We start from the raw sequence: 54711 nt of genomic DNA, 5'->3' as shown, positions 1-54711 counted from the left end.
ACACAGTGTCCCTTTCTTCAATTCATATCCAGCGGGATAAGGTGACTTGTTTCCAGCCGGTAGGATATTACGACTAAATCCCATTACCAGCCACCTCTTTTCAGAGCGCAGAGGTGCAAAAAAGCCTTTAAATAAAGGGGATTTCTTACCCCCCCCCCAACTCTTCTGAGTCCTTCTGCAGAAAAAGAATTGAAGTGCGGATCACGACTGTTCGGCGAGAAATAAAGGCTAAAAGAAGTTTTATTTTTCAGCGCTTCTGGTGTTTCAAACAGAGAGATATCCAAAATCAAATTCATTACTGTATATCCTGGACTCTGCTCATACCTCCCAGCATACATCGCGCCAATCTGATGTCCTTTACCAGTCGAATCTCGATAATATATGCCTTCATTGGAATTATCAAACTGCTGGTAGGAATAAGATATTTTAAACTGATAGTATCCTTTTGGAAAAGTTACTACAACACCACTATTTCTGTTATTCTGAACGGTGCAAGCTGCTTCTTCAATTTTTAAAGGATTTTTCCCTGTTGGTAATAAATTTCTGCAAAAGTTCATTTTCCTCATCCTTTCTTGCACTTAAATGCGGTAAGTGCAGTCCCGTTTTTGTTGCTGTCGGCATAGATCCGCAGCTTGTTGGCTGTGACTTTGATGTATGGTCCGATGCCCTCGATATTTGCCGGCCACATCGGCTCAATGATGTCATCTGCACCACAGGTATACGCCACATCGGTATACCATGGATAGCTGAGCGCCGGATCCACTGCTTGGTAATCTGGATCCAGACTAGCCACGTTATCTGCTGTCAGCTGCGTCCAGGTCGCTGTTGAGGGGATGGTAAAGCCATCAACGAGTTTGGCGCCAGCATTATCCACAAGCCGCTTAAGCTCCTTGCCCTGTGCTGCAGATAACGAATCTGTGGTGCTGTCGCTGGTCAAGTTATTAACGATACCACGCCAAGTGTTGGTGTCTGGAGGCACTGCCCATGCCCCATCACCTCTCAAGTAACTCGCTTGTTTACCAGCAGCCGGAGCTGGCACCAGCCCAGCACTTCCAGCGGCCGAAGCTGTGGCAGCCTTAAATGCAGCATATGTCGTGTTAGTGTCCAGATCCCCGACCAACTGATAGGCAGAGCCATCATAAACAAATTCCAACGTCCGATTTGCTGCCAGGTAACCAGCACTGATCGCGGATCCACGGTACTGGATTGCCTTTGCACCGCTGCCATTGACATTAAGCGTTGGATTGGCTACGGTATTGGTTATCGTAAACTTGACGATGATCCGCGCACCAGTGACCAGCTTAAAGCCTGTGCAAGCCACCACTTTGGCTGCTGTTGCTGCTGCAGTGCTGCAGGTCCCAAAATGCGCAATCGCTGATGTGCCGTTAAAATCAACGCCATCAATTGTGCGAGCTGTCTGCAGCTTAGTCGCTGAGTTTGCTGCGCCACCTGCAGAACTGCTGCCGGCATAGTCGTGCGTATGATCTGTATTGGACTTCCCCGCTAGAGCAGCCTTGATTTTTCCCCACAGATAAATTAAGCTATTTTTATCTAAATAGTTATTTGCCACTTAAAATCACCGCCTTACTAAGCGGTGATTGTGTCAATTTCGGCATTGGTGATCGCAACCATATCTGTCTTTTTAAGATATCCGGACAAGTCAATGTCTGTGTTGCCGATTTTTTCAAATTTGCTGGATGTTGGCAGCCAGATATACTCATCATAGCTGTCCCCTGTTCCGTGACTGTGTGCCATCAAATAGATCGTGCCCTTGACGCCTGTCGCCGGCAGCGCAGAAACGATCTGAAAGTCAATCCCCGTGATCCCGCTGAGGGCTTCATTGATCGCTGCTTGTACCTCAGCAGCCTTTTGATACCCAGCGCCATTGGCCAGACTTGCATTATCCGTCGGTACGGTGATATCGACCTCTTTGGTTTTAATGTCCTGCACAACGCCGTTGACTTTGATCGTCTCAATCTTATTGACCTGAGCTCCTGCTGCAACATTTCCAAGCTTCGACTTCTCATCATCTGTGTAATCATTTGAGGATAAAACTTTGCCAGATTCTTTATCCACTTTTGTGGCTGCAGCATTGGACACCTGAGCCTTAATTAACCCCCAAAGGTAAAGCAAACCATCATTATCAAGATATTTAATAGCCATTTGAATTTTGTCCTCCTATCAGATTAAAAATATCTGTATTTGTCATTCGTTCCATTCCTAGCTCGTCGAAGTCTTTATCCCCTGCCAGCTCCACACCAGAGATGCGTGGTTTGTTGTAAAGCGTTTCGTAATCTTTACTCCCCATTCCAGCACCACTGTAAGGATCCATTTTCATAACGATCACTTTCTCTTGTTTTCTGAATTCCATCTTAGCGGCCATCACAGTACCTCCTTTGAAATTGATTCATAGACAGCTTCCCGGATAATTCCCGTTCCCACTACTGTACCATCTTTAAACTTGATCCTGGCCTGGCACGCAACTACATGATCCAGCTTAAAGGTATCCAGCTGCGTCAGGCCAACGATGAACTGCCCAAGTTCGCGATCAAATTTCGCGTCTTCGGGGTATGTTTTTCTTACCGGCCCGAAAACAAATTCAACTCTGTCCACCAGATCAATATCTATTACGGATCCTGTGTCATCCTGCAGCTCAATGGCCAGGGAGTAAGTATTCCCCTGCCTCATACTGCGTTCCTCTTGCGTTTCGTGTACTGGTAAGCCCGCAGCTGGGTGCCGGTCATATCTGCATTGCAGTAAATCCGCAGCTTGTTGGTGGTTACCTTGATGCAGGGACCAAGGCAGCCGAGTTCCGCGGTGTCCGCGTCCCACTCCGGATAGATTTCATCATCCTCACTGCAGCTGAAGGATATATCAGTAAACCATGGATATTTTAGGTTAGGATCAGGGCCTGCCTTGTACTGTGGATCCAGAGTGGCTGCATTGTCCGCTGTCAGCTGCGTCCAGGTGGCCGTTGTGGGGACGATGATCACAGTGTTATGATCTGTGATCATCCTTGATTCAAGATCATTGATCAGGTTTAACAGATTGCCTGCCTCATCCTGCCCTAAAATCCCCTTGATCGTATAGAACCAAGTTTTAAAAATAACCTCGTTACGATTCAACGCAGCCTGAAACTGCGTGTAGTAGTTGCTGGCATCGATTACCGTATTTGGCGTACCAATAATACCGCACAGTGATGCGTTAAGCCTTGTATCTGTGATACGGTCTTGAGCGATCGTTGTTGTATTTTTGGAGATGAACACGTCGGCAATGCCCAGCTCATAAATATCCCCTGACTCGCCGCTGACCGGCCGGGTCAGCGCAGGAGCTGCGGGTACACTTGCAGGCGTGCCTTTGAGCACATAAAGATCAATCTTGCGTTCTGCGTCATCCAACCGGATGACAACTCGGTCAATCCGATCCATACTGTCAGCCGCTTGGATCGCCAGAGTACGCCGCTCATCCTCGATGCCGTAAGCACCCTCAATACAGCAGGATCCCGGATCTACGACGACCGTCATGCCGGTGCCAGCGTTAACTTTAAAGTTGCTCTGACCATTGTTATCTGCATGGACTCCATTGGTATAAAACAGTTTGGTGAGCTGCCGTTGAGTTAAGGCGTCTATCGCGCGATCAAAGATCGGCATCCCGTCACTGTCGTAACCGGTGATATTGGCATTGTAAGGAAAGCTGATCATACGTTTCCTCCTTTCTCATCAAAAAGGCTGCGGAGAAACACACTCCACAGACCTTCTTTTAACATTCGTTTAGGGCAATTCGCCCCTGTCCAGTCGTAATGCCTCACGACATGATCTGGAGCGATCTGCAGCTGATCCATGAGCTGCTTGACAAGCACTATTGTGTTGGCCATAGCCTGATAATACAGATTCCCCGGCGCCTCAGAGCGGCATATCTCAATCGAGATAGACTCTCTGTTGCCTGAACCATCACGATCGCCACATGCCTGGGCACAACGATCCAAGGGGATGATCTGGATAGCCTGGCATTCATCAACGTAAATGTGAGCCGCGCTGGGATCCAATGATCGTGCCGCATACTTCGCGCAAGCTTCCGCGTCTTGCCAGGTATTCATTTCATGGATGGTGATGTACCGCGGAATGATCGATACCGGACACTTTCGAGGCCAATGCTCTTGTTTGATTAAGCGCTGCTCTATTTCAATCATAAACCAGCCCTCCGGATCAGTGACGTAATCGTTACCGTGTCCTCACCGAACTTCGGCAGAATCTCTACATTTCCGTCTTCGAAAACTTCCTTTACTTCTACAATTCGTTTATCGGTCAGTTTTCCAATTTGCTGATTAATACAGGTACAGAGGTCGCCCAGGTTGTAATCAACGCGATACTGCAGATTCTTGCTGTTTGCAGTGCCGTTCAGCACCTCGGCCACCTGTTTATCCTTAAGCTTCTCTAGTCCTTCCTGGCGCAGCTTCTCCCGATATTGTACATCGGTCATTGCGCTGCCATCATCATTTTTACGTGACGTGGATCCATGGACATACAGCTCCCGGCGGCGAGCACCGTGGGTTTGATCAATCTCAACGGTAATCTCATCGCCTACGACATAGGCAAAATTACAGTGATCCGTGATATCCCGTTCGTATCCAAAATCCGTGATCGTTTCCATATTATCTGAAAAGATCGCCCACTCGTTTGCGATCTGGTTCTGCGTCCTGTCAAGTCCCTGCCACACCTCATAAATCAATGTGTTGTTGAGGTAATCGAACCGGATCCGCTGCGACAGCTCTGCCTCTCTAAGCAGCTCATAACAAGCCTCGCCAACCTTGTCACCCTTGTACTGCCTGGATATGCTCTCCGTCAGCGAAGGAATCGTACCGATCTGAAGACTTGCGAATTGCCGGCCTGCCGTATCCACAAAATACTTTTTGACGATCTGACGAGCGATCTCAGCCACCGTGCCCGTATAATTGGACTCCGTATCGATTACCCGATCATCCAGCAGCGACTCAATCAATCGCCCGGTGATCTGCAGTTGTTGCTTACCACTATCACTGACTTTATACAAGACATCCTCAACCCAGGCCAACTGACCGGAATCCGGCCGATAAAGATAAACCGCAGACATAAACAGATCAAAAGCGGAGACGTCTAAAATCAGTTTGTAGCTGCCGACGTCATAGTACCTGGAAATCCATTGCAAACTCTCAAAATCATCTACCCGGCCAAGCTCATCGAAAGCACTGTCAAGTAATAATAACTCCATGATCACACCCCCAGATACTTAGATTGATAATACAGATAAACGTCCAGATTGGTATAGTTCTCATCGGCATCATACTGAATGATATTGTCAGGGCCATCAATGGAGAAATAAGTACTTAGCTTATCCAGTCTGCGGGAAATCATCTCACCATTAAGTTTGACGCCTTTACGTCCCTTGTTGGTATCAATGATGAGGATGTCTCCTTTTTGCATATCAACGATAACCCGTAAGTATTCACCTGTGGACAACTTGGTAATTTTCGGATTTTTAACAGCTCCACGGGCGGCCGTAAACTGGATCACAATCCCAGTTGGCACATCCCCTTTATTCGGCAGATTGACCTCATTTTTGAAAGTTTTAAATCCATAGATCTTCCCCGCCTCATGATGGGTACTTTTTAGGGCTGCGAAGCTGACCGGCCAAGCCCATTGAGCGGTGATCGCTGCGATGTTTTTTCCGAAGTTGTCAAGATCTGACCAGTAAGGATAAGGGCAAAGCAGATCCAGCTTTCCCTCCAAGATTCCCCACATGCTTTCAATCTCGGAGAATTTGAAGCCTTGCAGCTCACAGCCGATCTGCACCTGCTTATAGCACCAGTTTAACCGCAGCGTGTAGGACTTTGTCGGATTAAAAAAGCTGACGATCTGAGCCCGGTACAATTCCCGGTTTTGCCAGTCATCCACACCAAAGGTAACGCTGATCTCGCGCTCCTCAACTTTTTTGCCGGTAACATAGCTGCCAGGCTCCACAGCGCTGGAGGCAGTATGGACGGAGTAAGCCGGGCTCTCTATCCCACTTACCTTTACAACTTTAAGCGGACAGCCGCAGCCCATCTGCAGCTGACGGCCGTCATTACGGACAAAGGTCAGCAGTAAATATGTCGTGTCCATCCTTACCCTCCTTTCAAGATCTTCCCTAATTCTCGATTGACCTCAGCGATCTTATCTGCAGTCTTGCTTGGCCGCTCAACTGGCAAATTAAAATGATTGACTTGATTCACCTCTACCTTTTGATCAATACCTGCAGCTGCAGGATATTTGACCTGATCCAGTTTAACGGCCCGCGACTGCACCGCGTTGGATAATCCGGCCATTGCCGATCGTGCCCGATCAGACATGCTGATCAAACCTCCGCTAAAGGCAGATAAGACACTCTGCCCCGTTTGCGTGTCATCATACGACGCCCCTCCGCCGCCGGTCACGCCAGCAATGCTGTTCATCAGCTGATAGTACACCGGGATAATGACCGCTGGCGGGCGTGTACCAGCAGCGATAGCCACAATCTCATTGGATGCCTGTGTTGCGTCTGCCCGAGCTTGATCAATCTGTTGTGATCCGGCAGTTTCAAATCCTGGTATTATACCTGCCAGCCAATTCTCGCCTGATATCGTGCCATATTCGGAATAATCAACGGCTGTCTGTTCCATATACGTCTGCTTGGCTTCATCCAATTCTTCTTGTGCGGTTTGAATTTGCTCCGCCAAAGATTCAAGAAAGCTCTCATCGATTGGCTCGCCTTTATCTTTCATTTCCTGGATTGTATCCCGCATTTTTTCAAGATTGGTCACTTGATTTTCCAAATTCGTAACTTGTTCTTTTCCCTTATCAGGATCGAAAGTTTCGATAGAGCCGAGACCACTCATGATTTCTTTTGCTTTGTCCCAATCCGAATTGCTGATTGCTTCCTGCATTGATTCAAAGTTACTTGTTAAATCAGTATAGCCTTTCAGCGTTTCAGCTCCTGTTTCATAGCTTTTGGTCAGTTCATCCAACTCTTGCTTAAATTCAAGCATACTGTTGATGCCGTTATCATCCAAGAATTTATTCAGTAAATTGTTATACTCTTCACTCCCGTAATCATATTCAGTCAGAGCATCATGAGCGAGTTTTGAGTATTCGTTGTAAATCGCCTGTTTCTCATTGATTTCTTGATACAGCTCGGCTTGCTTCTTCATCAATTCGTTTTTATTTTGAATCGCTTCAGCATAATCATCCTGATACGCATCAAGATAGGCTTGAGATCGCTGCGCTTCGATCAGGTTGTTGATTGAATCAGTAAACGTGATTACCTCATTATTAGCGTCCAACACCTTCTCACCCATTTCGTCAAAATGGATTCCGGCATTAGGCAGTAATTGATTAAGCTGATCGATCAAGAAGTTCACACGCTCCTGACTTCCTGTCACTTTCCCATTGGCGTCTACCTGAGAGAGCAGCTCCTTGTTATACCGTTCCGCCAGTTCAACCTGCGCGGACGATTCAGCAAAAGCCTCTCTTGACGCCTTCGCCATATCGTCAAAGGCTGTTTGCTGCTCATATATTGCTTTAGTATAGGCCTTCGCTGCTTCCAGGGATTCATTTTGTTTTTTATTAAGCAGGACATATCCCGCAGTTAAAGCAGCAATACCTCCGACTATCAATCCGATGCCTGCCGGTGTCATTACTGCTTTCCATGCAGCCGAAGCGATAGTTGCCAGTTTTACTTTTCCTGTAAGCACACCTACAATCATCTCATTCTTTTTTAACCCGCCATAAGTTGCCAACAAAGATAATCTGTTCGCCTTTTCATGAGCGGTAATGGAGTTTGATGCCAGCTTCCAGGCTTGTCGCAGCTTCTGGATATTGGTAATTGCAGCAGGGATTAGATTCTTCCCTGCCAAAGCTCCAGCGATTGTACCTCCGGCAACAGCGATCTTTCCAGCGTTGTTGATGATCCACGCCAAGGAGTCAACCGCAACCGGCAGCGCTTGGGTACCGAGTTTAATAACGGTGGATGTCATATCCGCAAAGCCCGTAGCTAAGGTATCGACACTCTGTCCCAACTTCCCGCTGCCCAGCTCCTCATTGAGCTGTGACACAGAATCAATGCCTGTGTCCAAAGCATCCTTGAATGGCGTTTTAAATTTTTCAAATGCTGTGATGCCGGTTTCCGTCAGTGTATTCTTTAACAGCTGCATTTTGGATTCCGTTGTTTCATATCGCTGAGCAGCTTCTTTTGTCAAGGCTGTATTTTCTTCCCACGCAGCATTGGCGATATCCATCGATTTATTAAAAACGTCCGATGCCCCTGAAGCTCTTAGCAGTGCGTCACGCATTCTGATCTCAGTGATATCCATATCTGTTAGCACCTTGATCGCAGAATCGCCAGTTTCGCTTACTTTGCCTAATCCAGTAATAAACGCGGTAATTGCTCCTGCTGCATCATCTTTAAATGCTTTTTTAAAGTCTGCAGTAGTCATACCTGCAACATTAGCAAAAGATTCTAGCTGACCTGTACCAGTCTCAACTGCCAGCTGCATCTTGGCCATCAAGGTCGAAAACGCTGTACCGCCAGCCTCTGCCTCAATGCCTACAGAAGATAAAGCTCCCGCCATGCCCATGATCTGAGATTCAGACAGGCCGATCTGCGCACCAGCGCCAGCCAATCGCAGCGACATTGCCACAATCTCAGATTCAGTCGTTGCTAAATTGTTACCCAGATCAACGATCGTACTGCCTAACCGGTCAAAATTGTCCTGGCTCATCCCTACGATGTTGGCAAAACGCGCAAGGGATGTTGCCGCCTCATCACTGGTCATATTCGTGGCCACACCGAGGTCTGCCATTGTACGTGTAAAGGCAAGCAGATTCTCGCTTTGGATCCCTAGCTGACCTGCTGCCTCAGCGATACCTGCAATCTCAGTCACCGCCAACGGAATTGTTTTGGACATCTCCAAGATGCCCTGTCTAAATTGCTCCAGTTCCTGATCTGTAGCGTTAACCGTCTTCCTCACGCCGGCAAAAGCAGATTCAAAATCTACTCCAACCGCCAGCACAGCCGCCCCCATCCCGGCAACCGTAGCGCCGACCGCCGCAAGAGCTGCTGTGGCAGTCTTGGCCAAATTCTTAACCTTATTATCAAAGTCAGTCTGATTGGCTCGTATATCAATAACAACTGCGCCATCACTGTACATCCAATCAGCCTCCTCTCATCATCTGATCCGCAAGTCCAGCATTATAGCTGAGCGGATCCTCGTCTTTCTTAATCCGATATTTTTTCTGTAACGCTAGTAAACGTAACTTCTGATCATTACTCATGTCGTTAGTTAGTTCCGCAGTCCGGATCTGCATTAGATTAACCAGCGCCGGCATCCCATCGTTCAGATCCGCAAACAGCGCCATAAACTTAAACCAATGCAGCTCGACCTCTGTAAGATCAATACCATAAACTTGAAAAAAAGCGGAAAAGATTGGGTCTGAATCAATCTCGAAATCAAACGCTATCTTCCCAGCCTCCTTTACCTTTTCCTCTTTTTTGTAACACCGAATAAACTCCATCATGGCCTCAAAAGCTGCGGCTTCATCCTCGGGCATTGCCTTATAAAACAAAAAAAGCGCCATTTGTCTGCGCTCCTCATCATAAAAGGTTGTGTCCTCCAGGATAAGCAGGATCCGGATGATGGTTCTATGATCTGGATTGATCGGATAATCAATACCTTTGATCTCCACGCTGTCCGGCAGCGGGTCTATCAAAAGATTGAAGCTCATGATCTCCCCATCATTCGGTTAATCCGCGCGGTCTTGGCTGCTGTGATCTCCTGCAGGATATACTGGCAGACATCCGACAAATAGGCAACGTCATCCACACGATCCGACATCAGCTCCTCATACCCGACAAGACCAAGGATCGAGATTAAAAAGTCTTTACAGATGGCTGCCATATCATCCACTTGCTCAAGCAGTTGTACGCTGTTGTTTGCATCTATTTTACGATCAACGAGCTCAGCAGACCGTTTGGTAATAACTTGAACAGCAGTCATGACCGTTTTACTGATGCCATCGATCACAAATTGATGCCCATCGATATCCAATGGAATCTGCGTGTTTGATTTAAACGATGCCATATTACGCCCTCCTCTTAAGCCGCTGATTTCTCAGTAAACGTTTTTGTACTTGGATTAAACTCGCCCTGAACCGGATCGCCGTCGTAAGTAAACGTGCCGGTTAACGCCAGAGCACTGCCTGCCTCGCCAGATCCAGGGTTGTCGATGGAAATAACGACATCCTGCTTCCGAGCCGCTTTGGTCCCAGACGTAGTGCCATTTTTCCAGGTATCCACGATGACAATATCAGTATGCGCTTTAACACCGATATCGAAAGTATCGGCGATTTCCTGTAGATAAAGAGATACAGGATCCGTGTCATCCATCTCTGACACAAATGCCATTGCCGGCGCATACCCAGACAAGCCGCCGGTTGCATTCTGTTCATGTACCCAGTGTTTTTCTTCGGTCTTCGCATTTCCGGAGACGTTTAATGCGGTAAATCCTTCGCCAATCAGTTCATAGCCTTCGGCGCATTTTAAATAAACGAGCCGCTGATGTCTTTGTAAACCTGCCATAATTCATTCCTCCTATTCATAGTCACTTTTGTGTTTGTAAACCAGCACGCATTGCGCCTGGTAGTGCGCTTTCCCGCCAGATTCCTCAGTGTCAAAAAGGTAAGGGTTGGTTTCCATCCGGATATCCAGACAGACGTCCCGATCACCTAAATCCGGCAGCGCGTTTTGTTGTTTCCGCTGTTCAAAAAAAGCGCCGAGTTTTCCCAGCACTGCAACAGCATTGATTCTTTTCAAGGTAAACCGTTCTGCAATCTTCAGATTGATCGTAAACGGTAACTCTGCAGTGTATCCGCCAACGACATTGAAGGCTTTGGAGCCGCCGGTCATTGTCCCCAGGCACATTGCCGGAGCTTTTTCCGACAGCGTATCCAGGTAGACCTCACACGGCAGCCCTGGACACTGATTGGCCAGCTGCACAAGAGCGGTGAGAATCTGCGCCTGCTCTTTACCGGTAAACACTGGTTTCTCCGTCATCGTTTACGCACCTCTGTTTCTAAGATTTTAAGCCACTTTTGGATTCGCCCTGGCTTGCGCCGCTCAAACCAATAAGGGCCGGCCTGCGGACGCAGCTTGCGATATTTTAAATCTGTATTCGTCGCCACTTTGCGCTCGTACTTTTTAGCCCAGGCGCTGTGTGAGGAGACCCCCAGCATCAACTTGCCGTAATATAAAAAACGAGCGTAAATGATATCCCAGACCAGGTAAGGATCGTCCTTGCCAATACTGCGATTGACGCTCTTTTCAAGATAGCCATTTTCGAATGGCAAATAAGAACTACAGTCCCGGGCAATCTCACTTTTAAGCATCATTCTGCCTTTCCGGACGCGCTGATCCATCTGAGCGCTGATCCGCTTGCTGTCAATCTCTGTCTTGATTACCTTTGACATAAGATCTCCACCAGCTGCGCATCGTTGCCAAACGGACGGATGATACGGTAACCCTTGATCGTGTATGTTTCTCCGGCATGGATCAAAAAATCGCCATCAGCATGCGCCGTCCAGCCAACCGGGTTCTTGTCCCAGGCTTCTGGTTCCTTAAATGATTGATCACAATCCGTACAGTCCACAACACAGACAAACTCATCGCTGTTACGAGTGTCCATCTGTGTGTGCCGGCTCTTTGCGGTTCCCGCAAAACTAACACGATTTAAAGGTGTGATGATGACCTCTGGGCTTTCCATTGGTATCTCTGGCAAAGCGTTGTGGATTTCCACGCTGTGGGGCCTTAGCATTCGCGGCGTAAGCATTGATTCACCTTCAAGGATAAATACCCTTGCTTTCTTAATTCACTTAGTGTGAGGCTGCGCGCTATCGGTGACAGCGGCATTCCATTAAAGTCCGATTCATTCTGCTTCCGATCGGAGTAACTAAACTCAAAGTTCTCCGTTTTTAAGGTTTTCAGATCCGTTTGGTTCTGACCTCCGAAAGCAGCATCAACACCACCGATAGTATGCAAAAAATCAATCTCAGCGCATAACGCTTTACGATAGTCACCCTGCAGCTCAGATAATGGCACTAAATCAACATCAGATAAATATGCCTGCGCAAAAGACTCTACAATCATTTCAGCCAGAGAAGCGAGCTGCGGATATTCTTCATATGTCACGGTTCCCATCCAGATTTCTCTATAGTATTTTAGATCAAGCTGCATGTTATCACTCCTTAGATGAAGAAAGGCAGGACTGAGCCTGCCTTATGCCTCCGATAAAACAATTGTTTTGGACACATCTGCTTCAGCCACCATGACAATGTCGTTGATGGTTTTGTGACCTGCTTTCTTGATCTTGATTGGGTAATCCCCTTTGCGCAAGTTAAATACAGCTACGCCTGAATCGTTGGTTTTCAGGATCGAACCGTTAACATCCACCGATGCGCCTTTGACCGCCTTTGCGGATTCATTAGAGCCGTCTTTCACGGTAATTGTAACAGTCTGAGTTGTTACAGGGGTCGCTGGTTCCAGATAAGCGAATGCGCAGCCTGTGCGGTCTTCATTCAGTCTTGTTGCCGGATTCGGTAATGCCCAGCCAGCGCGGAAGACAACACGGATCGCGATCATGTCCTGCTGCGCCAAGTTGTACTGAATTGCTTTTGTCACTGGGTCCTGGATCACACCCTGATCCAAAATCTTTACCGTGATATCCTGACGAATTGCCCAAACCAACTGACGGAAGTCGCCCACGATCATCTGTGCAATGGTTTTGTCAAAGGAGCCGTTTTCCGGGAAGTACATCGGCGCGCCATCCAGCGCATACGGTGTTGTTCCTTGCATATCTGACTTGAAGATAGGCAGACCATCATTTGTCCGTAAGCCTCTCAGCTTAGCCCGCATCCCTAACGCCGCAATCGCTCCGTTAACTGCGTAGCCGTCTTCTTCCACCTTGTTCAGCAGACCGCCTTCTGACATGATTTTGTCATACAGATCCTTTTCTGCCGTATCCGCGACATTGTTACCGGCTTGTCTTGCTACGGTGATGATGTCGTTCTGCCAGGCGGCAGGACGATTTTCACCGAACAGGATTGCCGCGTCAAACCGCTTACCGATAGATTCGTTAATTCGCGGCGTAATTTCGCCGATCAGATCTGTGTCGGCATCGGCGACAACTGCTTCTGGAATTGGCACGATGACCGCCAACTCGCCGGCGTTGATGTAAACATTATCCCACGCCTGCATGGAAGTCTGTTTAAACCCAGTATCGCCGTCCACCCAGTAAGCGGTTGGTAAGGTATCCAATACACGCATACGGGTCTGATTGCTGGTCATGTTTGGCAGCCGACGGCCGAGCTGCATGACGATGGAACTTTTTGGAGCGTCCTGGACGATGGAGTCAATAATCTGCTGCCGGATTAGTGCCTCAGCAGCTTCTCTGTTTGTAATATTAGGCATTCTTTATGCCTCCTTTCCTGTGATAAGCATTCTCAGAGCCTCGTTAGCCTGAGCTTTTTTGTCATCCGGATTCGGCTTCCCTGCTCCGGAAGTGGATGCTACTACATAAGGCGGCTTAGCGGATTCAAACAGATAATCATTATCTTTTTTCACTGCTTCCAGCGCTGCCTTAATGTCAGCCTCCTGATTTTTGCTTGCTTTCAGTGTCTTCGTGTCGCCGATCAGCGCGGTGATCGCTTTTGCATTGCGACCGCCCGCAGCTTTGATGGCACTTTCGAGGGCAGAATTAAATTCGATGTCTGATAGCTTTTCTGCGATCTCATTTTCCTTCGCTGATAAATCTGTCTGTAACTTCGTGATCTGTCCGCGCAGATCTTCCACATTGACGCCATCGAACTTTTTAAGTTCAGCTTTGGTTGTATCCAGCTGGGTCTTATAGGTATCTCGCTGTGCCTTGATGGTGTTGATATCTTTGCCATGCTCGTTGATGATCTTGTCGACCAGATCGGATGCAATACCTAAATCCTCTAAAAATTTTCTTTCCATAATTTCCTCCTACTACGCTTTTTTAACACGGGTTGCCTCCGCTTGCTCGCCTGCCTTTTTACGCCTTGCGCCAGGGCATAATTGATAATTATTAAGATCTTAACAATTTGCTTTTTATTGAAATTCGTGGTATATAATAGTTGTGAGTACCATTCGTTTGCCCGTTATTGGCGAGCGGAGCTGGGCTCACTTTTTTATATACTGAATTACTTCTAAAAGCACATCATCTTTTTTGACCAGTACGTGCAGAGTGCCTTTAGCACTTCTTTTTATTCGGTCATTGACACGATGAAGTAGATCCGGTAATTCTATGTCTTCTGATTTTAAATCAAGTATGATACCACCAGGATTAGAGCTTATTTGCTTTAATCCTTTTCTAATTGCTGAATCAGCCGCGGCGTTTGTGCTGATTTCTTTCAAATCCCAAAACTTACCATCCCAATCATAATCTGGAGTTTTCACACCCTGCTTCTTAGATTCTGAAAGCAAACGTATATCGCCGCCAAAATTTTCTAAAAGCCATTCAGCTACCTTAATTTCACTTTTGTGTATGCTGCGGTTATAGTCATCTGGAAAAAATATATTTCCTTTTTTAGGCGTTGCTGCCTCTAAGAATTCTTCAAGTACGGTCTTACCCCTTTTTGCAAAAGCAACTTTACTGTTTGCATAATTCTTCTTCAGCACGTCCGGATTAGCCTTGATCAGACTATCATTTCGCTTCTTCCATTCTTTGACTTTCTCACGTTCTTTGTTCGCATCATAACATCCGGCTTCCAGCGTTTTCTGCCGGCGTGTCCATTCCCGGATCATCCGCTCATTGTAGCGCTGCTCCTGCTCCAACTCGTAGACCCGATCAGTTTCTTGCGTGTTTAGGGGTTCGTAGGCCCGTTCAGACAATCCTTCAAAAAATGGATAAAAGCTATGCCGACAATTCCATCCACCAAGTCCGGCTCCAGTGCCATACCCTGTAGAGCTGATAAAATCAGGATAAGAAGTCTTCTTTTGTTGCCCAGGCTTCGTCCATTCATAAACCTTGCCTTGCCACTCCGCATGGCTTGGCCGGGCACCATAATGGTCCGTAACCTCGACCAATTGGGCTTCCATCGCAAAAAAGTTTGCCTCTTGAGCTTTAAGCGCTGACTGATTAGTGCCGGTCCTTACGGCTCGTCTTACGATCACATCGGCGTGTTCGCGGCGTCCGCTTGGCGTTATCGCTGAGGTGATCCCCTGCCGTGCTAGCTGCTCGATCGCTGTCTGTGAGGCTTGCTGAGCTGTGTAAAAGCCATTGGTCACCTGCAGATAGGCTTGATCAATAGCGTGCTCGTAAGCCCTGCTGGCATCTGCTGCATACGTCCTGGCAAAATTACGCAGCTCACCGTTGGTTGATTTAACGCCATCGGCGATAAACTTTGATATCAACTCTGATGTATCTGCCACCGATTCAAGCAAGCCCGCCTCTGCCGCAGCTTTAAAGATCAGATTATCCGTATCAACCGCGGTATGCACCGACTCACCGATGATACGCTTAACTTGATTTTCTGATAACTTCAATGTGCGGCTAAGCTGCCTAACAATGTAATCGTATTGCACACCGATTTCTTCCAGCTTTCGCTTATTCCAGGCTGCAGTGGAGGGGAAAGCGTAATCGTTTTTAACGATCCGCTGCGCCATGTCAGCCAGCAGCTCATCTTCAAGCTCCTGCCAGATTTTTTCGATGTCGTCAGTCAGATGGCCGAGTTCCTGCGGACTAAGCATTAAAATTCAATCCTTCATCCTCGGATTCCTTCGCTGCTGCAATCGCAGCTTTCGCCTGCTCCTCAGTTTCACCGTACCATTTAGCGCGGAACTCCCATTTCTGCATGATGCCGTCGCGAACCTCCTGCAGATCCTGTTGGCGCTCTTTTTCAGCGTCCATTACAATGCTGTCATCCCACTTGTATGACACTTGATAACTGCCTGCTGGCGCTAATTTGTACAACGTAGCATAAAAGTCCATCGCGTCGATTAAATCATCCAGCGCAGTCTGCAGCGCCATCTGAGCGTCGCTGACGAAGGCGTAGGATCGCTGCTTACTGGCTTTGATCTCCTCGGCAGTTTTATCCACACTTTGTGGATCCGACAACGTACCATAGGCCAGATTACAGCTGAACTCGATGGATCGTAGCTGGCTGTTCAGACCGTTAAGATAGGACTGCTCGCGAATATCCGGGCTGTAAGTATCCAGCAGTGGCTTGTCCCGGGCTCCTGTCTCGTATTTCAGTTTCCGGTACAGACGCTCCTTGCCTTTCGGCATAGCGCTGGTCCCGTCAGGATTGTCCTGCAGCATAGCTTCCGACACATGCACTGCTGTTTCTTTTGCTTCGTACTCCCAGTTTAATTGGCTATAACGCCGATCTGCTTCGCGAATCTTAGAGATCGCCCTGGAGTACACCGAGGCGCCGATCGGACTGTTGCTGTCAATGTTGTTGGCCAGCGGTACTCGGAAATAGCCGATCGGCAGCTTGTTGACATCACCAAACACGACGGATTCTGCGAGTCCTGCCCACTGGTCGATCGCAGCCAGAGGAATCTCAGCGCCCAGCTGCTCTGCCACTCGGCTGTGATAAGCCTTGTTTTTGATTTCTAGCTGTCCTTTACGCAGCGTATGCACCTCAAGTCGGGTGTAGTAATCAGCACCGCGGAATACCTGCTCTGCAAACACACATTGGATCAGGCGCCCTGTATCATCATACGAAGCAGGGAAAAAGCAATCAGCCTGTACGGTCTGAACCACAATCCCGCTCGCTGAAACATAGGGCTTAAAAACGATCCCGCCTTTTGCACATCCCATTTCGACCGGCTGGCGAATGTGGGATAGTACTTTTTGATAGGCATCATTGAGATACTTAGCCCGCCCGCTGCCATCAATTTCTGATTTCAGCTCCAGCGTGATCAGCCTGGCCATTTCGGAGGCGATCGCTGGAGCCAACCCCATGCTTTGAGTAATCGCGTTTAGCCAAGGTGCATCATCTTCAAAGAGCGCTGTCCACAATTCAATGCTCTGCGCCATCTTCGAGGTCAAACACATGTCCCCCACGAGCACGCCATCACTTTTCAGCGCTGTGCGGATCTGCTCCGCTGCTTTTGTAAATCGCATTTCATCACCTCCTACTCATACCGGATGAACCGGCTGATTGATCTTTCGACCGTGTACTCAAAAGCATCCAGACTGTCGATATCGCTTGTACCATCATCCAGACGCTCGTTTTCTGTCAAATTTTTGGGATTCCAGACTGCTGACCGGAAAGCTCCTGCCAGCGTATCGCAATAACCTTCCATCAGCTGCAGGCGTCCCATAGCCATCAGTCGGGTTGTTAAGTTGATCCGGTCATTAATCGTTGTTTTTAGCGCGTCAGTAATTCGCAGCCAGGATAAACCTGACTTCCGCGCCGAGGTTCTCAAGCCTGCAATCAATGTCTGCTCGGCGTTATCGCAATAAACGTTGGTAATGTAACCAAACTGGTTTATGATCGCCAGGCAAAAATCGATAAACAGCTTGCCAAGCTGATCCGGATCAATGTCTCTGTTTTTGCAATCAATCCGCTGCGATGATAGAACAACCGCTTTCTGGTATCCGCGGGTGATCGCCGTCGCGACGAAAGCATGGGCTGATCCACCGCCGCCGAAGTCAACGCCAACGTTGATCTCCATAATGTCCTTGGGTTTATCCTGAGTAAAGAAAAAGCCGTCCTTGCGCTCGCAGGATTCGGCGAACTGTCGATAGATCAATCCCTCTGCCACCATGCGTCGGCCGAGAATATCCCGCATGTACCAGATACTCTGGGGATCATATTGGCTCTTGATCTCAGCTTTTCGCTGATCGCTGATTGTTACGTTGTCGTCAATCGTAAAATGCTCGTAGTTGCAGCCTCCAAGCAGCTCCCCTATTTCCGCTCGCTGCCTATACCGGTCAATATATTCGGTGTAGATCGGAGCATTTGGGTTGTCAGGGTTGAGATCCCAGAACACCTTACGCCGCTGAGCTGCAAGCTGGCGGTTAAAAGCCTCGCAAATTGTATCCGGATGATGCAGGTTGATTTCCGTTGCGATCCACATGCCATAGGAATTACCACGGATTTTTTTGTAACTATCCGCTTTCGCGCCACCAGAGAACAAGACAATCCGCAGCTGCTGACTGGTAGAAGGACCTTTGATAAACAACGCCTCATTGTCCTTGTACTTACCCCAGTGACACTGCCCTCGGAAGATATACTCTAAACCAAAGCCGTTGGCGTCACCGATATTCAGTTTCGCATTGGCCATCGTGCTGCCCGTTGCCAGATGGATCTTGTCTGGCGTCGTTTTCAGCTCATGCGCGAAAGCAAAGACGTTGTCGACGGTCTTTCCGGCACGCACAGCGCCTTCCGCAAAGTTAAAAGTATTTTCGGCGCATCGCCGGATATATGCCTTGTGCTTCTCACCAAAGCAAAAGGCGATCTTTTTACTTTTCCGCGCCATAGACCTCTGCCTCTGCTTCGCTCAGATCTTCAATCTCTTGGTCTGTGCCGGTTAGCTTATTTACCTGAGCCCGCAGCAACTCGATCCGCGCCCGCTGCTCTTGATTAGCCATGCCAGACTCCACCATCGCGTCATATTGCTTGATCATGTTAGTCAACGTCTGCATCGCCCTAGACTGTGCTGACAGAAAGGTTGCTTGCTTATCCCAAGCCTGCTGCACTTCCCAGCGTTCTCCGATGACGCTGCCGTCTTTTACCTCGATCTTCTCGACAGTCTTATCTGCTTGACCTTTGACAAACATAATCTGCTGAGCTCGCAAGATAGCAGCGTACTGGATCTGGATATTCTGCCATAAAACATCGAGCGGATCCAATATCTGCAGGTCTTCAACCAGTTCTAGCGTCTCCGCCGGAAGCACCTTACAAAAAAAGCCGTGTTTGACGGCATGCTGGTTTCCCGGCGGTCCTGTTGCATTCTTGTTTCCAGGCTGTCCGCCGCGATGCCGTTTGGTTGCAACTTTTTCTGCAACTTCGGTTGCAACTTTTTGCTTTTTTGGTTGCAACTTTTCCGCCCGCCAGTACCTGGTTGCCCAGGACTTGACTGCGGACAGGGACACGCCCACCTCGTCGGCAATCTCCTGATATTTTTTGCCCTGCAGATAAAGCTCCCGGGCAAGCTCGCGTTTTGGGTCTACTATCACGTCATATCACCACCTCCAGATTTATGTCAACGCGTCAAATGTAAATTAAAACCCCGCAAGGCGATACGCGGGGCTGTGAGTTTGCAGGAAAGTTAGAAAGCAGAGGGGAAAAGAACATCCTGCCGCATCTAGCTATCGAGCTGGAAACCAAAGAAAAAGCACCCCGCTAAGAGTGCTTTTCTGAATCATCTTTCTTGTTACGATCTCCTAGAAACAATTTTATGATAGTTCCTACACCAGTTATCAAGGCTACTAGGCCACCAACATCTTTGTTATTTAGCAGCAAAATTGTTCCCACTACTAAGGTCACGATGACTGTCAAAAATGAGAATATAGCTCCTAAAAGACTATCTCTACCCTGGAACTTCAAAACTTTTTCTCTGTGTTCAAATGCTTTCTGCTGGTCCTTTTCGGCCATCGCTACGATTCTTGAAGCCAGACCTTTTTCAATATCTTCATAGCCTTGAAGCATTTGCGGCGGAGGGAGCGGTCCCTGATATTCAACCGCTTGCAGTGTCATAATCGCTTTTTTCTGTTCTGGATCCAGCTGATCTACAACGTTCTGCGCTTTTTCAATTGTTTCTTGAGCTGCCTGGACAGATTCAGGTTCAAGGACTAAATCATTTGTCTTTTCTTCTGAAGGATTTCCCATAATCATCTAAAGCCTTTCTTATGCGCTCTCCTGTATTGATCCACGCTTCATTTACAGACTGTTGTCTAATAGCCTTCACGTAATTGATAGACTCCGAACTGCGCTTAGGGTACTTCATGCCTTCGCGAAAAGACTTGCTTACTCTAATCGTCATACCATATCATCCTCCACTTTTATTATACACATTTTCGCACAGTTCGTAACGCTCTACAACTGAAAGTTTTATTACAAATCATAAAATATGTCTTTTTTTTGGTGTTTTTCAACAAAAAAGCACCCATCGCTGAGTGCCTTGCGCAGATGGGTTCACTTAGAATTCATCCACCGCTATCCCTAATTCAATCCTGTGACTTACTCCCACCTGGGAGCCCAGCGTTACTCCGTGCCCGGCGCAAAGGCTTCTCATCACAGGCTCAGGCGCTGGCAGCCTATAGGATGCGTCCATCCGTCTGCACTGGCCATAATTACCGATCTCGCGCCGATCCCGTATCGTGGGGACGCTACTATCGACAAAATTTCACACTATCATTATATCACGTCAACCCCCGACCAATGGGGCAACTTTGATTTTCTGATAGCTTTTTTTATCTCTCGATTTACTTTTCTTCGCAGTGTAGATCTATCCATACCCAGATTTTCAGCCATACTTGATTGAGAACTCCCCAAGACCAGAAGACTGAATATCGCATCCTTGATAGAGATGCCATTGATCTTTTCATCGCTCATATGATCAAACACTCTGTCAATAGCTTCTATTCTTGTTTCAACAGCTACTAATTCGCGGATTTTCTTTTTTCCTGCTTCCCAGATATCAATTTTTTCATCATGTTTGGGATCTCTCGCATTTTCGTAAATCACCTCTCTCATTCGAGGTGATTTAATACCCAATCTGTCGTATATACTTTGAGCCTCGTCGTCCAGGATCGGCCTTATTTTCTGCAGATAGATGTAATCCCTCGCTTCTCGTTTGAAATGTTCACACTCATCTTTGATGGTTATCATCTAATCCTCCTATTCAGTTTTTTCCTCATCCGCTGGCTGCATCATAAACGCAAGCAGCTTATCAGGATTGGAGCAGATACCCAGCAGCTCGCAGCCATCACATCCAAGCTCAGGACGATAGAGGCAGCAAGGATCGATGCGGGTAAACTGCTTGCACAAGGCCGTGGCGTACTTATCCAGATTGCGCATTACCGATCTCCTCCCTCAATCATCAGCTGACCGTTGTTAAATAGCTCATACACCGATTGGCCCGACCGATTAATAAAGTATGGTAATAAAACTTGATCGATGGTGACCATCTCAGTTTCCAAAATTGCGAGCTGGGCGTCCAACCAGTCACGCAGTATGCGCCAAGACACACGCTCAGCCTGATCATAGGTCGCAATGACTTTACTGTTTGTTTTCTTCTGCCTTCTCAGGACCTCCAGAGTGGCATCAACATTAGATGGTAGTCTTACTGCCTGAATCCCGCCGGGTGTACTAATTGTAAAGCTGACCGACACGACCCGCTGGTCTGGGCCATACTCGATCATCAAACGTTGAGCGCCTCTGCGAGCCAGCATAGCTTGGATTTCTCCCACTGACTCGAAAGCGTCTTTGGTTGTTGTATAGTTTTTAATTGGCATTACCAATCACCTCCCATCCGATCAATCAGCAGCACCGCAACCACAAATACGACGGCGAGCAGCGCGGGGATCATTGGTCATCTCTCCAATCCAACGCCTGACCGCAATGCCTGCAATACAAGTCCCCATCAAACGGGTGTACTCTTCCTCCGCATTTAGGACAGCGGTATATCATGACTGTTGTTGGACGATCGTCTATAAATTTAGCGGTTGCCGTTTCTTCATTGATCTTCACCGGCGTCGCTCTGTCAATAAGCTCCTGTAGCACGGATTTATTTGCGTTAAGTGTTTCTTCGTCTAAAGGGTAATAATCTCCGCAATCATATTCTTCGCAATCAAAGTCCTTGATGTACTCCATCGCATGATTACACAGGAAATCCAGCGATTCTTGATATTTATTCATTCAATCCACCTGCTTTCTACCTAAAGTCTTTTGTCAAAACAACGAGCGCAATGATAGCACATCCTCTTTCTACATCACTGCCAAAAACAGCAAGCAAAAACAAACTCAACGCCATAGTCACATCGCACACAAATATGACATTTTTCATTTAGTCAACCCACGCATCGCTCTTGTATCGCGCTTCTTCCTTTCTTTTTAAGTTTTCGACTTGCTGTCGTAATCCGAGATTTTCACGATCCAACTTTTTGATTCTTCCCTTCAATTCAGCAATGATTTCGCACTTCTGGAAATTATCATCCTCTAACGCTCTGTTTTCGCGTCTTAACAATTCAATCTCTCTTTTTTCGTCTGTCATAACTTTTCCCTTCCTCCTGCCTTTTTAGGGCTCCGAATGTTGTAAATCGTCGTTTTGCTAAAGTAATGTGAGTTGCCCATCTTCCGGTTGCATTTTTTTGATCTGCTTTTTTGTCTGGCTACTGAATTCTTCAAACCGTTTAATCCGATTCGCTCTTTTCCCTTTTTTCACAGCCATATAATTTTCATCTACCTCTGGCGGCGTAGGCAGATAATACTCCAGTGGCAGTTTTGCTCCTGTTGCTTCGCAGCATTCTGCGATTTCGCGCTTGTAAGAAATTATATGATTACGTATAAGATTCATATTTGCGCCATCCGGCCAGAAGGGATCGCTGCATCCATGTTCAAGGATATAATTCCATTGATTGATTTCCCGCACTATCTGCGCAGCATATTCCTCGATTGGATTCAGTTCTTTTTTCATAAATCCAGCCTCACATCAGGGTCATAATTCATCCACAAGACTTCTTTTCGTTTTACTCCGCCTTCTGCCAGCGTCGACTTTGTTTCTTTACGCCATCCCTTGAGTGTTTGGTTGTAGAGATCATTGTCGTACCCCGATATCAACACCTTGCCCGGATGACGCTTAAGCGCAGTCAGCATATCCACGTGATCCTGATCCGTCATCTCATGCTTGTACAGGTTACTCTTACGAGTGCTGCGTAGATAAGGCGGATCAGCATAAATAAATACGTCTAAGGTATTGTATCGGCTGATTATCTCTAGTGCTTTTAAATGCTCAATCTGGACTTGTTTTAACCTCTTGGCAGCTACCCTCATCACATCAGGTAATGTATCCCAGGTGTGAGCTGGACTAGGACTGGTAGAGGATTGGCCAGATCGAAATCCGTTGTGATAAAGGTTACCGCAGCCAATCGCCATCCAGCAGCGCACAGCGAAGCGTCGAGCCCGCTCTATATTACTGACGACCTGCGCTCTTGAAAAATCATCAACACTGCCCCAAGACGCCTCGTACTCAGTGCGACCGTAAGCTGTAAGCTCGATCAACCGGATCAGCTCATCAGGACAATCTCGCAGAACCTTAAAGTAGTTGTAGACATCATCATTGAGATCGTTGATAGTTTCAATTCGGCACGGTTGTTTGTTAAAAAACACCGCACCGCTGCCGAAGAAAGGCTCTAGGTATACCTTGTGATCAGGAATGAATGAGCAGATCCAGGGTGCCAAACGAGTCTTAGCTCCGGGATATTTCAAGACTTGTTTCATCTGTTACCCCCCCTAGCTAAAATGGCAGGTCATCCGAGCTTATTTCCAGCACTGGCTCACCACTCATATAGTCATTAAGCGGGTTGGCATCTACCGTATTGCCTTGTCTTTCGGATTTATTTCCATACCCCGATATCAGCTTAACGTTGTCGCACTGCACTGTCGTTTTGTATGCTTTATTTCCATTTTTGTCATCATAAGAATCAATTTGCAATCGCCCTTCAACCCCGACAATCGCTCCCTTTTTTGCGTAGCTGCAAATAAAGTCAGCTGATTGTCTCCAAGCTACACAATTAATAAAATCTGTTTCTTTGTCTTTTCCTTTATCACCAGAGAACCGCCGATCACAAGCGAGAGTGAAATTCGCAACAGAAAGTCCGCTTTGGGTTTTTCTGATATCCGGATCACGGGTTAAACGCCCGACAAGAACAACTCTGTTTATCATCTTTAATCACTCCTTAAAATGGCAATGGATTGTTTTGATATGGGTTTAAATTCCACCCATCCCTAACAATTAATTGTAGAACTTTTTTATGACCATAGGGGAAGTCCCCTAACATGGATGCACATCCAACAATTCTTACTAAAGCGATACTGTCCATGTTTTCTACTATAGCTAAATCAGCGATTTCGCAACCTGGCTTATAGACATATTGCATGTCATCAGGCAGTCGCCAATATAGATATTTAAACGGATTATTGATGTGTTCACCAATGATGTATCTTTTAATTGTCATCGCCATGCCTCCTCTCCGATGTTCGCGTCATCAGACTGGCAAACATATTTTTTGATAGATCTCAGCTTCCCTCTCAGTTCTTCAGCGCTTAAATCATCAATCGTTTTTGGATTGTGATCGAATTGAGCGTGGTAGAATGCTGTGCAGTTTGGAATGATGTAAAACGGCAGCTCACCGAATACGATTTTGTTTGTAGCCTCCACTGGCCGAATGAAACTTTTTGCTGGAGCTTGGATGCCAAGTGAACGGTATAATTTGATCAAGTTCTCATGCCGGGAAACGATCAGTAAATCATCTTCCGCGACAAAATAAGATTGTGTTGCGCTTTTATAAAGTGACACTCCATCAGATTTTCTGACGGCGATAAAGCTATCGCTATCTTTTTTACCATCGAAGTTAAGTGTGTAAACGGTTTTTCCGTTGTCATAACTGATCTTTGCTTCTTCGTATGTTGTTTCACGGATTCCGTCGATATCTCCATTAATTTTGATAAAACTCATATTTTCATTTCTCCTTTAATTTGATAATTGTTTTCACGCCATCTCCATCTTCAATAAATTCGCAATCAAGGCCGAATGCTTGAAGTATTTCAATGACTTTCTTCGATCCGCCAAGCCATTTGACGTGCTTGGGGTTAATGTACACGTTGCCAAACCCAGTTAGATGTTTGATGAGATAGTTTTTCACAAAATCATCTTCCCGACTTTGTTTTGCCGGAATTTGTGATGCGATATTAACATCAAACAAAATGTCCAACTGTGTAGCTTCTTTGATTTTTTTCCAGGTATTAATCGTGCCTCGGAACTGCCCGGCAAGAACTGGCTGTATTGTGGAATTGTTTACTTCACAAAATCTCGCAAAATCTCGATTGTACATATCTCTTTTTGAGATGTACTCTCTTACCAGCGGAAGGTTGTACTGGTATTGATCCTCCGAAATTGTAAATATTCTATTGCCCATCACACAGCTCCGAATATTCCTCTAACTTGAGATTTCTCATCATTTCCGAATTTTTTTCATCTTCTTCATTTGCCTGGGCAATAAACTTCAAGGCATATCCGAACGCGAATTTTGCCCCGCAACTTGAACAGTAATTTGGAATTTTCATTCTTCGTTTGAGCAGATCGCTCTCTTTCGTTCTCGAAATAAGGCTAATCTTTCTGAACGATATAACTTCTTCGCCACATTGAGGGCAAACAAGAATTTTGTACTTTTGAGTAAAAATTTTCCCTGCCGGCTTTCCGTTTAGAACTCCGTCAGCAAAACACCCACTTTCTTTTTCTTCAACAACGGGCATTACTTCCATCATTTCTCTCCTTTCTTTGAAGACTCTTTGGAAACTCTCTTAGCATATTTTCTTCACCGATAATTGGTATAAGAGAGTTCTTCATGAATACCGGAACATTATTTTCTCGGCAGTTTTTAACAATTTTATCAATCCATTCTTTTTTCGGAATTACTTTGCTTTTTCTGCGCCCTGTTTCGGCTCCGATAATTACCCACTTTGGCATTCCTTCAAACTCTGAATCAGGAATGTCATTAAGTAAGGGTTCAACCGATATAAAGGTGTTAACTGCTTCAGCTCTCGGCAAATCTTTAAACTTTCCGGTTTTTCCTGTAACTGTTGTTCCAAGCCAAGCGTTTTCTGGTAATCTGAATCCCATCAAAATATCCCAGTATCTTTCTGGATTTTTAGTAAGAAAAAGATAATTGTGCTGCTGATTCTGTTCGCACTTATCAAGCACTTTCTCAATCCATTCATCAGGAATAAAATCACCGAAAAGATCCCCCATGCTGCATACAAAGATGTTACGACCTTTACAGTTATCAAATTGATTTAATCTGTCTTTGTAAAACATTGGTTCAAACCCATTTGGATAAACAGCAGGGAATCTTTTTGCCATCGCTCTGGCGTAGCAATATTCACAACCGTGCAGACAACCTGTCACCGGATTCCATGTGCTATCGCACCACTCAATTTTTGTTTTCTTCATTTCTCCTCCCACGGGATCATCCCGATCACTTCAATCTCTGTTTCTTGGATCTTCAATGCTCTACTCACCAGCCGCAATCCTTCCACTGCATTGCTGCACACGATGTAAGACGGCGCCAAATGTGGGTAACGGCGTAAACAGTAAACCATTAGCATGACTTATCCTCAATTTCTTTTACAGAGTCTTTCTGAGCTGAGATCAGCCGTTTAACGCTAGACGGAAGCATTGCTACTTGTTCCAGCTGCTCCTGCCGGCGACGGAAGCCTTTGAGGAAGTTTGACTGTACAACGGTGTTGATGTCCTCGGTGTCCATCTTCGCCCAATCCCGGATATCGGACACACTACATACCCGCTTCACTTCCTCCGGCAGTTTCGCATATTCTTCCTCCGCCCCATAGATTCCGTTGCGCATTGCGATCTTTACCGCTTGCCATGCATCAGCTTCAGAAAGGCGATCCGGATGCATGATAAGCCGCATTTTCTCTTTAATCTGTCCTGGCGTTGGTGGATATCCAGAAGCGTCAGAAACAATGAACGATTTAAGCGCCGCGCCAACGATCACCGCATCGTCATCCTCGAACAAGCTTTGCCACAAGGTGACCGATTTTTTTATGTCATCCTCACTCTGTCGGTAATAGAACGCCGGGTAGGTTTGTTTTATGACTGCGAGGATCTTGGCGGTTTCTTGCTTATTCATCAAATTCACCTCTTTCCAGCATTTCCAGGAATGGATTCATGCTTTCTTGTTTTTTCGGCATTGTGGGTTGATTGCCCCGACTTTGGTTCTGCGCCTTAGACAGCCAGTTGTTGATAAATCGATTAATTCCAGATTTTGTTTTCCTTCTTGCCGGGTTGCTAATCAACCAGCCTTTCATGTTTCTCAACTCCTGCATGATATCAACAGCGGGATAAAGATCAGCGAATTGGTCAACTTGTTTTTGCGTCACCTGATGTTCCTCGCCGCCTGTCAGAGGTAGTGCGATAGCAACTGGCTCTGGACAAGTATTTAAAAGAATCTTTTCTTCTTTCTTCTTTACTTCTTTACTTCTTACTTTCTTATATTCTTCTATTGTTGTCGTTTGGCTGTCGTTTGACTGACATTTGACTGACGCGTTGTCTGACCTATATCCTGTCGTTTGACTGACTTCTTGATTGTCATTTTGACTGTCATTTTGACTGTCGTTGTCTTGGTAGAGATCGTAATTTAACACCTCTATTACGCTGAATTTTGAGTATGTTGTGACTGCTATCGTGCCTGACTTTTTGAGGTGCTCAATGGCTGTCCTTATTTGACGCTCTGTAAGGCTTAGTGCCTGACTTAACTTAGACAGACTTGTGACCAAGTTCCCGCGCGGTATTTCAACACCCTTGAACATCCCATTTTTCCAATTCGCCGACAACAGAAGGTGGAGAAAAACGCGCATTGTATTAGTGTCACCGTACCATTCCCATTCAAGTAATTTGCGATGTATTTTAATATATCCGGCCACACATTCACCTCCGGTTTTATTCGCTATAAAACGTCAAACTCACCTCTACACGAGGGCTGTGCGAATAGAATTTATAGACTTCCAAACGCGTTATCTGACTATCGTCTTTATAAGCAATTCCATTCAAACTGTCTAAAATAATTTTCGCAATATTGTCTAAATCCGGCTTTTTTAATGGCCGAATATCTCCTCGTTCCATCCCTCCAAGCTTCTTCTTGCTTGTCGATTTAGGGATGGAAAAATAAGCAGTAACCAACGCTTTTAATTCGCAGTCAAGCGGAACATGATCTGGAAAGTTTGTTTGGAAAGCCAGCTTTACTAAGTTTTCATAATTGACAGTCTCTTTAGGGGTGAAGGCGATCCCAGAGCGTGTTACTCTGGGTCTCGCCTTTGCTTTTGGTTCTCCGGGTATGGTAAACACGAATCCTTTACTCATCGCGTTTCTCACTGCCAGAAACCGTTCAATTTCCAACGTTTTCTGCATCATTGTGCTTCTTCTTCCGTTTTGACAGAATCGCTCTCAGAAGGCTTGTCAGAAGCTTCTGAGAATGTGATGTTGACTTCCTTCGCAGGAGGTTCTTCACCTCCGAACAAATCAGCTTGTCCAGGTGCTTCGGATTTTACCTCCGTCATTTTATATTCGATCAGACGGCCAACATCGTCGATTGATCGAGTGATATCCATCCGGTCCTTCACGATCTCTTTCTTAACAATTTTTGAATTTGTGCTGGCAGAGATAGCGATTGTTTCTTTATTCGATGTCGCTGAAATCTCGAATTCAATGATAATTTTTCTAGGCTTTGTTGGGTTGGTTCGCGGATCGTCGATGTTCTGCAGAACGGTTGCGAGTTCATCGCAAAATCCATCCACTAATTCCGGATCTGAAAGAATCGTTTCGGCTCCGTTGTTTTTTAATACTTCTCTATCTGTAACAATCATATTTTTCTCCCTTCATTACAGCAGGCTCGGCTGATCTGCTACTTTCTCCTTCACTTCCCCAGTTGCTGGATCTACTGAATATTCATTTTCAACTTCGGCTTCATAGATTTCATTTTCGTTTGGAACTAAAGTCATATCATCGGAAATTGTAGATTTAATAGTTTCATCCGTTTCAATCTGACGAACAAATTCAGTTTTAATAGGCGCATATTTCAACGCCTTCTTAAGTACAGTCTTTTTAGCCATTTCTTCAAAGTTTGTTTGCCACGGTCCATCGCTGTATGATTTTGAATACTTTTTAGCATGAGCTTTAACATCTTCCACGCTCATAACTTCAAAGCCTTCACCACCATTTACTGTCTTAAAGACTGCATAGAACCATACTGGGTTGCCTCGATTAGACTTCGCAGGGATGTGATGTAATTTCGGCAATAAACCGAATTCAAAATCAAATTCATCATTTTCATAAACTGTCTGAGCCATAATCGTTTTAACCTCACCACTTCGATAGGCGAGGTCAATTAAGCCTTTATACCCTAATTGAAAAGTGCATGAATTTTTATACGGGATTAAATACGCTTGTCCAAGTGGCGTATTAGGCTCTAGCCCGAGCTGCGCAGCATTCATCATGGCCGCTAAGAATGATTGTGGCGTACATTCCGATAATTTTTTATTAGATGAAATTGCTGATAATGCGATGCGTGTAAATCTTTCAGGCGTCATTACTTTAGGCAATGCCTTGGCAATTTCGCTCTGCATGGAAACGACATAATCTTTTAAAGTGACATTGCCTTTCTTTTTACCTTCCACAGCACTTCCGGCCGCTTTGGTGATAGATGTTGCCTTGTTGTTTACTGTCTGACCATTCATTGTTCGTAATCCTCCTCTTTTATTTCAAATTTCCTGAACGAAATTTCTTTTTGACACTCCGAGTAAATATCTGGATATTTTTTCTTCAGTTGCTCAGCGTCAATTCTATTTTGCTTTGCGTTTTTCCAAGAAACTTTGTATTTATCGGTCTGTCCAAATTCATGATTTCCAAGTTCTTTTTTAAGCTCGTTCTTGAGCTTGTCCATTTGCTTTTCTATACTTTTCTTCGACTTTTCGAGATTCTTAATTAAAGCAATAAGATCTTCTCTACCAAATAGATCTATTGCTCCGTATCCTTCTGGATAACGTTTTTGAAGCGTGTTTGAAGTTGATTCTGAACCATCAATAGGCGGTTCTTCGTCATTCACAACATAATCCCAGAATGTCTTTTCTGCTGATATCAAAGCGTTAATAGCTTCTTCGTCTCGTTCAACAACATACCAGTAAAAACCAATGCCAAGAACGAGTATCGCTATATACACCCGATCAACACCCGTAGTTGCCATGTAATGAATACATTGAGCGTAATAGTTATCCGGAATCTCACCTTTTTTGTATTGAATCCTTGTTAAAGCGGATGCGGTCTTACACTCTAAAATCGCATTTTCACCCACCACAACCCTGTCAACATTAGCGAGCATGAACGGGTAGTCTTTTCTTTGATAACTAAAGTTAGATTTTCTAACTTTCTTCCCCGTTTCTTCGGCAAAGCGGTAGGCTACATACTCTTCTAAATCACGCCCCTGCCGCATTGCTTCGTTGTCTACATCGTTAGCTATCTTCCCTGTCTTTTCACACCACAGCGTGTATGCAGATTTCCAGGGATTTAACCCAAGCACAGCACCGGCATCGCTTCCACCAATACCTTTGATTCTGTCTTTCAACCATTCTTCTCTTGATCTTGGTATTCTGAGCTTGATAACATTAGAATTTCTTTTTTTATACATCACCTAAAATCCCTTCTTCATACATAATTCCAAGTTCTTCTTGTGTAAATTTTGCTTGAATTATTTGTGAGCACTTTTTGCTCAGATTTTCTACAAATTTTGAATAGCAATCAGGGCACAACGATTCACCATTCACTTTGTGTTCATCCCCAGCTTCGCAGGAATGACCGCAATCGCATTCATAAGTCAGATCGAATTCCGATTCCATCTGACAGCCTGCACCGTAAAGGAAGTCTTGCTCTCTCTGCCAGAGCTGTTCTTCAACTCTTGTCATTGTTTAATATCTTTCTTCTTTTTTATTAACACTAACGTTGATAGTCGTTCTATATGTCGAATCAATGCTATCAACAACTCCGCTTAAAAACGCTTTATAGAAACTATCAATAGTTGCCTTCTTCGACATTTCCCGCTTTATCATGCCGCGAATGTCTTCACGCTTTTCTTCCATTACCTCCTTAATTACGTTTACCGCTTCGTCTTTAATCATTTGTTTGACGTAATATTCTAGTAATGTATATTTGTTGTAACTGCTGTAAGATGACACTTTCCCTTCATCGTCAACCTTCATACTTAGAACTTGGTTTACAATAGATGAAGCGATATTGTTCTTTTCGTCTAATGCCTGTACAATTCCTGCGTTTACCATCTGCTTAATCACACCAGTAATTGCTTCTTGATCAATTTTCAAATCTAAACCAAACAGGCTGCTTTCATTTGCCATGAATTTATCTCCCTTCCGCCAGCTGCTCCATGAGCTGGACTATTGTGTCCGTATCATCTGACTCTGACCATAAGTTGCGCTGTTGCGCTACCGTGGTCAGGCCGTTGCCGTAGTAGTCAGCCATGATCTCAAACATGCGCCGAAGACCATCTGTGGCCGTGCCGTACTTGCAGTACCGATCACCGCACCGGATACCCGCAGGGTTGTGTTTGGTCAACCATGCCGATGAGCTGCCCCAGCCGGTCTCAAGGACAAACACTGCAGCAGCGTAAACCGGACTGATGTTGTACTCCTCTGCGAGATCAAGCAGCGCGACTGGTACGACTCCCGCCGCTTTGCCGGTTGGCTGCCACTCGTGCCAGCTGACCACCATTTCCGCAGTGTAAGCCGGTGGAGTATCAGGCTGATGGAGCTCGATCACAGTCACCGGCTGTGCCGCTGGTGTAGGCATCTCTGCTTCGGCGGCCGGTAGGTTGAGCGTCACGCCGGCGGTGATCACAGCTGTGAGGATCACCAGCACCGGGCGTTTAAGCCGTCTCATCGCCCTTGTACCTCGCTTTAATGGACTTTAACTCAGTTTCTGCATCTTTAAGCTGACGCTTTAAAGTATTAATATGTATTTCTAGCTCGCACATGTGATCTGCTGCAGAGGTCAACTCTTTAAATATTCCAAAACCACCTAAACACCAGAGAATTATGATGCTCTGCTTGGATAAATCTGCCGGATGATACATATAAACGTGATTTACCAGATTATACTGATCGACAGATACCTGCCGATTAATCATTGTTTCAAACTCTTCTTTCAGCATTCGACGGCCTCCTCGATTTGCTGGTACGCATTATCCATGCTTTCTAGTGCTTCCTGCAGCAGATCGCAAACTTCATCTGCCCGTTGGTACCGATCACTCTCTTGGAGATTTTCTGGCATGTTATCACGATACTCCTCTTCTTCATCTTTCAAAGCCTCTAAGTCTTGACCTAAACTTTCCAATTTACTTTGGATCTCTCTTAGAGATTTTCTGCGTTCTTTATTCATTTATTTCTCCTTCCTTCACAAGCTCGATAGCTTGTGATAAAATAGAGATGATCCTATAGCGATAGAATCATCTTGAACTCTCGGTTGCCGCCAAGCTCGCCGAGGGTTCCTTTTTTTGTTCTTCCAGCTGGCACTGCCGAACTAGGAAGTTGTAGTCGATTTTCAGGCACCTCAGCACTTTTTTCAGTGCTACCTTGTTGTCATGCGCTCGAAACTCTCCCAGTTCCTGATTCTCCATTTCACTAACCATCTCGTAGATCTTCTTGGCCTTCTTATGGGACATCTGCAGAAGCTTCTGGATGTCTGTTTGCGTTACATAATACTGAGAGAGTATTTCCAAACGGGTCACTTTCTCACCTCGCTTTCTAGCGGTCTTGGTAACTTACTTATTTCAGTCTGTTTAAATAATCTTCCACAATAGAATTGCAAAAACTACAATGAACAGTAGTTTTAAAATTAGGACTACTATCATTACGCTACATTGGATTTCATTTTCATGATCTATCCACCATAAAGTGAAATCCCTTTTTCTTTTATTCATTTTCCGCCTCGCTCTACTGTTTCTGGATATGCTTACTTCCCAAACGATATATATAGTTCTGAAGTTCTGAAAAAATTTCAGATTTTGAGAATTCATACCAATCGTCGTCATGCACGTCAAACGAAATTGTCCGATATCCAGCATTAATAAATTTTGTTATTTGTACTGATCTTAAATCGCTTTCCACCTTTCTCGTTCACCCTCCTTTCATTTAAGTTGTCAAAAACTACTCCATAGCCAACGCCACACATTCACTCATCTTGCTGTATAATCAAATACAGAAAGGAGGTGAAAATTATGGAAAGTGCATCACCTAAATTGCGTATTGCAAACGACAGAGATAAGCTCTTCTTTTCTGAGGATATAGCTGCTCAAGCTCAAGTGTTATCAAATCTTGCTTCTAATGCTTTAAAGGTTCAGCAAATCGCTATTCTCAAGCTTATTCGGCGTTTAGCCTTCACCGCTTTAAAAACTTGGGAAGCTTTGTCTGCTGAGCAGCTTCTTTATCAACATTTTGAATTTCAAGAATTACTTCGCACAAGTAAACTTGAAACCTTATGCAAATCTCTGCCGAACGCACCGCCACACATTACCTTGAATAATTACGCAAATGTTACAATCAACTACTTTTACCAAGCTAATGGAGCAAAGAAAGAATCTTCACATTTCATTTCTTTAGACCGACTCATTAGCTTATTGGCTTTAGTTCCTGATTGGATTCCTTACATCGTTGCTTTTATTCAACTCTTAGGAAGTCTTATTTAGACTTCCTTTTTTGTGTGGCGTTGGCTATGGAATTAATTGCTAATCAGTCAGTCTTGAATAAATCATTTGGTGTTACGCTATCTAATAGAAATAAATAGGATGAACAGCAATGAAGATCCGATCAGGACAGATACTTCGAATAATACCGAATTGTCATTAGGCTCTGGCCACATGAGGTTTTTGTTAAAAATCAGAAGTAGCCAACTTGAGAACATAAGAAATCCGGTTAATCCGATTAATAAATCGATCATACTCCCTCCCATACGACACTAATGGCCATCAACCATAGCAACACAATCAACAATTTGAACCCATTTGGAAGGCTCTTGAGGAATCCTTCAAATGGTGGAAGCGCAAAGATCACGGTCACCACTGGAAGCATTATCACTAAAAGTGCAGCAGAGCTTTTAAGAAGTTGCATTTAACAGAATATCCTCCCATCCCACAAGCCACATCCTGAAAATGAGATTAGAATGAAACAAATAATTACAATAACGGCTGCTATCTTGGTAAAAAGCATCAAGCTTTTAAACGTTACACTTTCCCTATCCCAGTCCCAACAAACTAATAAGCCTGGTGTTATAAAGATCATAAGCGATAGTGCTAGAGGGAAACTTAGCATAGCGATACAGTCAAGAAGAAAATCCATGCCCTTACGCTAGCCTCTTTTCATGTGAAGCGAATTCATCAGAACGTATGCTGTAGATTTCATTAGGTGAGGTTCCCATAGCATTACAGATAATTTCTAGCTCATCAGCGCTTATACTTCTTTTATCATTTAGCATTTGGCTCATTTGGTTCTCTGAGAAACCAGATTTCTCTGCAATAACCTTTTGTTTTAACCCACTTTTGTCGATATACAACTTTAATCTATCACAGACTTTCATAATATCTTTCCTTTCTAGTACAGTATTTCTGTACATAAAAACATTATCACAGATATTCTGTGCAGTCAATGAAAAATACAGAATTTTTGTGATTAAAATATTTCAATCCAGTTATTTTTGTGATATTATCCAATTAGGAGGTGATTTTGTGTCACTGGCAAGCAATTTAAAAGAAGCTCGAATAAAAAAAGGATTTAAGCAAGAAGAACTCGCTACTTTAATTGGTAAAAGTAAGAATGTAGTTTCAAACTGGGAACGCGGTGATAACAAACCCGATGCAGATACACTTTTTGAATTATGTGATCTGCTAGATGTAGATGCCAATTATTTATTAGGCTGGGAAAGCAATAAACAAATTTCGCTATCTATTTCAGAGCAGGAACACATAAAAAAACTCCGCGCACTTGATGCGTACGGAAAGAAAGCGGTCAACTCTGTTCTAGATATAGAATATGAACGCTGCAATTATGAAACCGAAATTGCCGAGGAACCTATGGCTTATATTCCAAGAGTCTACTACTCTCAAGGTGCATCAGCAGGGTACGGTGAATACTTAATTGATGGAATGGACGCATCCGAAATCATGCTTCCAGATACACCTAAAAACCGTAAATCAGATTACGTGATAAACGTTGATGGTGATTCAATGGAGCCGACATTCTCCGATGGTGACAAGCTGCTTGTTCAACACACAGATTGCGTCAATGTCGGCGAAATTGGTATTTTCATTATTGATGGCCAGTCCTATGTTAAGGAATACGGGGAAGATCGATTAATATCGCATAACAAAAAATATCCAGATATCATCCCGTCAGAATACAGCGATTTCCGATGTGCTGGAAAAGTTATCGGAGTAATGAAGTAATTAAGGTATTTATACTTTTTAAAGTGTAATGTGTTTGTAGGAGGATATTATGCTAAAAAAATTAGGAATTTTAATTTTTACGCTTTTCCTACTTGTTGGTTGTTCGTTTAAAAACAACGTTTCATCCCCAAAGAAGGAAAGAACGCCTCAAGAAATTATGCAAATCTTTAAAGATAACGGATATTTGTTATATGAAAGTGAGTATATCGTTTTACTTGATTTAAACCGTCCTAATATTTCTTTCGTGTATATTGACGAATACAATGGCCTGTTCATCCCACAGAGATCAATGAATTCGTATAACTGGATATACGACATAGCACAAATAGGTAAGTGCGGTTATTACGTCGATGAAAAAAAAGTGCAATCTGGAGAATGTTCAAAGTCTGACATATCAGAAGCAATAAATACAAAAAAATTTTACCTTGAAGAACTCAATGCTATGTCATTAACTGAAGAAGAAGTAAACGCGCTTTTTAAAGATATAATTGATAAGAAGGACAGCTATAAATTTGACGGAATCGCTAAACTGGACAATCAAATGGGGAACGTCACAGAAAGCAAGTCAGAAGTTATTCCTGCAGAAGATACAATAAAGTTAAAAGAACCGTTAATTTTAGAAATAAATACAAACATTGAAAAGCCCGAATATGCAATCTCAGATTCAGATTATGAAAAATACAACTATATTATGGATTATCTTAATAAGCATTTAGACAAATCCGAAGATGTTCTGTTTGATGAGTTGTCAGATGTTTATAAAGAGAGTGCAGAAAGTTTAAAAGAATTCATGAACAGTGTTATGCAAGATGCCGTTGACAGAGATATGGGAAAAACTAAAAATACTGTTGAAGTAAAACATTCTGATTTAGAGAATATTACGACAAAATTTTTTGTTACTAATGTTGTTGATGAGAGTTTATTCAAATTAGAAAAATTCGACAGTTCAGAAATAAACGCTTTAAATGCTATTGTAAAAGGAACATTATCATACGACGGTATAGAACATTCATTTATTTTAAAATTTAAGGTTGGAGCGAATTTACAAAATGCTTATATTTTCCAACTTAAAATTGATGAAAAAAACATCGAATTGAAATAATAAAAAATCCCGGAGCTGGTAACTACGAGAAATAGTGAGCTGGTGCTGGTAACACCGCTCAGCATAGTAAAAATGACTTGGGGGTCATGCCTTTTACTATGCGCTCATTATATCAAAATAGGAGGGCAAAAACAATGAGCGTCCACAAAGATAAAGACCGCGGTACTTGGTTTGCGCAGGTGCAGCTGCGCGATCCGCTGACTGGCAAGCTGATCACAAAGAAAAAGCGAGGATTCGAGCTGAAAAGAGAAGCTCAAGCATGGGAAGCAGAAATCCGTGCAAACAATCAGGAAGTGAAGTCCTCCGCCACCTTTGGCGTTATGATGGAGGAATATTTGAAAAGCAGAACATCCGCCAACGAAGAAACCAAGCGAAGCAAGCACCATCTTGCAAATACATACGCGGCTGCTTTTATGGATATGCCTTTAAACCAGATTAAACCGAAAGACGTTTTAAAGTGGAGAAACGAACTAGCGGAAAAAAAGTTAGCTACTCGCACAAAAAACAATGTCATTTCCTTTGTCCGGTCTGTGTCTGCTTTCGGATATAAATATTATGACACACCAGACTTTGCAAAGATCATTGAGCCTTTCCGCGCGACAGCGGCAGATAAAAAAGAGATGAAAACCTGGACAATCGAAGAATTCAATCTCTTTTCGTCTTACATCAAGAATTATACAATTCGTGCTTACTTTACATTTTTGTTTTATACTGGCTGCCGCCGATCAGAAGGCAAGGCAGTCTTGAAATCAGATATTAAAGATGGATGGGTGACGATCGACAAAACTATTAAGCATAACAAGCAGGGTGTGAGAGCTCCTAAGACAGCGTCTAGCGTGCGAAAGATCAAGCTGGATAAATATACCCTTGAGATATTAAAACCGCTCATGGCTAAAGATGGACCTTATTTATTCGGAGATTTTGAACCATTAGGAATTACTACGATACAGCGTGCCTTTGATAATGCCATTGCTGCAGCCAATGCTGACGGACATACGCTTAAAAAAATTCGCATCCACGATCTCCGTCATAGCCACGCTACAATTCTGATTAATAACGGTGTTAACATCGTCGCCGTATCCAAAAGACTCGGCCACAGTGACATCAATATGACACTAAAAGTTTATACACATTTACTTGAAAAAAATGCGGACGAATTAGTGGATAAACTAGAAGAATTAAAAGAATCCGTGGCATGATCCGTGGCATGATTTTTCAAAATCCATATTTATGCCATGTATCAAAAAGCCTTTAAACAAAGGGTTTTCCATTGATTCAAAACTCAAAAATAGCGATCAAACGTTTCCGCTCATCTGCTCCAATGAAAACAAAGCTCCGGATTCCGGGGCTTTTTATTTTTTCCAATTTCAGATCCACACAACACAACTTTATGACCTCAATTTTTGAACACAGTATAAATTTTCCCATCCTATTCTCATAACTCCTTCTCTTACCGGGCTCCTTATTCCCGCTATCTGTCAAACATGACATCAAAAATGATTGCTTTTTCATAAACTAATGGAAATTTTCATTTTAATTTCTGGAAATTCTCTAAAATCGCTTGACTTTCCGCGAATAACAGATAGACTAATAACATACAACAGAAACATGTAGAGGTAGCGGTGCAGATGAGTAGGAATGAGAAGCCGGCAGGCGATGACTCTTTCAGAAAGGCAACCACCGCCGAATAACAGACTTTGGCAGAAGTCTGTTATGGGGCTGCAGGAAATACCCGCAGCACTCCTTCATTCAATGAAGAGGCGCTATTGCATAGAAAACGGTGAATCAGCCGCGTATGTAATAGTACGCGGTTTTTGTTTGTCAGATTCATTTCTGAGGAGGAAAAAATGATGAAGAAAATGCTTACCCTTCTGTGCGCTGTCATGCTTTTATTCACAACGGCCTGTTCGTCACAAAACGCTGCGCAGGGAAACCGGGATCCGAAAGACGGACTGACCGTCGCCATCGGCGGCCAGATCACAACCTTAGATCCAGGCTTAACTCAGGAAACCGTCAACGATTACGTCCTGCGTCATCTGACAGCCGGACTGTTCCGGGCGGATGAGAACAATCAGATTGTTCATGATTTGTGTCAGGACTACACGGTGTCCGACGATGGATTGACCTATACCTTCACCCTTCGCGAAGGTGTTGTCTGGAGTGATGGTCAGCCGCTGACATCCGGTGATTTCAAATATGGTATCCTGCGCAATCTGACTTATGGCGCAGACAATTCCTGGTCGATCTACTATCCGATGACTTATCTGGCCGGCGCTGAAGCAATTGCCGGCAATCTGGATCTCGATCCGACCCAGATTGAAATTGAAGGCGTCAGCACTCCGGATGATAACACTTTAGTTCTCACGCTGATCAAGCCGTGCGCCTGGTTCCCGCAGATGCTGACCAACTACGTCTGGCGGCCTTTGCGCGCGGATATCGCCGATGCCCACGAATCGTCATGGGCCTTCAAGCCAGGGTATCCGACAGTCGGTCCCTACACGCTGGAAGAATGCAATGAAAACGAAAAAGCGGTCGTCGTAAAAAACGACAACTACTATGACGCCGAAAGCATCACGATGCCGCGGATCACATTCTTAGTGATGGCAGATTCCGACGCGCAGTCCCTGGCGTTCAAAAACAAGGAAATTGATATGGCGCTCAACATTACCGCCACCATTGCCGAAGGTTATCCAAATCCTGAAGAAATTTGGAAAATCCCGCAAATTTCCAGTTATTTCATCGCTTTAAATTCAGGCTCTACGGGTCCGGATTATCTGAAAAATGTTGACGTTCGCCGGGCTTTAGCCCTTTCCATCGACAAGGACGCTCTTGTCAGCGCTGTCGGAAGTGAAGAATACTACCGCGTCTTACACGGTTATGTCCCGGTGGGCTTAGCTGGAGCAGAAAGCGATTTCCGAAAGGAACAAGATGCTAAAGAAAAATATCTGGAGTACAATCCGGAAGAAGCGAAAGCGTTATTAGCCAAAGCAGGATATGATGAAAGCAATCCGCTGAAGATTGTTTACAAGTATTCGCAAAGCCAGCTGCATGCGGATGTCGCGCAGATTCTGCAGCAAATGTGGCAAAAGGTAGGAATTAATTGCGAACTGACGGTCGTCGAATCCGGCGTCTTCTACAATCAGGTCGATAATGGGGATTATGAAGTTTCCCGCTACGGCTACAGCGCCGGCGACGATCCTTCCCAATTCCTCAATTTATGGACAACCGGGCAGCAGATCGTTGCTTCCGTGGATGACCCGACTTACGATAAGATGGTCGATGAAGCGGGATATCTGGTCGATCATACAGAATACATGAACGCGCTGCATGCCGCGGAACGTTATCTGATCGAAGAAAACGTCTATCTGATCCCGTTATTCAACTACAACACGCCGGGCTTAAAGAGCACTGCAGTCCAGGGTGTTGAAATGTGGGGACTGACACCGTTCTATGGTCACTGCACTATCCAGTCAGATGCTGCGTAGAACTAACAAGTAAATTAAACTGGAAGCTTCGCCGCGACGCGGATCTTCCAGTTTTTTATACTTGCGCCGAAGACGATGCGCCCGCCCTGCCCGCACGCGTCTTATTGCTTCCGCGATTGTTCGGTTATCCGCCCTTTTCATTTTTTTAGTGCTATAATGTCATCAGTGATAAGAGGAGGAACTATTTATGAACGTACTGGCAATTGATTTAGATCAGACACTGCTTCACACCGACAAGACAGTTTCCGCGTACACGCAGGCAATCTTCCGCCGGCTGAAAACGGAAACCGATCATAAGGTGATCGTGGCGACCGGGCGGGCGGTCATGCGCGCCCAAGAATACATGAACGCCATTGAAGCAGACGGCATCATTTCCCTGAACGGAGCGAAGACGATCTACCATGATCAGATTCTCAGCGAATACGGAGTTGAAGCGGACAAGGCGGAACAGCTGATCCGCAAACTGCTTACCCTGCCGGATACCCATGTGAATGTTACTTACCCCGATGTAATTCTGACCAATAACCGCAGTCTGGTCACCGGTGATCACGTTCATGAATATACCGATTATACAACGATCGATACCTTTGAAATTGCCAAGATTTCCATCGTTACCCAGCACCCGGAATTAATCCGTCAGTTCGATCTCGAAACTTACCATTGCAAGCTAGTCGATAACGCCAAGGATCCCAATTATTTTGCGATTCTTAACAGCAAAGTTTCCAAGCTTACCGGTTTGACTGATTTATGCAGCCATTTGGGCGTGTCCTTCCCCGACGTGATCGCCTTTGGCGATGATTACAATGATCTGGATATTTTGAAAGCGGCCGGTCATGCCGTCGTGATGGGCAATGCCGCGGCCGAGTTAAAAACCTACGCTGACGATCTGGCGCTTTCCAACGATGAGGACGGCGTCGCCGATTGGGTTGAAAAGCATCTTTTAAACAAAAAGTAGAAACCGATTGTCATTCTCTTCCCATTAAACCTTCGGTAAGGAAAGAAAATCAGCCGCTGATACGAAAATCAGGTATCGGCAAAGGCTGAAATAATCTAGAAAACCTTTTGACCCGTTCTCTGCGGAAAAAAGGTTTTTTTATGCAGCCGCAGTTCTGCTTTTTCCCTCAATGCCGGATAGTTTGAAAAAGCCTGCCGCGTGTGCGGCAGACTCCAAGTACCTTTGTTTATTCTATTCGATCAGAACCTGATCCCTTTTCAGATTTTTCAGCCGGCGTTTTGCCTCTCTTTACCGATTAAGCTTTAACGAAGGTCAGTGTAAATCCATCATAGCCTTTGATTCCCACGGTCTGCAAGCCTGTTGAATCCAGGCGGTCAGAGAGTCCTAAATCTTCGATGAACTGCCTTACCCCCTTCACTTTTGGATCCTCGCTATTCGCGTTGCACAGCTCACCGTCCCGAATCACATTATCCCCAAAGATAACCGTTCCCGGATGACTCAGCTGCAGGCACAGCTTCAGATATAACGGGTTATTCGGCTTGTCCGCGTCGACGAAGATGAAATCAAACGGTTCTGTCTGGGCGTCAATCAACGTCTGCAGCGACTGCGCCGCCGGACCGCAAAGCAGCTGGACCTTATCCTGCAGACCTGCATGTCTGATATTTTGAGAAGCCAATTCAAATCTTTCCTGTTCATATTCCAGGGTGACCACTTGTCCGCCGTCAGGGATGGCTTTTGCCATCCAGATCGTACTGTAACCCGCAAGTGTTCCCAATTCCAAGACCCGTTTTGATTTACTCATTCTGATCAACAGTGATAAAAGCATCCCCTGAGTCTTCGATACTTCATGTTCCGGAAACTGTCTATCATGGCTCTGTTGTACGGCATATTCTAAATCATTGTCGTCAGAAATCAGATGTTGGAAAAGAAACAGATCGTTTTCAGTCCATTTTTCTTGCATTGCCAGACCTCCTGTTTGGAAAGCCGAGATGCGGAATAGCCGAAGAACTTCATGATCCGTCCCGGTTGAAAGCCAATCACTGCTTCGCCTTTCATTCGTGGAGCTGATCATGAATTTCAATACGTCGAGAAACCTGAATTTTCCTGATTTAAGGAGTGGGTTTTCAAACGGTTAATTCGCGCTGCGCTAACTTTCCTTTCTCTAAGGATAAACCTGATTTCACAGACCGTCAATGCCATCAGCTTGTTCAGAAGCCAGTCGACCTTTCATTTTACCGGGAAGACAAAAAAAGATATCCTTGCGAGTCGGCTGTCCGATCGGTGGATATCTCTGTTTTTTTAATGGTGGAGCTGATCGGGCTCGAACCGACTACCTCTACACTGCCAGTGTAGCGCTCTCCCAGGTGAGCTACAACCCCATTGCTTATAAATATTAACAAATTGACGGAAAGATTTCAAGACCTAATCACAAAAAGGTTGAGATCCTATCCCCTTTTTATCCGCTTCTCTTTCCTTTCCGATTGAAGCAACTCTTCTTTGCGCGGTGCTTTCTGTCAACGCTGATGAAAACTTTAAACCATCATTCGCATACCATCCCCGACTTCCTTCCGGCCATTGACTGCCGCCGGCTAAGAAACCGGGCAGAGGAGGAACAAACCTGTCCCCGCTGCTCGTGCTTCTGTTCTTCCGACCTCGATTCGAACGCTCTCTGACCTGCGTTTAAACAAATCCGCAGCTACCATCCGCGCGGAAGCAGAAAATGCTTTTCCATATAGTCCGCAAAACCGTCCTCATCATTTGTATTTTCCGTGATATCATCCGCAATCGCCTTGGTATCCTCGCTGCCGTTAGCCATACAGACACCCCAGCCGCTGCATTCCAGCATTTCATTATCGTTGCTCATATCCCCAAATGCAATAACTTCTCCTAACGGCAATTGATTCATTTTACAATATTGTTTCAGCGCGACGGCTTTGGAAACCCGCCGATCCGTAAATTCCAGCATCGTCGTCTGAGTTTTAAACGCTTTGAAATTCGGTGATGGATGCTTACTGACATATTCAACCACCTCCGGCATGAGTTCCTCCGGCATCCGGAACATAATCTTCGCGTTTTCCTCCGCATAAAATTCGGAAATATTATCCACAACGAGCAGATCCGTGCGGTTCTTCTTGGATGAACGCTCAGTTGCCTCATCAACGCGCAGGCACATCATCTTATCGCCAACGTACATAAACGGATTCAGATTGAACGGCGCCATCAATTCCAGGATTTCCTTGATCCACGCTCGTTTCAGTTTGTAATAATCATACCGTTTCTGATGCACACCATCCCACAATTCGGATCCGTTCATTCCGATCAACACTTCAAAATCAAAATCAAAGCCCCAGTCCCGCGCCTGCTTATGCAGCTGCTGATCAATTGAACGCCCCGATGCGATGCCAAAATAAACGCCATGATCGTGCAGCCGGCGGATGACCTCCTTCGCCCGTTCCGTTAAAATCCGTTTTGACGTGATTAACGTGCTGTCAATATCGCAGATGACCAAACGAAAATCTTTTATCATTCTCTCGCTCCCCCGCTCCCTGATTTTTCTTCTTCATTGAAAATAGGTTCCTTACCATTCTAGCAGAATTTCTTGAAAAGTGCGCAGAAAAGACTTATTTTCAAAGAATTTCGAATCCCTCTTTCTGAAAAATCAATTCCTTTTTACAAGACAGAAAGATTAAAAGAAGAATCTGAACCACTGCTCGCCGTTCATTCAGTTTTATTCCAAATCCGCCAGCGGAAAACACCGGAACTTTTGTTTTTTTAAGACTGTTTTTACAATTTATCCGCTTCATTCCACGAATTGTCAGCAGCTAGCTCTTTATGAATTAAAGTCTCCGCCAGGTTCATTGCGTCGATCTGTTTTTGCAGGCGGCGAAAGGTTGCGGATGTCTCCGCGTGCTTCACTTGAGCGGCACGGCATTTATGGATGATCGATTGAATCGGAGCCAGCGCTTTCATAAAATCCTCACGCGTGAGATTCTTAATTCTCTGACTGACAGCGTCGCTTGCAGCTGAGGGCTGGCCCTTTCCTTGTTCCGTATGTTCACCCCACCGCTCGCGCTTTAGCAAGAGATCCGCAGCCTGCAGCGCTGCTATGCGGTTTTTCAACAGACTGTGCTGCGCGCTGCCCTCGGCAAATTGAGGCTGGATTTTCTCGCATCTCCGCAGGATCAAAGAGATTTCGTTCAGCGCTGTGTCCAACGTTTCATTTTCCATTTTCCGGACGTCCCTTTTCTTCATTCAAAGCCATCAGATCCGCCGGATCATAGCGATGACTTCCAGCCTGGCTTTTCTTCCATTTCCAGCAAGCAATCGCTTCGCTTAAGCAACGGCCCGGATTCCCGGCAAAGAAAGCACGGATATAGGTATTGTATTCAAATTGCGGATCGATCGAAGTTTGTTTCGTTTTTTTCTCATTCCGAATCCGGACATAGGCTTCAATCGCATCGCCATACGTTTTGCCCGCATTGCTTTTCAGCCATTTCTGGAAAGCGACGTTAAACGAAAACGACGAACCGATCTTCGCTTTGAAAAAAGCCCGGTGGATTTCAGAACAGACAAACGGCGATTCGATCAGCGTTTCTTCGCTCAGCGTGCCGGCAAGCTTCGTTCTGACTTTCGTCACCTTCACGCGCTCAACCGGTTTGCCTTCTAAGAAACAGGCGATTCTTTCCGTTAGTTCTGCTTTTCCGCCTGTGACGGGCAAGCCCGATGCCCGGCAAAAACGGACCAATTCTTCTTTCAGATAATAATGGTTCCTAAAGGTCGACGCATCCAGCGATCGATTTAAAGCCGGTCTTTCCATCTTCGTTCCATCCTTTCCTGAAATACAGACATCCTAGATTCAAACAGGCATCCGGAACACCGTTGATCAGCGTTATCCGAATGCCTGTTGAAAGCGTCAGCCGCATTTCTTTTTCAATAAGCGATAAATCATGATTAATAAAACAATTTCTACAAGATCGAAGATATACTTCAAAAAAACTTGAACAAAAATATTGCCTGTCACTAAAACTTCTGTCATGCCGATCATGCCCCCACTTTCTTTAACGGTTTCCCATATCCCCATTATAAAGGACAAAAGTACCGCCGGCAAGGGACTTCTCGCTGACCCAATCTCCTTGGAAAACCTACTCTCCTGCTTTCTCGCGATGAGCCGTGATCAAGGTGTAACTGTGCGCGTTGATCGTAATCCGGCAGTCTTCCGTCAGCGCATACCAGTTTTTTCCCTTGCGCTGAATCTTGGTCTGCGGCAACGCGATCTGCTTACGGCACCAGCCGACGACGTCTTCCTCCCTGATTTGTAAGTTTCTGCGGATCCGCTCAGCGCCCATTGCCGTCGTATGCAGCTGATCCAGATTCTGTAATAATAAATTCTCCTGCTCCATAACTGCCATGTTCTCCTTACCGCGCTATTCGCCAAACGGTTTCCTGTATTCCCCGTCTACCTTCTTCTTCTGGCCAGGTTATGCCTCGATGATCTGGAAAATATAGAATTTAAGGTAAGAGGTCTCCTCCATCGTCCAGAGAATCGGATGATCATGATTCTGCTGGGTAACGGAAACCTGCTTCAGCGTCACGCCGGCTTCCTGCGCCGCTTCCCGCAGCATCTTCTCGAAATTATCAATTTCCATAAACCGCGAACAGCTGCAGGTGATCAGATAACCGCCGTTTTGCAGCACTTTCATCGCCTGATAATTGATGCGTTTATAGCCGGCATACGCCTGATGGATCGTTTTCCGGGATTTGGTGAACGCCGGCGGATCCAGTACGATGATATCGTATTGTCCCATCGCGCAGCGATCCAGATATTCAAAAACGTCAGCTTTCACAAATTGAATCCGGTCCTCCAAATGATTCAGCACGGCATTCGCCCGGCCTTGATCCAGTGCCGTCTGAGAGACATCAACCGCGACCACGCTTTGCGCGTTGCCCAAAGCTGCGTTCAGGGCAAAACCCCCGGTATGACTGAAGCAGTCGAGCACCCGCTTGCCATGTGCCATCTGCCGCAGCAGCACCCGGTTTGATTTTTGATCCAGGAAATAGCCGGTCTTCTGACCATTTTCGATATCCACATTCAATTTCAGGCCGTTTTCATTAATCACTGTTGTCGTCGGCAGGGAAACGCCGCCCCAGAAGCCTTTTTCCATTGGCAAGCCTTCCTTGGCCCGGACCTGGATATCATTGCGTTCATAGATTCCCTGAATCGTTTGACCATCCTGCCGCAGCGTTTCCAGCAACAAGTCATAAATCATCGGTTTGATCTTTTCCATTCCGTAGGCGCTGATCTGCGTGACGAGAATGTCGTTATACCGATCCACCGTCAAACCCGGCAGCTGATCCGCCTCGCCAAAAATCAGCCGGCAGTTAGCGAGATTATCGCTCTCCACCGTTTTCCGGAAAGCATAAGCGAACTGGATCCGCCGCTGAAAGAATTCCCGGTCGATCACCACTTCTGGATTCTTAGTCAGAATCCGCACAACGATATGACTGGTTTCCGAGTAAAAGCCCGTGCCCAGATAACGCCCGTTTTCCGTAACGATATCCACCGGCGCTCCATTTTCCGGCGTTCCTTCTATTCCGATCAGATTATTGCGGTACATCCACATCTGCCCTTTATCCAGCCAGCTTTCACCAGCCTGCGAAATCATCACTTTTGCATAATTACGATCCATATTTCAACCTCATCTTCGTCTTTTCTTCCTGTTTAGTATAGCATAAATCCTGAATTTTGAACTACTCCCAGTCAATATCAAAATCCTGAATCAAACTTTGCGGATAAAAAAAATTTGGATGTTTTTAACCCCTGAATTTAAGCTTTCATAAGCTCCATCAGAGTTCACATCCAAACGTTATATTACCAATGGTGCGCCCAACAGGACTCGAACCTGCAACCTTTTGAATCGGAATCAAATGCGCTATCCAATTGCGCCATGGGCACGTAACGTTATTATTTTACAATGGGAAGCGCATTTCGTCAAGCGTTTAATCGGGCGCCGGCGACGTTTTCTCTTTGATTTTCATGTTTCCCGCGCTCAGCGTCTGTTTCTTTTATCTGATCTGATATCTTAAAATTTTGTTCGTTGTTTGATTTACTCCCTGCACTTGCGATGTCCTGCAGGTCCGCATCCAGACGCCGTCAGGTTTGATAGCGGCGAAGTCAGCGTTTTTGCTTGTCAGCGGTCCCGCTTTATTTTATGATAGAATTAATCTGATCAAAAATCCACAGTCAACAATCAGGAGGTAGGCGTTTATGGACGAATCACCCATCAAAGAAAACTATACCAGTTCCAAAATTCTCATTAACGATCTGATCCGCCTTACCCGCAGCGATCAGTATATTTTTCGCGGCATTAGCCGGCGCAGCGAATTAAATCCTTCGATCTGCCGCAAATACGACCGGGAAACGCAAACTCTCGTTAATTTAAAAGATCAGGAATTCGCGCTGCTTCATGCTTTCCGGCAGCAAGCATCCAATCTGTTATCCGGCACAATGGAAACGCTTGATTATGTTGCGTGTGCCCAGCATTACGGGATTCCCACCCGACTGATCGACTGGACTTACAATCCCTTCACTGCCTTATACTTTGCCTTGTCTGAAAATAAGCAGCCTGACGACGGTTACTATGAGTTGTTTGTTCTGCCGCTTAAGGAACAGATTTTAATCCACCGTTGTTATTCCCAGACCAAAAGAGAAGCGGATACTGAATTCATTGAGGAATATGTGGGATTTCTGAACCAGCTTCGTGATAAAGCCCAGTTCATATCCCTAGTTCAGCAACGAAATGCCGCGTTACATGAACTGAATATCGAGGCTGACAACCCACAGCCTCAGGGCTTAATCATCTACAACGGCAGCTCCAGCAACGCCCGGCTGATCGCTCAGGCGGGGTTGTTCTCCATCCCGTCTTCCATTGAGGGCGATGAAGCGGCGGAAGAAATACGCCGCAGCGCCCGCTGCATTTCGATCCGACTGTCAGATAGAGAACGCCGCGAAACGCTTGGTTTTCTGGATAACATGGGTTATAACAAACAACGCCTGTTTCCCGATCTCCAGAATCTCTGTGATTCCATCGTGGCTCAGGCGTTACAAAAGCAGACAGGAATGTCGTGAGTAATTCCTGGTTTCCATAAAAATACCGTTGTTTCCTCCCCGAAAAGGAAGAAGATAACGGTATTTTTCTTTCCTCTTCTATTAATAAGCATTTATCTTCGGGTAATTATCCAAGTCTATTTCATTATTTACAATCTAAACCCCTGGGTTATCTATCATAATCACTCATCCACCCGCTGCGAATAACAAAAAAACCGGGCGCAAGCGCTCGGCTGTTCGACTTTTGGTGGAGCTGCGGGGAGTCGAACCCCGGTCCAGGAATAGTCCCCATTCAGACATCTACAGTTTATTCCGTTTGCTTATAAAACAGATATGTTAACGGACAAAACTATCTGAGTTTGTCTGTTGATTGTCGGGAAATCCGTCCAGACTCCGAATCTCCTTATCCTTCATTTCTGATACTGTCCGGCAACCTGAAGAAAGAATCACCGGCAGCAGCTGCAATCTCTATGCTGAGATATTAAGCAGCGAAAGCAACCTGACGGTTTCCACCGAACAGATTAGCTAAAAAAGATTTTCCAGTTATTTTTTGTTGGCTGTTAGGCAGCCGCCCCACTGCAGTCTGAATCCAACTTAGACCTGTCGAAACCATGACAACCCCAGTTGTTATGCTATAACAGTATATAGCATAATCCGGTATCCGTCAAATTATTCTTGGGTGTTGGAAACGCGGTAGCCGCTCTTCCGGTCGACCCGGTATTTCAGCGGCTGCTTGTCCAGATAGCGCTGCAAATTCTCCACCGCCATCGCGATTACCGTGTCATAAGTGCTCTGCTGGTTATAGTTACCTGAAACATGCGGCGTCAGGATCACGCGGTCATAGCCCCATAACGGATTGTTCATCGGCAGCGGTTCCGGATCCACGACGTCCAGGACCAGCCCGCCGAAGTGTCCCTGATCCAGCAGCGCACACAATGCCGGCGTTTCCACCGTGACGCCCCGGCCGACGTTGACCAGCACGCAGTCCCGGCGCGTCAGCGCCAGCCGCCGCTGATCGAAGAAGTGCCGGGTTTCCGGCGTACTTGGCAGACACAACGCGACGATATCCGCGTTCGGCAGTTCTTCCTCGATCTGATCCATGAGCACGAGCCGGTCAACATAATCCGGACAACCGCCCGGGGTTCGCTTCACGCCGGTCACGGTGCAGCCCAGCGCTTTCATCCGCCAGCCGAACTCCCGGCCGATATCACCCAGGCCGACGATCAGCACCGACGACCCTTTCAGAGAACGTACCTGTCCCTCGTTTTTCCACACCCGCAGCTTTTGATTTTCACGGTACAGATTTAATTTCTTATAGATGGACAACACGCCCGCCAACATGTGTTCCGCGATCGCCGGTCCGTAAGCGCCCGTTGAGTTGCTCAGCAGCACGTCCTCGCCCAGCAGTTCTTCCTGTGCGTACTGTTCCGCTCCGGCGCTTTCCAGATGCAGCCAGCGCAGCGCTCTGGCCTCCGGCAGCCAGCGTTTCGGCAGATTTCCGATGACGACCTCCGCATCCGCAACCCGCCTTTCATCTAATGCTGTCCGTTCACAGAAATCAATCTGGGCTTGCGGACAGGCCGCCTGGATTGACTCCCGCAGCGAAGGCTCCGTCGGAATCACCCAGCAAACTTTTACTTTTTCCATTGTCCGATCCTTCTTTCTGGCTTCATTGTACCCGAGCTGCCCGCCCGCGTCAATCGCCAAGCCGGACGATTTTCAACTCAGATCCAACGCCTTGCCCTTCCCGTTGATCCACCTGTTTTTAGACTCAGTGTTTCTCCGCCGCTTCCATCCCGGTTGATTCAATCGCGCAGCGCGCGATGTTGCACGTGTGATCCGCCATTCGCTCCAGGTTGCCCAGAATATCACAGAAGACGGAGCCCGCCACCGCGGAGCTGCATTCCTGCCGGCTCATCCGCTCAAAGTGGTTCTGCCGGGCCTTGTATTCCAACAGATCCATGTAATTCTCGTCTTCCAGCAATGCGGAATACAGCGTGTAGTCCTGTGATTCATACACTCTTACGGATTGGGCAAGCATGTGATCGAACAGGTCGAACATCTGCAGCACCTCGTCCTTCGCACCAGCAGAGAACGAAGACTGATCTTCGCTGACCATCTCGAAGAACTCGACGAGGTTCACGGTCAGATCGCCGATTCGTTCCAGGTTCTTAATCACCTGCAAATTAAGATTCAGGTCTGCCATTTCTTTATCCGACAAATTTTCCTTGGAGATCTGCATCAGATACTGCGTGATCTTGGCATCAAAGCTGTTGATCAGCGCCTCCGACTGCAGGATCATCTCGCGGTCCTCTTCGTCCGTTCCCTTGACGAAATAACTTTTTGCTTCCTGCACAGTCTTGCTTACAACGTCGACCATTTTAAAGATCGACTTGTGGACAAGCTCCAGCGCCGAAGCCGGCAGTTCGTGAATAATCTTCTCGTCCAGATCGTCGATCTTGATGTCCAGCCGTTCCGGTTCCTGTCCCGGAATCAACTTTTTGACCAGCTGACACATCTGCTTTAAAAACGGGAAGAACAGGATCGTCGCCCCGACGTTAAACAGGATATGCGCGACAGCGATCTGCATCATCGGCGCGATGTTCAGCATCGCCGACAGCTTTTGGATCAGCAGGATGTACGGCTGAAGCAGAAGCATGCCGATCAGGGTGCCGATCACATTGAATAACGTATGTAAGCCCGCCGTCCGTTTAGCTGCCAGACTGCCGCCGATCGCCGCGAACACGCCGGTAATCGTCGTCCCGATATTTGAACCGAACACAAACGGCAGCGCCGCCGACATCGACATCGCCCCCGCTTCCACTAACTTCTGCACTACGCCGATCGTGGCCGCCGAGCCCTGAATCAGCGCGGTCAGCACCGTGCCCGCCAACAGCGCCAGAAGCGGCTGCCGGCCCATCATTTCCGCAAAGGCGATGAATTCCGGCATGTCCTTCAACATCGACAACGAATCCCCCATAATCCGTAAGCCATAGAACAACAGACCGAAGCCCATCACGATCTCGCCGACCGTGCGGCTCTTTTTCCGCTTGGCAAACGAAATCACCACGCCGCCCGCAAACACAAAGAACAAGGCGAACTGTTCCACCTTCAAACCGATCAGAAACGCCGTCACCGTCGTGCCGATGTTGGCGCCCATGACGATCCCCGCCGCCTGTTCCAGCCGCATTAAGCCCGCCCGCACCAAACCGATCGTAATTGCCGTCGTTGCCGAGCTGGACTGAATCATAATTGTGACCAGCGCTCCGATCACTATCGCCATCAGCGGTTTCGACGTATATTTATCAATGTAATCTCGCAGCTTATCCCCGGCTAAGCTCTTTAAACCATCCCCCATAAATTTGATGCCGAATAAAAACAGCCCGAAGCCGCCTAAAATCATGTCCCACTGGATATCCTGTAACGTCATTCTTCCACTCCTCTCAAAGGTAAAGATACCAAGAAAAAAAGAAAATGACTGTTAAGTTTCTGTTAAAATTTCGTTAATCTTACCCTTTTTGCCCATTTTCCCGTTCTCCGTCGAAATTTCAGACCCTTTCAACGCTGTTTTCCTTATTTTTAGCGTACTTCTTTTACTTTTCTGCTTTCCTGCCAACAATCATTCTCCTGATCTGCGATCAAGACGACTGTCCTTCGCCATGAACAATTTGTATCGTATCACAGAGAGGCCTGTCCACCGCTGTTCCTGATCCTCCATGATCACGGATCAATCCTGCGCCCTGTTCCTAGTTTCTCCTTCACGCTGCGCTTCATTCTAAAAATGATCTGAGACCGAGTTCTTTCAGAATTCTTAAAACGCAGGCAGGATAGGAATGTCCCGGCGCAAGCTATGCTATAATAAGATTAAGTCCTCATGGGACGACAGAGGAGGAATTAACGCATGATGTGGATTATTTTACTGGTCGTGCTCGCGGTGCTGGTCATCTGGTTTATCGCGACCTACAACGGGTTTGTTTCGTTAAAGAATAAAGTGGAGGAAGCCTTCTCCACCATGGACGTCTACCTGGTCAAACGTTACGATCTGATCCCGAACTTAGTCGAGACGGTCAAGGGCTATGCCGCGCATGAAAAGGAAACGCTGGAAAAGGTCGTATCGGCCCGCAGTCTGGCGATGAACGCGCATTCGATGGATGAGAAAATCGCCCAGGAACAGAATCTGTCCGGCTTGTTAGGCCGTCTGATGGCGATCTCGGAGAGCTATCCGGATCTGAAGGCCAACACTAACTTCATTGATCTGCAGCGGCAGCTGAAAGACATGGAAGGGGAAATCGCCAACGCCCGCAAGTATTACAACGGCGTGGTTAAAGCCTTCAATACCCGCACGGAAACGATTCCGAGCAATCTGGTCGCGATGATCTGCGGTTTTAAGAAAATGCCGTTGTTTGTCGTTAAGGATGAAGCCCAGCGCGAAAACGTCAAAGTTTCTTTCTAAATATCGCTTTCCGCGATATTTTTTAAACCTTGACATGGGATAAAACCCCGGTCCGGCTGCTCAATATGCCGGACAATAAGGAGTGGAATTTATGAAAAAACGAATTTTATTCAGCGTTCTGACGTTGTTTCTGCTTTTCCTCGGTTTGCAGCCGGTGCAGGCTCAGGAAGGCTTTACCATCGATCATTACGATATTCAGATTGAGGTCAGCGAAGACGGCGTCTACACGGTCACGGAAACGCTCGACGTTCAATTTCAGCAGCGCCTTCACGGCTTAAATCTGACGCTGCCTAAACGTTACCGCAATGTGACATGGCGGATTGGCGATACCGTGATGAGCCGCAGCTATGTCTTTCCGATCGACCACATCGAAGTGCTCTCGGGTCATGAAGCCAAGCTCAGCGACGAGGATGATTATTACAACCTTCGCTTAGGCAGCGCCGATACCTATGCCCAATCTGAAGAAACCTATCAGATCCGCTATCAGGTGCATACCCGTGATTTGAGATTGGGCGACATCCAGAGCTTTTACTGGAACCTGATTTCTGTCAATTGGAATACAACAATTGAGAAAGTCACCTTCCGGGTAACGATGCCGAAAAGCTTTGATGCCAGTCAGCTGTACTTCTATTCCGATCTGCCGCAGGATCAGTTCCGCTTTGAGCAGGAAGGAACAACCTTCAGCGGCGAAACCTTAACCGCGCTGGCGCCGTTTGAGGGAATCACGGTTAAGCTGGATTTGCCTGATCAGTATTTTATCTATCCGAAATCGGCCGATTATTCTCTGCCGCTGGCCATCCTCGGCGGCTTGATTACCCTGTTCAGCATTTTCTGTCTGATGCGGTGGGGACGTGACGAAGCCTTGATCGTTCCGGTTGAATTCACAGCGCCGGAGGGAATCTCCAGCACCGAGGTCGGTATGATTCTAAACGGTTCCGTGCAGAACCGGGAAGTCTTGTCGCTGATTCTGGATTGGGCGAACCGCGGCTGCCTGACGATTGAAGATCAGGAGAAAACCTTAAAGCTGAATAAACTGAAGTCTTTGCCGGAGGATACGCCGGTGGCGGAGCTGCGGTTGTTCAACGCGTTGTTTAAGAACCGCGACAGCGTGACGACAAAGCAGCTGGAAGAGAAGTTTTACACCCATCTCAACCAGGCGATCCAGGATTATTCCGCTTATTACCGGCTGCCGGAAAAACGGTTGTTCACCAGGCTTTCTTCAACCTTACAGGTAATTCTGACCTTGTTGGCGCCGCTGCCGATTGCGATTCTGGCGGCATTGCAGTTCTACGCCGTTGAATTCAGCTTCGCCGCAATCGTATTCCTGATCATTCCGTATTTCGTGATGATCATCGTCATCGTTATGGGGTATTCTTTGCAGCGGCGCTGGCACAGCTGCGGCGGGGGATTCAAATTTGGTATGTTCCTCGGTATGCTTCTGCTTACGCTTCTCTGGGCGTTCTTATTGATGATCGCCTTTCTGACCGCACGTCACGGCTGGATCGTTCCGGTTTTCCTAGGTCTCTGCACGCTGATCTGCGCCGGCTGCGCGATCTTTATGAAAAAGCGGACGGACCGGGGACAACGATTGACCGGCAGAGTTCTGGGCTTGCGGAATTTCATTCTGTATGCGGAAAAGGACCGTCTGGCCATGTTGGTGGAAGACGATCCGACTTACTTCTACTCGATTCTGCCTTATGCCTACGCGCTGGGCTTATCCGATATCTGGGCTGAGCATTTCCGGGGTCTGACCTTGGAACCGCCGACCTGGTACTATGGCCCGGATGGCTGGACGACGTGGTACATGCTCAGCCGGCTGGACCGCAACATGAATTCATTCCAGCGAGCCATGACCTCCGCGCCGGTTTCCTCGAGTTCCGGTCCACATGGCGGCAGCTTCGGCGGAGGCGGGGGCGGCGGCTTTACCGGCGGCGGCTTCGGCGGCACTTCCGGCAGCGGCTGGTAAGCAGTTCAATCCGCATTCAATACCCGCAAATCGAAATGAACACGAAAGCCGCAGGTTACCAGAACTTGCAGCTTTTCTTATGCCAATCATTCAGAGAAGCAGCACCTATTCCTTTAAGAGCTGATCTTGGTTCAGTCAGCCTTGCCGTTTTATCTTTCCCAACATGTTAATCTCGTGCTTTGTTTCAAGAGGATGCACTGTCATTCGCTTGAAAACAAAGTCTTTTCTAACTTCGTTACCAGACAAGAAAAATGATGCAAGCATCATTCTAAAAGGTAAAGCCTTTCAGAACCCCTCGTCAGTTTCTTGCCTGGAGGGTATTCCTGATTTCAGA

The 54711-nt window shown here is 46.0% G+C and carries 68 protein-coding genes, 2 tRNA genes, 1 other RNA gene and 1 riboswitch (1 of these 72 only partly in view); of the genes, 9 read left to right on the top strand and 62 right to left on the bottom strand.

The window, feature by feature from the left end:
- The 50 genes from DWY25_RS04660 to DWY25_RS04415 form a co-directional block, all read right to left on the bottom strand.
- Nucleotides 1-84, bottom strand: partial view of a hypothetical protein gene (locus DWY25_RS04660; protein WP_117894265.1) — the 5' end (the start) only. 327 nt of this gene lie to the left of the window's left edge; only the first 84 of its 411 coding nucleotides appear in the window; the start codon lies at nucleotides 82-84; its stop codon lies off the left edge, out of view.
- Nucleotides 84-557 (bottom strand): hypothetical protein, encoded by a 474-nt coding sequence (locus DWY25_RS04655; RefSeq protein WP_117894264.1) that lies wholly within the window; start codon nucleotides 555-557, stop codon nucleotides 84-86. Before DWY25_RS04655 ends, DWY25_RS04660 begins: the two co-directional genes overlap by 1 nt.
- Nucleotides 558-562: 5 nt before the next feature.
- Nucleotides 563-1570, bottom strand: coding sequence for a hypothetical protein (locus DWY25_RS04650; RefSeq protein ID WP_117894263.1), 1008 nt, complete (start codon nucleotides 1568-1570; stop codon nucleotides 563-565).
- A gap of 17 nt (nucleotides 1571-1587) precedes the next feature.
- Nucleotides 1588-2163, bottom strand: coding sequence for a hypothetical protein (locus tag DWY25_RS04645; protein ID WP_117894262.1), 576 nt, complete (start codon nucleotides 2161-2163; stop codon nucleotides 1588-1590).
- Nucleotides 2153-2383 (bottom strand): hypothetical protein, encoded by a 231-nt coding sequence (locus tag DWY25_RS04640; RefSeq protein ID WP_117894261.1) that lies wholly within the window; start codon nucleotides 2381-2383, stop codon nucleotides 2153-2155. The genes DWY25_RS04645 and DWY25_RS04640 overlap by 11 nt, the downstream gene beginning before the upstream one ends.
- Nucleotides 2383-2688: a hypothetical protein gene (locus DWY25_RS04635; RefSeq protein ID WP_117894260.1), complete on the bottom strand. Its 306-nt coding sequence runs from the start codon at nucleotides 2686-2688 to the stop codon at nucleotides 2383-2385. Before DWY25_RS04635 ends, DWY25_RS04640 begins: the two co-directional genes overlap by 1 nt.
- Nucleotides 2685-3701: a hypothetical protein gene (locus DWY25_RS04630; protein WP_117894259.1), complete on the bottom strand. Its 1017-nt coding sequence runs from the start codon at nucleotides 3699-3701 to the stop codon at nucleotides 2685-2687. Before DWY25_RS04630 ends, DWY25_RS04635 begins: the two co-directional genes overlap by 4 nt.
- Complete coding sequence (locus DWY25_RS04625; RefSeq protein ID WP_117894258.1) at nucleotides 3698-4189, bottom strand: peptidoglycan recognition protein family protein; 492 nt, start codon at nucleotides 4187-4189, stop codon at nucleotides 3698-3700. Before DWY25_RS04625 ends, DWY25_RS04630 begins: the two co-directional genes overlap by 4 nt.
- Nucleotides 4186-5247 (bottom strand): siphovirus ReqiPepy6 Gp37-like family protein, encoded by a 1062-nt coding sequence (locus DWY25_RS04620; RefSeq protein WP_117894257.1) that lies wholly within the window; start codon nucleotides 5245-5247, stop codon nucleotides 4186-4188. Before DWY25_RS04620 ends, DWY25_RS04625 begins: the two co-directional genes overlap by 4 nt.
- Before the next feature lie 2 nt (nucleotides 5248-5249).
- Nucleotides 5250-6137, bottom strand: coding sequence for a phage distal tail protein (locus DWY25_RS04615; RefSeq protein ID WP_117894256.1), 888 nt, complete (start codon nucleotides 6135-6137; stop codon nucleotides 5250-5252).
- Nucleotides 6138-6139: 2 nt separating this feature from the next.
- Nucleotides 6140-9199, bottom strand: a complete 3060-nt coding sequence (locus DWY25_RS04610; protein WP_117894255.1) for a phage tail tape measure protein — start codon at nucleotides 9197-9199, stop codon at nucleotides 6140-6142.
- Nucleotides 9200-9203: 4 nt separating this feature from the next.
- Nucleotides 9204-9773, bottom strand: a complete 570-nt coding sequence (locus tag DWY25_RS04605; protein ID WP_117894254.1) for a Gp15 family bacteriophage protein — start codon at nucleotides 9771-9773, stop codon at nucleotides 9204-9206.
- Nucleotides 9770-10129 (bottom strand): hypothetical protein, encoded by a 360-nt coding sequence (locus DWY25_RS04600; RefSeq protein WP_117894253.1) that lies wholly within the window; start codon nucleotides 10127-10129, stop codon nucleotides 9770-9772. Before DWY25_RS04600 ends, DWY25_RS04605 begins: the two co-directional genes overlap by 4 nt.
- 14 nt (nucleotides 10130-10143) lie before the next feature.
- Nucleotides 10144-10626, bottom strand: a complete 483-nt coding sequence (locus DWY25_RS04595; protein ID WP_117894252.1) for a hypothetical protein — start codon at nucleotides 10624-10626, stop codon at nucleotides 10144-10146.
- Nucleotides 10627-10638: 12 nt separating this feature from the next.
- Entirely contained in the window at nucleotides 10639-11100 is a 462-nt protein-coding gene (locus DWY25_RS04590; protein WP_117894251.1) for a hypothetical protein, read from the bottom strand.
- Nucleotides 11097-11513 (bottom strand): minor capsid protein, encoded by a 417-nt coding sequence (locus DWY25_RS04585; RefSeq protein WP_117894250.1) that lies wholly within the window; start codon nucleotides 11511-11513, stop codon nucleotides 11097-11099. Before DWY25_RS04585 ends, DWY25_RS04590 begins: the two co-directional genes overlap by 4 nt.
- A complete protein-coding gene (locus tag DWY25_RS04580) occupies nucleotides 11501-11806 on the bottom strand; it encodes a hypothetical protein (RefSeq protein WP_147336659.1) in 306 nt (101 codons plus the stop codon). The genes DWY25_RS04585 and DWY25_RS04580 overlap by 13 nt, the downstream gene beginning before the upstream one ends.
- 44 nt (nucleotides 11807-11850) lie before the next feature.
- Entirely contained in the window at nucleotides 11851-12276 is a 426-nt protein-coding gene (locus DWY25_RS04575; protein ID WP_117894248.1) for a hypothetical protein, read from the bottom strand.
- Nucleotides 12277-12318: 42 nt separating this feature from the next.
- Nucleotides 12319-13509, bottom strand: coding sequence for a phage major capsid protein (locus DWY25_RS04570; protein WP_117894247.1), 1191 nt, complete (start codon nucleotides 13507-13509; stop codon nucleotides 12319-12321).
- 3 nt (nucleotides 13510-13512) lie between these two features.
- Nucleotides 13513-14055: a phage scaffolding protein gene (locus DWY25_RS04565; protein WP_117894246.1), complete on the bottom strand. Its 543-nt coding sequence runs from the start codon at nucleotides 14053-14055 to the stop codon at nucleotides 13513-13515.
- 186 nt (nucleotides 14056-14241) lie between these two features.
- The gene (locus DWY25_RS04560) at nucleotides 14242-15810 is read right to left on the bottom strand and encodes a phage minor capsid protein (protein WP_117894245.1); all 1569 of its coding nucleotides are present in this window, start codon (nucleotides 15808-15810) and stop codon (nucleotides 14242-14244) included.
- Nucleotides 15803-17191, bottom strand: coding sequence for a phage portal protein (locus DWY25_RS04555; protein ID WP_117894244.1), 1389 nt, complete (start codon nucleotides 17189-17191; stop codon nucleotides 15803-15805). Before DWY25_RS04555 ends, DWY25_RS04560 begins: the two co-directional genes overlap by 8 nt.
- Nucleotides 17192-17202: 11 nt before the next feature.
- Nucleotides 17203-18552, bottom strand: a complete 1350-nt coding sequence (locus DWY25_RS04550; RefSeq protein ID WP_117894243.1) for a PBSX family phage terminase large subunit — start codon at nucleotides 18550-18552, stop codon at nucleotides 17203-17205.
- A complete protein-coding gene (gene terS / locus DWY25_RS04545) occupies nucleotides 18536-19252 on the bottom strand; it encodes a phage terminase small subunit (protein ID WP_117894242.1) in 717 nt (238 codons plus the stop codon). The genes DWY25_RS04550 and terS overlap by 17 nt, the downstream gene beginning before the upstream one ends.
- A 166-nt stretch (nucleotides 19253-19418) precedes the next feature.
- A complete protein-coding gene (locus DWY25_RS04540; RefSeq protein WP_220412915.1) occupies nucleotides 19419-19910 on the bottom strand; it encodes a DUF2335 domain-containing protein in 492 nt (163 codons plus the stop codon).
- A 522-nt stretch (nucleotides 19911-20432) separates the two neighbouring features.
- Nucleotides 20433-20906 carry a hypothetical protein gene (locus DWY25_RS04535; protein ID WP_117894241.1) on the bottom strand — a complete coding sequence of 158 codons (474 nt, stop codon included), beginning with the start codon at nucleotides 20904-20906 and terminating at the stop codon, nucleotides 20433-20435.
- A gap of 9 nt (nucleotides 20907-20915) precedes the next feature.
- Nucleotides 20916-21095 (bottom strand): hypothetical protein, encoded by a 180-nt coding sequence (locus DWY25_RS04530; protein ID WP_117894240.1) that lies wholly within the window; start codon nucleotides 21093-21095, stop codon nucleotides 20916-20918.
- Nucleotides 21095-21532: a hypothetical protein gene (locus DWY25_RS04525; protein ID WP_117894239.1), complete on the bottom strand. Its 438-nt coding sequence runs from the start codon at nucleotides 21530-21532 to the stop codon at nucleotides 21095-21097. The genes DWY25_RS04530 and DWY25_RS04525 overlap by 1 nt, the downstream gene beginning before the upstream one ends.
- A 70-nt stretch (nucleotides 21533-21602) precedes the next feature.
- Nucleotides 21603-21935 (bottom strand): hypothetical protein, encoded by a 333-nt coding sequence (locus DWY25_RS04520; protein WP_117894238.1) that lies wholly within the window; start codon nucleotides 21933-21935, stop codon nucleotides 21603-21605.
- A gap of 148 nt (nucleotides 21936-22083) precedes the next feature.
- On the bottom strand, nucleotides 22084-22290 hold the full coding sequence (locus DWY25_RS04515) for a hypothetical protein (RefSeq protein WP_117894237.1): 207 nt from the start codon (nucleotides 22288-22290) through the stop codon (nucleotides 22084-22086).
- Between the two features lie 57 nt (nucleotides 22291-22347).
- Nucleotides 22348-22713: a hypothetical protein gene (locus DWY25_RS04510; RefSeq protein ID WP_117894236.1), complete on the bottom strand. Its 366-nt coding sequence runs from the start codon at nucleotides 22711-22713 to the stop codon at nucleotides 22348-22350.
- Complete coding sequence (locus tag DWY25_RS04505; RefSeq protein ID WP_117894235.1) at nucleotides 22710-23516, bottom strand: DNA adenine methylase; 807 nt, start codon at nucleotides 23514-23516, stop codon at nucleotides 22710-22712. Before DWY25_RS04505 ends, DWY25_RS04510 begins: the two co-directional genes overlap by 4 nt.
- A gap of 16 nt (nucleotides 23517-23532) precedes the next feature.
- On the bottom strand, nucleotides 23533-23961 hold the full coding sequence (locus DWY25_RS04500; RefSeq protein ID WP_117894233.1) for a single-stranded DNA-binding protein: 429 nt from the start codon (nucleotides 23959-23961) through the stop codon (nucleotides 23533-23535).
- Nucleotides 23962-23974: 13 nt separating this feature from the next.
- Entirely contained in the window at nucleotides 23975-24253 is a 279-nt protein-coding gene (locus DWY25_RS04495; protein ID WP_117894231.1) for a hypothetical protein, read from the bottom strand.
- On the bottom strand, nucleotides 24250-24753 hold the full coding sequence (locus DWY25_RS04490; protein ID WP_117894229.1) for a hypothetical protein: 504 nt from the start codon (nucleotides 24751-24753) through the stop codon (nucleotides 24250-24252). The genes DWY25_RS04495 and DWY25_RS04490 overlap by 4 nt, the downstream gene beginning before the upstream one ends.
- 4 nt (nucleotides 24754-24757) lie before the next feature.
- The gene (locus DWY25_RS04485) at nucleotides 24758-25213 is read right to left on the bottom strand and encodes a hypothetical protein (RefSeq protein WP_117894227.1); all 456 of its coding nucleotides are present in this window, start codon (nucleotides 25211-25213) and stop codon (nucleotides 24758-24760) included.
- Nucleotides 25203-25559, bottom strand: coding sequence for a hypothetical protein (locus tag DWY25_RS04480; RefSeq protein WP_117894225.1), 357 nt, complete (start codon nucleotides 25557-25559; stop codon nucleotides 25203-25205). Before DWY25_RS04480 ends, DWY25_RS04485 begins: the two co-directional genes overlap by 11 nt.
- Entirely contained in the window at nucleotides 25537-26247 is a 711-nt protein-coding gene (locus tag DWY25_RS04475; protein WP_117894223.1) for a DUF5131 family protein, read from the bottom strand. The genes DWY25_RS04480 and DWY25_RS04475 overlap by 23 nt, the downstream gene beginning before the upstream one ends.
- Nucleotides 26248-26395: 148 nt before the next feature.
- Nucleotides 26396-26944, bottom strand: coding sequence for a replicative helicase loader/inhibitor (locus tag DWY25_RS04470; protein ID WP_117894221.1), 549 nt, complete (start codon nucleotides 26942-26944; stop codon nucleotides 26396-26398).
- Nucleotides 26937-27737, bottom strand: a complete 801-nt coding sequence (locus DWY25_RS04465) for a hypothetical protein (RefSeq protein WP_117894219.1) — start codon at nucleotides 27735-27737, stop codon at nucleotides 26937-26939. Before DWY25_RS04465 ends, DWY25_RS04470 begins: the two co-directional genes overlap by 8 nt.
- A gap of 16 nt (nucleotides 27738-27753) precedes the next feature.
- The gene (locus tag DWY25_RS04460) at nucleotides 27754-28224 is read right to left on the bottom strand and encodes a RusA family crossover junction endodeoxyribonuclease (RefSeq protein WP_220412914.1); all 471 of its coding nucleotides are present in this window, start codon (nucleotides 28222-28224) and stop codon (nucleotides 27754-27756) included.
- The gene (locus tag DWY25_RS04455) at nucleotides 28221-28676 is read right to left on the bottom strand and encodes a hypothetical protein (RefSeq protein ID WP_117894217.1); all 456 of its coding nucleotides are present in this window, start codon (nucleotides 28674-28676) and stop codon (nucleotides 28221-28223) included. The genes DWY25_RS04460 and DWY25_RS04455 overlap by 4 nt, the downstream gene beginning before the upstream one ends.
- Nucleotides 28677-28691: 15 nt before the next feature.
- A complete protein-coding gene (locus DWY25_RS04450; RefSeq protein WP_117894215.1) occupies nucleotides 28692-29546 on the bottom strand; it encodes a recombinase RecT in 855 nt (284 codons plus the stop codon).
- Nucleotides 29543-30493: a YqaJ viral recombinase family nuclease gene (locus tag DWY25_RS04445; RefSeq protein WP_117894213.1), complete on the bottom strand. Its 951-nt coding sequence runs from the start codon at nucleotides 30491-30493 to the stop codon at nucleotides 29543-29545. Before DWY25_RS04445 ends, DWY25_RS04450 begins: the two co-directional genes overlap by 4 nt.
- Nucleotides 30486-30767, bottom strand: a complete 282-nt coding sequence (locus DWY25_RS04440) for a hypothetical protein (protein WP_117894211.1) — start codon at nucleotides 30765-30767, stop codon at nucleotides 30486-30488. Before DWY25_RS04440 ends, DWY25_RS04445 begins: the two co-directional genes overlap by 8 nt.
- 3 nt (nucleotides 30768-30770) lie before the next feature.
- Nucleotides 30771-31214: a hypothetical protein gene (locus DWY25_RS04435; protein WP_117894209.1), complete on the bottom strand. Its 444-nt coding sequence runs from the start codon at nucleotides 31212-31214 to the stop codon at nucleotides 30771-30773.
- Between the two features lie 4 nt (nucleotides 31215-31218).
- Entirely contained in the window at nucleotides 31219-31755 is a 537-nt protein-coding gene (locus tag DWY25_RS04430) for a glucosaminidase domain-containing protein (RefSeq protein WP_117894207.1), read from the bottom strand.
- A complete protein-coding gene (locus tag DWY25_RS04425) occupies nucleotides 31742-32026 on the bottom strand; it encodes a hypothetical protein (protein ID WP_117894205.1) in 285 nt (94 codons plus the stop codon). Before DWY25_RS04425 ends, DWY25_RS04430 begins: the two co-directional genes overlap by 14 nt.
- Complete coding sequence (locus DWY25_RS04420) at nucleotides 32020-32253, bottom strand: hypothetical protein (protein ID WP_117894203.1); 234 nt, start codon at nucleotides 32251-32253, stop codon at nucleotides 32020-32022. The genes DWY25_RS04425 and DWY25_RS04420 overlap by 7 nt, the downstream gene beginning before the upstream one ends.
- Nucleotides 32254-32320: 67 nt before the next feature.
- Nucleotides 32321-32536, bottom strand: coding sequence for a hypothetical protein (locus tag DWY25_RS04415; RefSeq protein ID WP_147336656.1), 216 nt, complete (start codon nucleotides 32534-32536; stop codon nucleotides 32321-32323).
- Between the two features lie 555 nt (nucleotides 32537-33091).
- Between DWY25_RS04415 and DWY25_RS04405 the strand changes: the two genes are divergently transcribed.
- Nucleotides 33092-33559, top strand: coding sequence for a hypothetical protein (locus DWY25_RS04405; protein ID WP_117894195.1), 468 nt, complete (start codon nucleotides 33092-33094; stop codon nucleotides 33557-33559).
- Between the two features lie 653 nt (nucleotides 33560-34212).
- Here DWY25_RS04405 and DWY25_RS04395 read toward each other — a convergent pair.
- Nucleotides 34213-34446: a helix-turn-helix domain-containing protein gene (locus DWY25_RS04395; protein WP_181981696.1), complete on the bottom strand. Its 234-nt coding sequence runs from the start codon at nucleotides 34444-34446 to the stop codon at nucleotides 34213-34215.
- 148 nt (nucleotides 34447-34594) lie between these two features.
- On the opposite strand from DWY25_RS04395, the gene DWY25_RS04390 reads away from it, so the two are divergent.
- The 5 genes from DWY25_RS04390 (at nucleotide 34595) to DWY25_RS04370 (ending at nucleotide 40853) form a co-directional block, all read left to right on the top strand.
- Nucleotides 34595-35311 (top strand): XRE family transcriptional regulator, encoded by a 717-nt coding sequence (locus tag DWY25_RS04390; protein ID WP_147336655.1) that lies wholly within the window; start codon nucleotides 34595-34597, stop codon nucleotides 35309-35311.
- A gap of 49 nt (nucleotides 35312-35360) precedes the next feature.
- On the top strand, nucleotides 35361-36413 hold the full coding sequence (locus DWY25_RS04385) for a hypothetical protein (RefSeq protein WP_117894183.1): 1053 nt from the start codon (nucleotides 35361-35363) through the stop codon (nucleotides 36411-36413).
- A gap of 134 nt (nucleotides 36414-36547) precedes the next feature.
- On the top strand, nucleotides 36548-37612 hold the full coding sequence (locus DWY25_RS04380) for a site-specific integrase (RefSeq protein WP_181981695.1): 1065 nt from the start codon (nucleotides 36548-36550) through the stop codon (nucleotides 37610-37612).
- Between the two features lie 404 nt (nucleotides 37613-38016).
- Nucleotides 38017-38187: riboswitch (Lysine riboswitch) on the top strand.
- 76 nt (nucleotides 38188-38263) lie between these two features.
- On the top strand, nucleotides 38264-39898 hold the full coding sequence (locus DWY25_RS04375) for a peptide ABC transporter substrate-binding protein (protein ID WP_181981694.1): 1635 nt from the start codon (nucleotides 38264-38266) through the stop codon (nucleotides 39896-39898).
- A 187-nt stretch (nucleotides 39899-40085) separates the two neighbouring features.
- A complete protein-coding gene (locus DWY25_RS04370) occupies nucleotides 40086-40853 on the top strand; it encodes a Cof-type HAD-IIB family hydrolase (protein WP_117894174.1) in 768 nt (255 codons plus the stop codon).
- 295 nt (nucleotides 40854-41148) lie between these two features.
- Here the strand turns inward: DWY25_RS04370 and DWY25_RS04365 are convergent, their stop codons facing one another.
- From DWY25_RS04365 to DWY25_RS04330, 8 genes are all read right to left on the bottom strand, one after another.
- Entirely contained in the window at nucleotides 41149-41814 is a 666-nt protein-coding gene (locus tag DWY25_RS04365) for an O-methyltransferase (protein WP_117894171.1), read from the bottom strand.
- Between the two features lie 342 nt (nucleotides 41815-42156).
- Nucleotides 42157-42232: transfer RNA gene (locus tag DWY25_RS04360), tRNA-Ala, on the bottom strand.
- Between the two features lie 317 nt (nucleotides 42233-42549).
- Nucleotides 42550-43380 (bottom strand): HAD family hydrolase, encoded by an 831-nt coding sequence (locus DWY25_RS04355; RefSeq protein WP_117894168.1) that lies wholly within the window; start codon nucleotides 43378-43380, stop codon nucleotides 42550-42552.
- A 257-nt stretch (nucleotides 43381-43637) separates the two neighbouring features.
- Nucleotides 43638-44081 (bottom strand): hypothetical protein, encoded by a 444-nt coding sequence (locus DWY25_RS04350; RefSeq protein ID WP_117894165.1) that lies wholly within the window; start codon nucleotides 44079-44081, stop codon nucleotides 43638-43640.
- Nucleotides 44071-44670, bottom strand: a complete 600-nt coding sequence (locus DWY25_RS04345; RefSeq protein WP_117894162.1) for a DUF6434 domain-containing protein — start codon at nucleotides 44668-44670, stop codon at nucleotides 44071-44073. The genes DWY25_RS04350 and DWY25_RS04345 overlap by 11 nt, the downstream gene beginning before the upstream one ends.
- Nucleotides 44671-44995: 325 nt before the next feature.
- The gene (locus DWY25_RS04340) at nucleotides 44996-45262 is read right to left on the bottom strand and encodes a DUF3781 domain-containing protein (RefSeq protein ID WP_244925928.1); all 267 of its coding nucleotides are present in this window, start codon (nucleotides 45260-45262) and stop codon (nucleotides 44996-44998) included.
- 69 nt (nucleotides 45263-45331) lie between these two features.
- Nucleotides 45332-46540: a class I SAM-dependent rRNA methyltransferase gene (locus DWY25_RS04335; RefSeq protein ID WP_117894159.1), complete on the bottom strand. Its 1209-nt coding sequence runs from the start codon at nucleotides 46538-46540 to the stop codon at nucleotides 45332-45334.
- Between the two features lie 189 nt (nucleotides 46541-46729).
- Nucleotides 46730-46806 (bottom strand) — tRNA-Arg (locus DWY25_RS04330).
- Nucleotides 46807-47118: 312 nt separating this feature from the next.
- Here DWY25_RS04330 and DWY25_RS04325 point away from each other — a divergent pair.
- A complete protein-coding gene (locus DWY25_RS04325) occupies nucleotides 47119-47979 on the top strand; it encodes an FRG domain-containing protein (protein WP_117894156.1) in 861 nt (286 codons plus the stop codon).
- A 224-nt stretch (nucleotides 47980-48203) separates the two neighbouring features.
- On the opposite strand, the gene ssrA is transcribed toward DWY25_RS04325, so the two are convergent.
- The 3 genes from ssrA to DWY25_RS04310 all read right to left on the bottom strand — a co-directional run bounded on the left by ssrA (nucleotide 48204) and on the right by DWY25_RS04310 (nucleotide 51388).
- Nucleotides 48204-48580, bottom strand: a transfer-messenger RNA (tmRNA) gene (ssrA, locus tag DWY25_RS04320).
- A 47-nt stretch (nucleotides 48581-48627) separates the two neighbouring features.
- Complete coding sequence (locus DWY25_RS04315; RefSeq protein WP_117894153.1) at nucleotides 48628-49605, bottom strand: D-2-hydroxyacid dehydrogenase; 978 nt, start codon at nucleotides 49603-49605, stop codon at nucleotides 48628-48630.
- A 124-nt stretch (nucleotides 49606-49729) separates the two neighbouring features.
- A complete protein-coding gene (locus DWY25_RS04310) occupies nucleotides 49730-51388 on the bottom strand; it encodes a Na/Pi cotransporter family protein (protein WP_117894150.1) in 1659 nt (552 codons plus the stop codon).
- A 471-nt stretch (nucleotides 51389-51859) separates the two neighbouring features.
- On the opposite strand from DWY25_RS04310, the gene DWY25_RS04305 reads away from it, so the two are divergent.
- Together DWY25_RS04305 and DWY25_RS04300 are read left to right on the top strand one after the other, a co-directional pair.
- Complete coding sequence (locus DWY25_RS04305) at nucleotides 51860-52411, top strand: LemA family protein (RefSeq protein ID WP_006057624.1); 552 nt, start codon at nucleotides 51860-51862, stop codon at nucleotides 52409-52411.
- A 91-nt stretch (nucleotides 52412-52502) separates the two neighbouring features.
- Nucleotides 52503-54377, top strand: coding sequence for a DUF2207 domain-containing protein (locus tag DWY25_RS04300; protein WP_117894147.1), 1875 nt, complete (start codon nucleotides 52503-52505; stop codon nucleotides 54375-54377).
- Nucleotides 54378-54711: the final 334 nt, after the last annotated feature.

The sequence above is a fragment of the Holdemania filiformis genome (assembly GCF_003459085.1).
In the GTDB taxonomy this organism is placed as follows: Bacteria; Bacillota_I; Bacilli_A; order Erysipelotrichales; family Erysipelotrichaceae; genus Holdemania; species Holdemania filiformis.
Note: the sequence above shows the minus strand (reverse complement) of the source record. Positions and strands in the feature narration are given on the sequence as shown.

Bases quoted from the DNA above. Each gene is read 5' to 3' on its own strand.
- DWY25_RS04655 (WP_117894264.1), bottom strand. From the start codon at position 557: ATGAACTTTTGCAGAAATTTATTACCAACAGGGAAAAATCCTTTAAAA.
- DWY25_RS04645 (WP_117894262.1), bottom strand. From the start codon at position 2,163: ATGGCTATTAAATATCTTGATAATGATGGTTTGCTTTACCTTTGGGGG.
- DWY25_RS04640 (WP_117894261.1), bottom strand. From the start codon at position 2,383: ATGGCCGCTAAGATGGAATTCAGAAAACAAGAGAAAGTGATCGTTATG.
- DWY25_RS04635 (WP_117894260.1), bottom strand. From the start codon at position 2,688: ATGAGGCAGGGGAATACTTACTCCCTGGCCATTGAGCTGCAGGATGAC.
- DWY25_RS04630 (WP_117894259.1), bottom strand. From the start codon at position 3,701: ATGATCAGCTTTCCTTACAATGCCAATATCACCGGTTACGACAGTGAC.
- DWY25_RS04625 (WP_117894258.1), bottom strand. From the start codon at position 4,189: ATGATTGAAATAGAGCAGCGCTTAATCAAACAAGAGCATTGGCCTCGA.
- DWY25_RS04620 (WP_117894257.1), bottom strand. From the start codon at position 5,247: ATGGAGTTATTATTACTTGACAGTGCTTTCGATGAGCTTGGCCGGGTA.
- DWY25_RS04615 (WP_117894256.1), bottom strand. From the start codon at position 6,137: ATGGACACGACATATTTACTGCTGACCTTTGTCCGTAATGACGGCCGT.
- DWY25_RS04610 (WP_117894255.1), bottom strand. From the start codon at position 9,199: ATGTACAGTGATGGCGCAGTTGTTATTGATATACGAGCCAATCAGACT.
- DWY25_RS04605 (WP_117894254.1), bottom strand. From the start codon at position 9,773: ATGAGCTTCAATCTTTTGATAGACCCGCTGCCGGACAGCGTGGAGATC.
- DWY25_RS04600 (WP_117894253.1), bottom strand. From the start codon at position 10,129: ATGGCATCGTTTAAATCAAACACGCAGATTCCATTGGATATCGATGGG.
- DWY25_RS04595 (WP_117894252.1), bottom strand. From the start codon at position 10,626: ATGGCAGGTTTACAAAGACATCAGCGGCTCGTTTATTTAAAATGCGCC.
- DWY25_RS04590 (WP_117894251.1), bottom strand. From the start codon at position 11,100: ATGACGGAGAAACCAGTGTTTACCGGTAAAGAGCAGGCGCAGATTCTC.
- DWY25_RS04585 (WP_117894250.1), bottom strand. From the start codon at position 11,513: ATGTCAAAGGTAATCAAGACAGAGATTGACAGCAAGCGGATCAGCGCT.
- DWY25_RS04580 (WP_147336659.1), bottom strand. From the start codon at position 11,806: ATGGAAAGCCCAGAGGTCATCATCACACCTTTAAATCGTGTTAGTTTT.
- DWY25_RS04575 (WP_117894248.1), bottom strand. From the start codon at position 12,276: ATGCAGCTTGATCTAAAATACTATAGAGAAATCTGGATGGGAACCGTG.
- DWY25_RS04570 (WP_117894247.1), bottom strand. From the start codon at position 13,509: ATGCCTAATATTACAAACAGAGAAGCTGCTGAGGCACTAATCCGGCAG.
- DWY25_RS04565 (WP_117894246.1), bottom strand. From the start codon at position 14,055: ATGGAAAGAAAATTTTTAGAGGATTTAGGTATTGCATCCGATCTGGTC.
- DWY25_RS04560 (WP_117894245.1), bottom strand. From the start codon at position 15,810: ATGCTTAGTCCGCAGGAACTCGGCCATCTGACTGACGACATCGAAAAA.
- DWY25_RS04555 (WP_117894244.1), bottom strand. From the start codon at position 17,191: ATGCGATTTACAAAAGCAGCGGAGCAGATCCGCACAGCGCTGAAAAGT.
- DWY25_RS04550 (WP_117894243.1), bottom strand. From the start codon at position 18,552: ATGGCGCGGAAAAGTAAAAAGATCGCCTTTTGCTTTGGTGAGAAGCAC.
- DWY25_RS04540 (WP_220412915.1), bottom strand. From the start codon at position 19,910: ATGATTATGGGAAATCCTTCAGAAGAAAAGACAAATGATTTAGTCCTT.
- DWY25_RS04535 (WP_117894241.1), bottom strand. From the start codon at position 20,906: ATGATAACCATCAAAGATGAGTGTGAACATTTCAAACGAGAAGCGAGG.
- DWY25_RS04530 (WP_117894240.1), bottom strand. From the start codon at position 21,095: ATGCGCAATCTGGATAAGTACGCCACGGCCTTGTGCAAGCAGTTTACC.
- DWY25_RS04525 (WP_117894239.1), bottom strand. From the start codon at position 21,532: ATGCCAATTAAAAACTATACAACAACCAAAGACGCTTTCGAGTCAGTG.
- DWY25_RS04520 (WP_117894238.1), bottom strand. From the start codon at position 21,935: ATGAATAAATATCAAGAATCGCTGGATTTCCTGTGTAATCATGCGATG.
- DWY25_RS04515 (WP_117894237.1), bottom strand. From the start codon at position 22,290: ATGACAGACGAAAAAAGAGAGATTGAATTGTTAAGACGCGAAAACAGA.
- DWY25_RS04510 (WP_117894236.1), bottom strand. From the start codon at position 22,713: ATGAAAAAAGAACTGAATCCAATCGAGGAATATGCTGCGCAGATAGTG.
- DWY25_RS04505 (WP_117894235.1), bottom strand. From the start codon at position 23,516: ATGAAACAAGTCTTGAAATATCCCGGAGCTAAGACTCGTTTGGCACCC.
- DWY25_RS04500 (WP_117894233.1), bottom strand. From the start codon at position 23,961: ATGATAAACAGAGTTGTTCTTGTCGGGCGTTTAACCCGTGATCCGGAT.
- DWY25_RS04495 (WP_117894231.1), bottom strand. From the start codon at position 24,253: ATGACAATTAAAAGATACATCATTGGTGAACACATCAATAATCCGTTT.
- DWY25_RS04490 (WP_117894229.1), bottom strand. From the start codon at position 24,753: ATGAGTTTTATCAAAATTAATGGAGATATCGACGGAATCCGTGAAACA.
- DWY25_RS04485 (WP_117894227.1), bottom strand. From the start codon at position 25,213: ATGGGCAATAGAATATTTACAATTTCGGAGGATCAATACCAGTACAAC.
- DWY25_RS04480 (WP_117894225.1), bottom strand. From the start codon at position 25,559: ATGGAAGTAATGCCCGTTGTTGAAGAAAAAGAAAGTGGGTGTTTTGCT.
- DWY25_RS04475 (WP_117894223.1), bottom strand. From the start codon at position 26,247: ATGAAGAAAACAAAAATTGAGTGGTGCGATAGCACATGGAATCCGGTG.
- DWY25_RS04470 (WP_117894221.1), bottom strand. From the start codon at position 26,944: ATGAATAAGCAAGAAACCGCCAAGATCCTCGCAGTCATAAAACAAACC.
- DWY25_RS04460 (WP_220412914.1), bottom strand. From the start codon at position 28,224: ATGATGCAGAAAACGTTGGAAATTGAACGGTTTCTGGCAGTGAGAAAC.
- DWY25_RS04455 (WP_117894217.1), bottom strand. From the start codon at position 28,676: ATGATTGTTACAGATAGAGAAGTATTAAAAAACAACGGAGCCGAAACG.
- DWY25_RS04450 (WP_117894215.1), bottom strand. From the start codon at position 29,546: ATGAATGGTCAGACAGTAAACAACAAGGCAACATCTATCACCAAAGCG.
- DWY25_RS04445 (WP_117894213.1), bottom strand. From the start codon at position 30,493: ATGTATAAAAAAAGAAATTCTAATGTTATCAAGCTCAGAATACCAAGA.
- DWY25_RS04440 (WP_117894211.1), bottom strand. From the start codon at position 30,767: ATGACAAGAGTTGAAGAACAGCTCTGGCAGAGAGAGCAAGACTTCCTT.
- DWY25_RS04435 (WP_117894209.1), bottom strand. From the start codon at position 31,214: ATGGCAAATGAAAGCAGCCTGTTTGGTTTAGATTTGAAAATTGATCAA.
- DWY25_RS04430 (WP_117894207.1), bottom strand. From the start codon at position 31,755: ATGAGACGGCTTAAACGCCCGGTGCTGGTGATCCTCACAGCTGTGATC.
- DWY25_RS04425 (WP_117894205.1), bottom strand. From the start codon at position 32,026: ATGCTGAAAGAAGAGTTTGAAACAATGATTAATCGGCAGGTATCTGTC.
- DWY25_RS04420 (WP_117894203.1), bottom strand. From the start codon at position 32,253: ATGAATAAAGAACGCAGAAAATCTCTAAGAGAGATCCAAAGTAAATTG.
- DWY25_RS04415 (WP_147336656.1), bottom strand. From the start codon at position 32,536: ATGTCCCATAAGAAGGCCAAGAAGATCTACGAGATGGTTAGTGAAATG.
- DWY25_RS04405 (WP_117894195.1), top strand. From the start codon at position 33,092: ATGGAAAGTGCATCACCTAAATTGCGTATTGCAAACGACAGAGATAAG.
- DWY25_RS04395 (WP_181981696.1), bottom strand. From the start codon at position 34,446: ATGAAAGTCTGTGATAGATTAAAGTTGTATATCGACAAAAGTGGGTTA.
- DWY25_RS04385 (WP_117894183.1), top strand. From the start codon at position 35,361: ATGCTAAAAAAATTAGGAATTTTAATTTTTACGCTTTTCCTACTTGTT.
- DWY25_RS04380 (WP_181981695.1), top strand. From the start codon at position 36,548: ATGAGCGTCCACAAAGATAAAGACCGCGGTACTTGGTTTGCGCAGGTG.
- DWY25_RS04375 (WP_181981694.1), top strand. From the start codon at position 38,264: ATGAAGAAAATGCTTACCCTTCTGTGCGCTGTCATGCTTTTATTCACA.
- DWY25_RS04370 (WP_117894174.1), top strand. From the start codon at position 40,086: ATGAACGTACTGGCAATTGATTTAGATCAGACACTGCTTCACACCGAC.
- DWY25_RS04365 (WP_117894171.1), bottom strand. From the start codon at position 41,814: ATGCAAGAAAAATGGACTGAAAACGATCTGTTTCTTTTCCAACATCTG.
- DWY25_RS04355 (WP_117894168.1), bottom strand. From the start codon at position 43,380: ATGATAAAAGATTTTCGTTTGGTCATCTGCGATATTGACAGCACGTTA.
- DWY25_RS04350 (WP_117894165.1), bottom strand. From the start codon at position 44,081: ATGGAAAATGAAACGTTGGACACAGCGCTGAACGAAATCTCTTTGATC.
- DWY25_RS04345 (WP_117894162.1), bottom strand. From the start codon at position 44,670: ATGGAAAGACCGGCTTTAAATCGATCGCTGGATGCGTCGACCTTTAGG.
- DWY25_RS04340 (WP_244925928.1), bottom strand. From the start codon at position 45,262: ATGGCAGTTATGGAGCAGGAGAATTTATTATTACAGAATCTGGATCAG.
- DWY25_RS04335 (WP_117894159.1), bottom strand. From the start codon at position 46,540: ATGGATCGTAATTATGCAAAAGTGATGATTTCGCAGGCTGGTGAAAGC.
- DWY25_RS04325 (WP_117894156.1), top strand. From the start codon at position 47,119: ATGGACGAATCACCCATCAAAGAAAACTATACCAGTTCCAAAATTCTC.
- DWY25_RS04315 (WP_117894153.1), bottom strand. From the start codon at position 49,605: ATGGAAAAAGTAAAAGTTTGCTGGGTGATTCCGACGGAGCCTTCGCTG.
- DWY25_RS04310 (WP_117894150.1), bottom strand. From the start codon at position 51,388: ATGACGTTACAGGATATCCAGTGGGACATGATTTTAGGCGGCTTCGGG.
- DWY25_RS04305 (WP_006057624.1), top strand. From the start codon at position 51,860: ATGATGTGGATTATTTTACTGGTCGTGCTCGCGGTGCTGGTCATCTGG.
- DWY25_RS04300 (WP_117894147.1), top strand. From the start codon at position 52,503: ATGAAAAAACGAATTTTATTCAGCGTTCTGACGTTGTTTCTGCTTTTC.